At 61.3% G+C, this 41,269-nt stretch carries 42 protein-coding genes and 1 pseudogene (1 of these 43 cut by a window edge); 14 read left to right on the forward strand and 29 right to left on the reverse strand.

The genetic code is table 11. From position 1 onward, the window contains the following. Positions 1–31, forward strand: the end of a protein-coding gene (locus tag JNB85_RS22610; RefSeq protein WP_220336524.1) for a DUF411 domain-containing protein. The gene continues 431 nt to the left of window position 1, outside the view; 31 of the gene's 462 nt are visible here — the last part of the coding sequence; its start codon lies off the left edge, out of view; it ends in the stop codon at positions 29–31. A gap of 33 nt (positions 32–64) precedes the next feature. On the opposite strand, the gene JNB85_RS22615 is transcribed toward JNB85_RS22610, so the two are convergent. The 19 genes from JNB85_RS22615 to JNB85_RS22705 all read right to left on the reverse strand — a co-directional run bounded on the left by JNB85_RS22615 (position 65) and on the right by JNB85_RS22705 (position 15,831). Further along, positions 65–430, reverse strand: coding sequence for a hypothetical protein (locus JNB85_RS22615; RefSeq protein ID WP_220336525.1), 366 nt, complete (start codon positions 428–430; stop codon positions 65–67). A gap of 267 nt (positions 431–697) precedes the next feature. Next, positions 698–2,452: an ABC transporter ATP-binding protein/permease gene (locus JNB85_RS22620; RefSeq protein WP_220336526.1), complete on the reverse strand. Its 1,755-nt coding sequence runs from the start codon at positions 2,450–2,452 to the stop codon at positions 698–700. A gap of 251 nt (positions 2,453–2,703) precedes the next feature. Then, on the reverse strand, positions 2,704–3,135 hold the full coding sequence (locus JNB85_RS22625; protein ID WP_220336527.1) for an EF-hand domain-containing protein: 432 nt from the start codon (positions 3,133–3,135) through the stop codon (positions 2,704–2,706). A gap of 93 nt (positions 3,136–3,228) precedes the next feature. Beyond that, entirely contained in the window at positions 3,229–5,451 is a 2,223-nt protein-coding gene (locus JNB85_RS22630; RefSeq protein WP_220336528.1) for a copper-transporting P-type ATPase, read from the reverse strand. Then, the gene (locus JNB85_RS22635; protein WP_220336529.1) at positions 5,444–6,121 is read right to left on the reverse strand and encodes a methyltransferase family protein; all 678 of its coding nucleotides are present in this window, start codon (positions 6,119–6,121) and stop codon (positions 5,444–5,446) included. Before JNB85_RS22635 ends, JNB85_RS22630 begins: the two co-directional genes overlap by 8 nt. Then, a complete protein-coding gene (locus JNB85_RS22640; RefSeq protein WP_220336530.1) occupies positions 6,114–6,374 on the reverse strand; it encodes a DUF2933 domain-containing protein in 261 nt (86 codons plus the stop codon). Before JNB85_RS22640 ends, JNB85_RS22635 begins: the two co-directional genes overlap by 8 nt. Before the next feature lie 55 nt (positions 6,375–6,429). Next, on the reverse strand, positions 6,430–7,911 hold the full coding sequence (locus tag JNB85_RS22645; protein WP_220336531.1) for a multicopper oxidase family protein: 1,482 nt from the start codon (positions 7,909–7,911) through the stop codon (positions 6,430–6,432). Positions 7,912–8,017: 106 nt separating this feature from the next. Further along, positions 8,018–8,392, reverse strand: a complete 375-nt coding sequence (locus tag JNB85_RS22650; RefSeq protein WP_220336532.1) for a hypothetical protein — start codon at positions 8,390–8,392, stop codon at positions 8,018–8,020. Between the two features lie 22 nt (positions 8,393–8,414). After that, a complete protein-coding gene (locus tag JNB85_RS22655) occupies positions 8,415–8,720 on the reverse strand; it encodes a hypothetical protein (protein ID WP_220336533.1) in 306 nt (101 codons plus the stop codon). A gap of 260 nt (positions 8,721–8,980) precedes the next feature. Next, positions 8,981–9,721, reverse strand: a complete 741-nt coding sequence (locus tag JNB85_RS22660) for a metallophosphoesterase family protein (protein WP_220336534.1) — start codon at positions 9,719–9,721, stop codon at positions 8,981–8,983. A 1-nt stretch (position 9,722) separates the two neighbouring features. Beyond that, a complete protein-coding gene (uraH, locus tag JNB85_RS22665; RefSeq protein WP_220336535.1) occupies positions 9,723–10,079 on the reverse strand; it encodes a hydroxyisourate hydrolase in 357 nt (118 codons plus the stop codon). Continuing rightward, positions 10,076–10,612, reverse strand: coding sequence for an ureidoglycolate lyase (locus tag JNB85_RS22670; protein ID WP_222858750.1), 537 nt, complete (start codon positions 10,610–10,612; stop codon positions 10,076–10,078). The genes uraH and JNB85_RS22670 overlap by 4 nt, the downstream gene beginning before the upstream one ends. Then, positions 10,581–10,907, reverse strand: a complete 327-nt coding sequence (locus JNB85_RS22675) for a HepT-like ribonuclease domain-containing protein (protein ID WP_223216575.1) — start codon at positions 10,905–10,907, stop codon at positions 10,581–10,583. The genes JNB85_RS22670 and JNB85_RS22675 overlap by 32 nt, the downstream gene beginning before the upstream one ends. Positions 10,908–10,939: 32 nt before the next feature. Continuing rightward, complete coding sequence (locus tag JNB85_RS22680; protein WP_220336538.1) at positions 10,940–11,230, reverse strand: nucleotidyltransferase family protein; 291 nt, start codon at positions 11,228–11,230, stop codon at positions 10,940–10,942. 57 nt (positions 11,231–11,287) lie between these two features. Further along, positions 11,288–12,310, reverse strand: coding sequence for an allantoicase (alc, locus tag JNB85_RS22685; protein WP_220336539.1), 1,023 nt, complete (start codon positions 12,308–12,310; stop codon positions 11,288–11,290). After that, positions 12,311–12,808 carry a 2-oxo-4-hydroxy-4-carboxy-5-ureidoimidazoline decarboxylase gene (uraD, locus tag JNB85_RS22690; RefSeq protein ID WP_220336540.1) on the reverse strand — a complete coding sequence of 166 codons (498 nt, stop codon included), beginning with the start codon at positions 12,806–12,808 and terminating at the stop codon, positions 12,311–12,313. After that, complete coding sequence (gene puuE / locus JNB85_RS22695; protein ID WP_220336541.1) at positions 12,808–13,731, reverse strand: allantoinase PuuE; 924 nt, start codon at positions 13,729–13,731, stop codon at positions 12,808–12,810. The genes uraD and puuE overlap by 1 nt, the downstream gene beginning before the upstream one ends. 98 nt (positions 13,732–13,829) lie before the next feature. Next, entirely contained in the window at positions 13,830–14,537 is a 708-nt protein-coding gene (locus JNB85_RS22700; protein ID WP_220336542.1) for a DUF1045 domain-containing protein, read from the reverse strand. A gap of 115 nt (positions 14,538–14,652) precedes the next feature. Next, on the reverse strand, positions 14,653–15,831 hold the full coding sequence (locus JNB85_RS22705) for an NAD(P)/FAD-dependent oxidoreductase (RefSeq protein WP_220336543.1): 1,179 nt from the start codon (positions 15,829–15,831) through the stop codon (positions 14,653–14,655). On the opposite strand from JNB85_RS22705, the gene mnmC2 reads away from it, so the two are divergent. Continuing rightward, positions 15,830–16,552, forward strand: a complete 723-nt coding sequence (gene mnmC2 / locus JNB85_RS22710; protein ID WP_220336544.1) for a tRNA (5-methylaminomethyl-2-thiouridine)(34)-methyltransferase MnmC2 — start codon at positions 15,830–15,832, stop codon at positions 16,550–16,552. The two genes, JNB85_RS22705 and mnmC2, sit on opposite strands and share 2 nt — an antisense overlap. On the opposite strand, the gene JNB85_RS22715 is transcribed toward mnmC2, so the two are convergent. After that, complete coding sequence (locus JNB85_RS22715) at positions 16,546–19,974, reverse strand: response regulator (RefSeq protein ID WP_220336545.1); 3,429 nt, start codon at positions 19,972–19,974, stop codon at positions 16,546–16,548. The two genes, mnmC2 and JNB85_RS22715, sit on opposite strands and share 7 nt — an antisense overlap. A 330-nt stretch (positions 19,975–20,304) precedes the next feature. On the opposite strand from JNB85_RS22715, the gene JNB85_RS22720 reads away from it, so the two are divergent. Beyond that, positions 20,305–20,616 (forward strand): hypothetical protein, encoded by a 312-nt coding sequence (locus tag JNB85_RS22720; protein WP_220336546.1) that lies wholly within the window; start codon positions 20,305–20,307, stop codon positions 20,614–20,616. A gap of 258 nt (positions 20,617–20,874) precedes the next feature. Further along, positions 20,875–21,109, forward strand: a pseudogene (locus tag JNB85_RS22725) (DNA alkylation repair protein); the annotation flags it as partial. Between the two features lie 18 nt (positions 21,110–21,127). Here the strand turns inward: JNB85_RS22725 and JNB85_RS22730 are convergent. Next, positions 21,128–22,048, reverse strand: a complete 921-nt coding sequence (locus JNB85_RS22730) for an alpha/beta fold hydrolase (RefSeq protein ID WP_220336547.1) — start codon at positions 22,046–22,048, stop codon at positions 21,128–21,130. A gap of 128 nt (positions 22,049–22,176) precedes the next feature. Here JNB85_RS22730 and JNB85_RS22735 point away from each other — a divergent pair, with 128 nt between their 5' ends. The 5 genes from JNB85_RS22735 (at position 22,177) to JNB85_RS22755 (ending at position 28,067) form a co-directional block, all read left to right on the forward strand. Then, positions 22,177–22,644 (forward strand): winged helix-turn-helix transcriptional regulator, encoded by a 468-nt coding sequence (locus tag JNB85_RS22735; protein ID WP_220336548.1) that lies wholly within the window; start codon positions 22,177–22,179, stop codon positions 22,642–22,644. Positions 22,645–22,851: 207 nt separating this feature from the next. After that, the gene (locus tag JNB85_RS22740; RefSeq protein ID WP_220336572.1) at positions 22,852–24,582 is read left to right on the forward strand and encodes a DEAD/DEAH box helicase; all 1,731 of its coding nucleotides are present in this window, start codon (positions 22,852–22,854) and stop codon (positions 24,580–24,582) included. 297 nt (positions 24,583–24,879) lie between these two features. Beyond that, positions 24,880–26,289, forward strand: coding sequence for a circularly permuted type 2 ATP-grasp protein (locus tag JNB85_RS22745; protein ID WP_220336549.1), 1,410 nt, complete (start codon positions 24,880–24,882; stop codon positions 26,287–26,289). Continuing rightward, positions 26,289–27,230 (forward strand): alpha-E domain-containing protein, encoded by a 942-nt coding sequence (locus JNB85_RS22750; protein ID WP_220336550.1) that lies wholly within the window; start codon positions 26,289–26,291, stop codon positions 27,228–27,230. The genes JNB85_RS22745 and JNB85_RS22750 overlap by 1 nt, the downstream gene beginning before the upstream one ends. 12 nt (positions 27,231–27,242) lie before the next feature. Continuing rightward, complete coding sequence (locus tag JNB85_RS22755) at positions 27,243–28,067, forward strand: transglutaminase family protein (RefSeq protein ID WP_220336551.1); 825 nt, start codon at positions 27,243–27,245, stop codon at positions 28,065–28,067. A 61-nt stretch (positions 28,068–28,128) separates the two neighbouring features. On the opposite strand, the gene JNB85_RS22760 is transcribed toward JNB85_RS22755, so the two are convergent. Next, positions 28,129–28,368 (reverse strand): hypothetical protein, encoded by a 240-nt coding sequence (locus tag JNB85_RS22760; RefSeq protein WP_220336552.1) that lies wholly within the window; start codon positions 28,366–28,368, stop codon positions 28,129–28,131. 399 nt (positions 28,369–28,767) lie between these two features. On the opposite strand from JNB85_RS22760, the gene JNB85_RS22765 reads away from it, so the two are divergent. Both JNB85_RS22765 and JNB85_RS22770 read left to right on the forward strand, forming a co-directional pair. Further along, complete coding sequence (locus JNB85_RS22765; protein ID WP_220336553.1) at positions 28,768–28,971, forward strand: hypothetical protein; 204 nt, start codon at positions 28,768–28,770, stop codon at positions 28,969–28,971. A 31-nt stretch (positions 28,972–29,002) separates the two neighbouring features. Then, entirely contained in the window at positions 29,003–29,488 is a 486-nt protein-coding gene (locus tag JNB85_RS22770) for an NUDIX hydrolase (protein WP_220336573.1), read from the forward strand. A gap of 147 nt (positions 29,489–29,635) precedes the next feature. Here the strand turns inward: JNB85_RS22770 and araD are convergent, their stop codons facing one another. The 6 genes from araD to chvE all read right to left on the reverse strand — a co-directional run bounded on the left by araD (position 29,636) and on the right by chvE (position 37,956). Beyond that, positions 29,636–31,375, reverse strand: coding sequence for an L-arabinonate dehydratase (araD, locus tag JNB85_RS22775; RefSeq protein WP_183741359.1), 1,740 nt, complete (start codon positions 31,373–31,375; stop codon positions 29,636–29,638). A gap of 62 nt (positions 31,376–31,437) precedes the next feature. After that, on the reverse strand, positions 31,438–32,871 hold the full coding sequence (locus JNB85_RS22780; protein ID WP_220336554.1) for an aldehyde dehydrogenase family protein: 1,434 nt from the start codon (positions 32,869–32,871) through the stop codon (positions 31,438–31,440). A 74-nt stretch (positions 32,872–32,945) separates the two neighbouring features. Continuing rightward, the gene (gene araD1, locus JNB85_RS22785) at positions 32,946–33,941 is read right to left on the reverse strand and encodes an AraD1 family protein (RefSeq protein ID WP_183741862.1); all 996 of its coding nucleotides are present in this window, start codon (positions 33,939–33,941) and stop codon (positions 32,946–32,948) included. A gap of 107 nt (positions 33,942–34,048) precedes the next feature. Then, positions 34,049–35,260: a multiple monosaccharide ABC transporter permease gene (gene mmsB / locus JNB85_RS22790; RefSeq protein WP_220336555.1), complete on the reverse strand. Its 1,212-nt coding sequence runs from the start codon at positions 35,258–35,260 to the stop codon at positions 34,049–34,051. Beyond that, a complete protein-coding gene (gene mmsA / locus JNB85_RS22795) occupies positions 35,257–36,795 on the reverse strand; it encodes a multiple monosaccharide ABC transporter ATP-binding protein (RefSeq protein ID WP_220336556.1) in 1,539 nt (512 codons plus the stop codon). Before mmsA ends, mmsB begins: the two co-directional genes overlap by 4 nt. A gap of 96 nt (positions 36,796–36,891) precedes the next feature. Continuing rightward, positions 36,892–37,956, reverse strand: a complete 1,065-nt coding sequence (chvE, locus tag JNB85_RS22800; protein WP_220336557.1) for a multiple monosaccharide ABC transporter substrate-binding protein — start codon at positions 37,954–37,956, stop codon at positions 36,892–36,894. 271 nt (positions 37,957–38,227) lie between these two features. Here chvE and JNB85_RS22805 point away from each other — a divergent pair, with 271 nt between their 5' ends. Then, on the forward strand, positions 38,228–39,238 hold the full coding sequence (locus tag JNB85_RS22805; protein ID WP_220336558.1) for a LysR family transcriptional regulator: 1,011 nt from the start codon (positions 38,228–38,230) through the stop codon (positions 39,236–39,238). A 69-nt stretch (positions 39,239–39,307) separates the two neighbouring features. Continuing rightward, positions 39,308–39,772: a hypothetical protein gene (locus JNB85_RS22810; RefSeq protein WP_220336559.1), complete on the forward strand. Its 465-nt coding sequence runs from the start codon at positions 39,308–39,310 to the stop codon at positions 39,770–39,772. Here the strand turns inward: JNB85_RS22810 and JNB85_RS22815 are convergent, their stop codons facing one another. Then, a complete protein-coding gene (locus tag JNB85_RS22815) occupies positions 39,773–40,042 on the reverse strand; it encodes a hypothetical protein (protein ID WP_220336560.1) in 270 nt (89 codons plus the stop codon). Positions 40,043–40,196: 154 nt separating this feature from the next. On the opposite strand from JNB85_RS22815, the gene iolG reads away from it, so the two are divergent. Further along, a complete protein-coding gene (gene iolG / locus JNB85_RS22820) occupies positions 40,197–41,189 on the forward strand; it encodes an inositol 2-dehydrogenase (protein WP_220336561.1) in 993 nt (330 codons plus the stop codon). Positions 41,190–41,269 lie beyond the last annotated feature (80 nt).

The raw sequence follows: 41,269 nt of genomic DNA on the forward strand, positions 1-41,269 counted from the left end.
GTTCATGCAGGTCCGCCCTCGGAAGGGCTGACGCCTCGATCGCTCGAACATGTCGTATTGCCATTCAGGAAACCGGAGCGCTGCAGAGCGCCGCCCAGAGATCGTGCTTCCAGTCGGCCCCCGGCCGCTCTGACACGTCGACCGCGTAGTCGGCAGAATTAATCCGCACCATCGCAGGCGAAACGCAGCGCACGCTCGCCTTGTGTCTTCCTCCGTCTTGATAGAACATAATCCCGCCACCGTCGAATTCCGACAACGTGATGACAACGTCGAAGTCGAAGGCGGGATCGCGGGACGCAGTTCCCTCCGCTAGACTGAGACTGACCGACCGGCTGCCGCCGAACGAAGCGGTGTGGAATACGGCAAGCTCCGCCGCCGACATCGATGCGGACTGCGCGCAAAGGATCAAAATCAGAAGGACACGGCGCATTTACCCCTCCCGCGGTGAATGCATTCCGATCCTATCATATCCTCGGAGGCCTTGCGACCATTCACAGAGTCTCCGAGGCCGGATCCGCCGACCCGCGCTAAGGCCGCATGAGCGCCTAAATTTCACCGGCCGTTACCTTTCCATCCTTATTCGCGCCCACGCTGTCGAAAATCCGTTTGTGGATCGCCATCACTCGTCGAAGGAAAGCGCGCCGGCAGCGGCCGCGATGATCGGCGTCTCCTCGGCACATCCGCGAGCGCACCGCGATCACACCGATGCGGGGATCGCTTCAGCACGTCGACGCGCGTTCAGATGAAGGATCCTCGAATAGAATCCGTATTGCGCATCGTTGCTCGATATGCTGAGGACGGAGGTCTTCGACAGTTCGTTGTCGAAGAGAGAGAACAGCATCTTGCGGTCGTCGTCGTTGAGATGACATAGGGCTTCGTCGCTGACGACCCATTGCGGTCTGTGAACCAGGAGCCGGGCGAAGGCCAGATGCAACTGCTCCTCCACCGTCAGGTCCTTGTCCCAGCGGGCGATGCGGTCGAGCGATGGGATCAAATGATCGAGGTTCGTTCGTGCGAGCGCCCGAGCAAACTCCTTCTCCTCGAAGCTCGAAGGCTGGGACGGATAGGCCAGGACCTCGCGCAGGGTGCCGGCCGGCAGGTACGACCGTTGCGGAAGAAAGATGGTCGTCTCCTTCGGCGGCAGGTGCAGTCTGCCGCCTCCCCACGGCCAAAGTCCGGCGAGCGCGCGAAACAGCGTGCTCTTGCCAGCACCCGGCTTGCCGATGACGAGGACATGTTCGCCCGGCCCTATGGTGACATTCGGTTCGTTGATGGAGATATCGCTGTCGGCCATGTCCACGGTCACGTCCTCGAGAACGATCGCCGGCTCGTTATCGAGGACGGCGATTCGGCTTTTCGACGGGGCGGACCGGTCCAGGCCAAGAAGCGCCTGACGCAAGCCCATCACGCGCTGGAGCGTGGCCAGCCAGTCCGCGATGTTGCCGGCATTGTCAACATACCAGCGCAGAGCCTGCTGCACCTGGTTGAAGGCTCCGACGACAACCATCAATTCCCCGAAGCTGAGCCGTCCCCCGAAATACCCCGGAGCGGCGACAGCGATCGGGGCGACGATAGCGAACCATCCATAGCCGGCCGTGACGCCAGTCAGCAGCGTTGTGACATCAGCGATCCGCCGCACAATGCCGACGACGCCGTCGAATTCGCGATCGAGCCGAGCTCGCTCGCCCTGCTCGCCGCCGCTGAGCGCGATCCCGTCGCTCGATTCGTTCGCCTGCATGAGTCCGGACCGGAATTCCGCCTCGCGGGCATAACGTTCCGCGTTAAGCCGGATCAAGGGACGCCCCAGAACCCAGCTCAGCCCGGAACCGGACGCCGCATAGATCAACGCAGCCCACACCATGAAGCCTGGGATCTGAAAGCTGCGTCCACCTATTTCGAATAGGAATCCGCGGGAGAGCAGCCACAACACTCCGACGAAGCTGAACAGAAGCAGCGTCGACTGAAGGACTCCGATCGCAAGGGACACGGTGAGCTCCGTCAGCCGTCGGGCGTCTTCCTGAACGCGTTGATCGGGATTGCTGCCGTCCGGACCGGCAGCGGCGAGAAGAACTGCCCGCCTGGGCACGAACCACTGGACGAGGAGATCGCGGGTGACACAGCCGCGCAGGGCGAGCTTCGTCCGCTGGTCGAGCCAGGTCTGCGCGGTGTTCAGGAAGATGAGGACTCCGCCGATAGCGACGAATACGACGAGCTGCCGTCCGAACGACACCAGATCCCTGTTCCTGATCGCGTCGAAGAACGGTTCGTTCCAGGCGTTAAGACGAAGCTGGCCGATCGTCGTCGCTCCGATGACGACGGCCAGACCGAGGGCGAGCAGAAGAAGCTTGTAGCGGCTCGGGGATCGACCGATGGCGTCGCAGTAGCTGTTGAGTTGCCCGGCGATCCCCGGTGCGCTTCCGGAAGATGGAAGCAAGGACTGGTCTTGAGACATGGCGGCGAGCCCTTACATTCGGAAAATATTGGCATTGGTGCGCGATCGGCCACAAAAAGAGGCATGCCGCTTTCGTAGCTTATTTCGAGGTCGGCTTCTCTTTTCGGAGACTGCTTTGGAGATGCCGGCGCGCCCATAGCAAACGGCGATTGCGGTCATTGCAGGAACAATGCCGCCGATGACCGCAATCGCAGCGGCTCACGGACATCATCGGTTTTCGCAGTCACCATCGCGATCCTGGCGCGCGAGCTCTACTGCCCCCAAAATGCCCGCATTTCTTCCGGCGTGACCTTGCCATCCTTGTTGGCGTCCACACTGCCGAATATCCGTTTGTGGATGGCCGTCACCTCCTCGAAGGACAGCGCGCCATCTTCGTCGGTGTCGGCGATTGCGAACATGATCTTCATCATCTGTCCGCGCATGCCCATCGGCGGCATGCCGCCCATCATGCCAGGCTGCATCATACCGCGCCCGATCATTCCGCCCGGCATCATGCCGGAGCCGGGCATGGCCCCCTGGCCCTGTCCGGTCATGCCCTCAGTTCCCGGCTCCGGCGTCGCCGGCGACGAGTTCGCAGGATGATGGGGATCCTCCCCGCTCGTCTGCGCCAGGGCGAGCCCTGAACTGCCGATGACAATCGCTGCGGCCAGCAGAATCGGGTTCGGAATTCTTATCGTTCTCATGTCGTTTCTCCTTGGTTGGTCTCTCTTCATGTCCTGCTCCCGTAAGCGGAGCCGGCGGTTTGGAAGTCGTGTCCGGCGGTGGCACCGAACAACCTAGTCGATCGCCGCGTGGCGCAGCCTCAGCGAGTTGCCGATGACGCTGACCGAAGACAGCGCCATGGCCGCCGCCGCGATAATCGGCGAAAGCAACAGCCCGAAGGCCGGGTAGAGCAAGCCCGCCGCGATCGGCACGCCCGCGGCGTTGTAGATAAAGGCGAAGAACAGGTTCTGGCGGATGTTGCTCATGGTTGCGTGGCTGAGCTTGCGCGCCCTGGCGATCCCCTGCAGGTCGCCCTTCAAGAGCGTGACCTCCGCGCTCTCGATCGCCACGTCCGTTCCCGTGCCCATGGCGATGCCGACGTCGGCGGCAGCAAGCGCCGGCGCGTCGTTGACCCCGTCTCCCGCCATGGCGACGACGCGACCTTCGCTTCGAAACCGCGCCACCACCTTGCCCTTGTCCTCCGGCAGGATCTCCGCCTCGACCTCGTCTATGCCGAGCTTGCGCGCCACTGCCTGGGCCGTGGTCCTGTTGTCGCCGGTCAGCATGACGACGCGAATCTTCTCCTCCTTCAGCGAACGCAAAGCGGCAGGCGTCGTCTCCTTGATGGGGTCGGCAATGGCGATGAGACCGCCCACTTTGCCGTCGATCGCGACATAGACCACCGTCGCTCCCTCGCCGCGCAGCGTCTCGGCGCCGGCCATGAGAGCCGACAGATCGACGCCCGCCTCAGCCATGATCCGGTGGCTGCCGATCACCAGCCTCCTGCCGTCGACGATGCCGGTGACGCCCTTGCCGACGGGACTGTCGAAATCCCGGACCTCGCCGAGGACGATGCCCTTGCCCTGAGCTGCGGCGACGATGGCGGCGGCAAGCGGATGCTCGCTGGCGCGTTCGAGCGTCGAGGCCATCCGCAGGAGTTCGGCTTCACCCATTCCGGCGACTGTCTTCACTGCGGTAACCTTCGGCCGGCCCTCGGTCAGCGTGCCGGTCTTGTCGACCACCAGCGTGTCGATCTTCTCGAAGCGCTCCAGCGCCTCGGCGTTCTTGATGAGTACGCCCATCCGGGCGCCGCGCCCGACACCCACCATGATCGACATCGGCGTCGCGAGACCGAGGGCGCAGGGACAGGCGATGATCAGCACGGCGACGGCGGCGACGAGACCGTGGGCGAAGCGCGGTTCCGGCCCCCAGATGCCCCAGACGACGAAGGCGGCGATCGCGATGAGGATCACGGCCGGGACGAACCAGCCCGACACCTGATCGGCGAGCCGCTGGATCGGCGCGCGGGAACGTTGCGCGTCGGCGACCATGCGCACGATCTGCGCCAGCATCGTGTCGCGCCCGACCTTGCCTGCCCGCATGACGAAGCCCCCGCTCTGGTTGAGCGTGCCGCCGATCAGCTTGGCACCGATCTCCTTGGTGACCGGCATCGACTCGCCCGTGATCATGGATTCGTCGACGGAACTGCGCCCCTCGACCAGCTCGCCGTCGACCGGCACCTTCTCGCCAGGCCGCACGCGCAGCCGGTCCCCCACCACGACGGCGTCGAGCCCGACGTCCTCGTCCGAGCCGTCTTCCCTGACGCGGCGGGCCGTCTTCGGCGCGAGATCGAGCAGCGCCCGGATGGCGCCGCCGGTCTGCTCTCGCGCCCTGAGTTCAAGGACTTGCCCCAGTAGCACGAGGACGGTGATGACGGACGCCGCCTCGAAGTAGATCGCGACTGAGCCATCGGCGGCCCGGAAGGTGTCCGGAAAGATGCCGGGCGCGGCCGTGGCGACGACGCTGTAGAGCCAGGCGACGCCGGTACCCATCGCGATCAGCGTGAACATGTTGAGGCTGCGGTTGACGAGCGAGGCCCAAGCCCGCTTGAAGAACGGCCATCCCGCCCACAGCACCACCGGCGTCGCCAGCACGAGCTGGCTCCAGTTGGCAAGTTGCGCGCCGAGCAGCATGTGGAGATTGGTGAGATGGCCGCCCATCTCCAGGGCAAGGACGGGCAGCGTCAGCACGAGGCCGATCCAGAACCGCCGTTTCATGTCGACGAGTTCGGGACTCGGCCCCGTTTCGGCAGTCGCCACCTCCGGCTCAAGCGTCATACCGCAGATCGGACATGTGCCGGGGCTGGGCCGCCTGATTTGCGGATGCATCGGGCAGGTGTAGATCACGCCTTCCCGAGGCCCCGGCCTGATACCCGCCTGCATGGCAGGCTTCTTCTCTCCGTGATGATGATCGCCAGCAGAGTGCGCATGGCCCTCGTGCGTGTGTTGATCAGTCATGGACGGCTCCTCCCTGATCGGTGCCGGCTGTATTCGTTCCGCGGCCGAACTTTGGAAAGAACCGGGGAACCGTCCTCGCATAGGCGTCCCACGCGATTCCGAATTCGGCCCGCGAAGCCTCCTCCTCCCTCTTCGCCAGACGCACGTAGATCCAGACGAGAACCGGGAACATGGCGAGCGTCACCAGGGTCGGCCATTGCAGCAGGAACCCGACCATTATTATCACGAAGGCGTCGTATTGCGGATGCCGGACACGGGCGTAGGGCCCCGTGATCGCCAGGCGGTGCTCGCGCTGCGCGGCGTAGAGCACATGCCAGCTCGAGGCGAGCAGCCAGAAACCGGCGATGATCAGCAGGTTGCTCGCCAGATGGAACGGTCCGAAATGCGGGTTGACCCGCCAGCCGAACATCATCTCCAGGAGGTGGCCGGCGTCGTGCGAGAAGAAGTCGATGCCGGGGAACTGCCGCCCGAGCCAGCCGGACAAGAGATAGATGGTCAGCGGAAAGCCGTACATCTCCGTGAAAAGAGCAACGACGAAGGCGGAGAAGGCGCCGAGCGAACGCCAGTCCCGCTTCGTCCTGAGTCTCGTGAAGCTTGCCGCGAAGACGATGAACACCACGGAATTGATGATCACCAGGCTCCAGAGCCCGTAGGCCGGGGTGTCAGACATCGTTGGTCTCCTTGGTCTTCTGCTGGATGGTGCCGGCCGCATGACCGGCATGGTCGTGACCGGAATGGCCGCCGTGACCGTGATGCATGAACAGGTGCATCAGCGGACATGCGAGGATCAGGAGCCAGGGCAGGATGCCGAGGACATGCACGCGATGCTCGTAGGCGATGAGCGCTAGAGCGATCGCGGCCGAGGCGATGAAGACGGTCCGGCTGTAGGTGCTCCAGGCCGACGGAGAATGATTGTCGTTCATGAGGATGCCTCGTTCGGTTGAGTTCGGGAAAGGCTTCGCGGTCACTGAAACCGCGTCAGCCGATGCCGTCATATGTCACGTAGGCCATCATGCCAGACGCCATGTGGTAGAGGTGGTGGCAGTGCAACGGCCAGCGGCCGGGATTGTCGGCGTCGAAGGCCAGGACCACGCTTGCCATCGGCGGCACCAGCACGGTGTCCCGCACAGCGCCCGCGACCGGCGTCCCGTTGATGCCGACCACCTGGAAATGATGCCCGTGCAGGTGCATCGGATGCGCCATCATCGATGCGTTGGTGATGGCCACCTCGATCCGTTCGCCGCGCTTGACGACGAGACCGTCCGCGCCTTCGATGCCCCAGGTGTACGCAGCCATATCGCCCGTCAGCGAAAGCTCGAAGCGGCGGTCTGCCGCACGCGCCGCCGGCGGGTTGACCGGACGCAGCCGCTGTTCGAGATCGAGTCCGAGGACTGGCCCTTTCGCATGGCCCTCGATCGCAACCTTGCGAACGGCTGCGCCCAAAGTCGCAAGGACGATACCGGTCCGCTCCACCGCTCCCTCCCGAAGGGCAAGGATCGGAAACGCACCACCTTCCCTCGGCAGGCTCAGGCGAATGTCGACGCGCTGGCCCATGGAAACCGGGAAGGACGCCCCCGCGACCGGTTGCACGCCCTGCCCGTCGACAGCGACCAGTTCTCCCGAAAGGCTGCCCGTGTCGATCGTGAAGGCAGACGCCGTGGCGCCGTTGATGATCCGCAGGCGGACGCGGCCGCCCTTCTCGACGGTGACGATCTCGGGGTCATCGAGCGTACGGTCGTTGGCGAGATAGGCGTCGTATTCGATGTCGTTGAGGTCCATGGCCGCTATTCCCGGCATCGCCATGCCGGACATGTCACCGCCGGACATCGTATGCTGCATGCCGGCCATGCCCTGCATCGCGCCGTGCCCCATCGGCATGCCGGCGGACGCTGCGCTCCCCTTTAGCTTCGCCAGGAGTTCCCCCGCGGACGAAAATGAGAAGTCGTGCAACAGGACGACGACCTCCTGCTCATCCCGCTCCAGATCCTCCGCAGTCCGCACGATGAGAGGAGCGGCGAGCAGGTTCTGCTCCTGGAGCGTATGGGCGTGCATCCAGTGCGTGCCGCCCGCGCCGGCAGGAAATGTATAGCGCCGGGTCTCCGCCGGCTTCAGAAGAGCGACCGGATTGTCGGGCACGCCGTCGGCCGCCCATGGTGGCGTCAGACCATGCCAGTGGATCAAGGTCGGTTCGTCGATGACGCTCGACAGCGCGACGTTGAATTCGGCTCCGGCGTCCAGCGTCAGCCCCGGCCTTCCGTCGGGCTGGGCGAGGCCGAAGACGCGAGCGGATCTGCCCCTGACCTCGATGCTCCGGTAACCGATGGAGAGGGCGCGAGGCGCGCTCTGCATAGATGAAGATTTGGCGTCTTCAGCAAAGGCGCGGAAGGGACGGATGGTGGCCGATGTGCCCAGCGCTGCTGCGCCGACCATCAGGCCGTTGAGAAAGTCACGGCGGTTCATCGTATTGATCCTTGCTTCAGGGTCGGGTTACCGACCATTGGTCTTGGGGATCCGGAACAGGCCCCGGAAACGACCGGATGCCGCGGCAGGGCGGCCTCCGCAATCATCAGACCGGAAGACGGGGAGGACCCAGCATCGGCGCACGCGCCAGACCGCTGCCGGTCTGATCGGCCCATGCGAAGTGGAGAGAGGAATCCATGACTCCCGGAGCTTCCGCCCGATCTACGCCGAGCAGGACAAGACAGAAGCCGCACGGGACGGCGCAGCAGCTCTTGTGGCCGGGAGTATGAAGGCCGCCCCGCGGAGAGGCGTGGACGTCCTGCTGGATGGAGGGGTGTTCGATACCGGCATGCGCATGAACCGGGCGGTCATGGCACTGCATCGCCTCTACGCCTGCGGCCGGCATGAAGAGAAGCGCAAGCGCGACCAGGACGGTCAGCATTGCGTTCAACCATGCGAACCTGCGGTGGTCGGCGACCATGTGAGCGGCTCCGTTCCCCTGATCAGCCGAAACGTCGGCTGATGACGTTGAAGATAGCTCCGATCGATGCTCCCGCATAGGCACCGAAGACGATGCTTTGGAGAACTCCCAGCGCCAGGCTTCGCAGATCGAAGCCGGTCAGCCCCAGATAGAACTGCAGCCACGGCCGGTGCAGACCCCACTCAGGGGCGATGAAGCCGAGCAGCATGCAAAGCAGGAACGAAATGGTCGCAAAGACGGCGAGCGTCGTGCCAAGCACCGGAACGGAGACATGCGCCGGCGTTGCCGGAGATCCTTCGGAATGGGCATGCAGGGTTACGTTCGCCATTGAACAATCCTCCGCCAGGCTGCATAGGCAGCCACATTGACAGGCAAACATTGAACCTGCCGGTCGTGTTTTTCCTTGATTTAAATCAAGAACGCGAAACATCGCCCGTTACTGCGTGAAGGTCGTCGCCCGGCGCCGTTTGTTGCCGGCCTGGCGTCGGCCGAAATAGCGACAGGCACGGCCCTTCCCATGTCCCTCGGCGGCTGGCCTTAAGGCTTTTCAACCGAGAATGTTAACCGTATCTTTTTTGAGCGCGTTGCTTAGGGCATCCGGCCCGTTGCAAGCGCGGCAGCCCATTCCGGCCGGCCATTCGCTGCTGCGAGCGCGGACATGGCCATGTTGTCGTATCGGACATTGCGGAATTGCGCCGTCCATCCGCCGGCCGATTTTTCCAGCACTGCATAACTCGCCATCGCGTGGCCGGTTTCGACCTTGTGCGGATAGGGCTTGTCGTCGTCATAGGCCGGGGCGCCGACGCTGCCGGGATTGACGATCAGGCGGTCGCCGGAAAGTGCTGCCATGCGCGGAATATGCGTGTGGCCGCAGAGGATCAACGGGCTGTCGACACCTTCCGCCAGCGCTTCGATCTCCGCCTGCGGCCTGAGCACCACGCTGCCATCGGCATCGGCCATATCCAGCCAGTAGAGGTTGTCATCCCCAGGGGTTGCGTGGCAGAGATAGACCTCGTCACGGTAGATCAGGTTGACCGGCAGCGACCGCAACCAGTCGAAATGGGCAGCACCTAGCTGCGCATAGGCGGCGGCGTCCGATATATGCATTTCCTCCGGCGGTCCTTCGATCAGATAGCGGTCGTGATTGCCGCGCACGGTCGGAATGGAGAGCGATAGCAGCCGGTCCGCCACCCTGCCCGCCTCCAGCGGACCGCTGAAACAATCGCCGAGATTGACGATATCGATAATCCCCTGGGCAGCGATATCTGTCAGCACGGCGTCAAGTGCGGGGTAGTTTCCATGGATATCCGCGATGGCGGCAAAGCGCATGTCAGCTGCCGCGATAGGTGGAATAACCGTAGGGCGAGATCAGCAGCGGCACATGATAATGCGCCGACGTATCGGCAATGCCGAAGCGGATCGGCACGAGATCCAGGAAGGCCGGATGCGGCAGCGGCGTGCCGTTTGCCCTCAGGTAGTCGCCGGCGTGAAAAAGCAGTTCATAGGTACCGGCGCGAAAGCTCTCGCCGATCAGGATCGGTCCGCCATCGACGCGGCCGTCGGCATTGGTCTCGACGGTCTTGATATGGTGGCGAAGCTCACCCTCGATATGAAAGAGATCGATCCGCAGCCCCTGTGCCGGCTTGCCGAGAGCAGTATCGAGAACATGCGTGGTCAGTCCGGTCATAGGCCTGGCTCTTTGATGATAAAGGGTTCGTCGAAGAAGAATTCTTCCAGATTGCTGCCTGGCCCGTCACGGTCGACAACCAGAAAATCGCTCGGCGCTCCGAGCGCCATCAGCGGATGGTGCCAGACATTGCGGCGATAGTTCACGCCTTGATCGCCACGGGCGAGGAAGACCTGCGGACGGCCTGGACGTCCGCCTTCATCTTCCGACACGACGACGAGAAAGGGCCGGCCTGATATCGGCGAGAAACTCTGGCTGCCGAAGGGGTGCCGCTCCATCATGCCGAGCTCATAGGGGAAAACGCGCGGCTGGCCGCGAAAGAGATTGACGATAACGCGCGCACCCTCACCCGCAGCTTCGGGCGCGGCGAGCGCATGAAAGCGCTCGGTATTGCCGCCGTTGATATGACGCATGGTTGCGGGATCGGCTTCGATGACCTCACCGAACGGTGCGAAGGCGGATTTGGTAAGCGGGTGGATTTCGAGATATTGGGACACGATGTTACTCGCCCTGAACGCGCCAGTGGCGAACATTTTCAAGTTGGGAAACCAGAGCCGGCAGGTCGGTCCGGACCGTCTGCCAGATGACGGGCAATTCTGCCCGATAGTAATCGTGAACGATTAAATTTCGCATGCCCTTGATCCGGGTCCACGGAATTTCCTGATGATCCTGGATAAAGCCTGGGTCGCCTGCCGAAATTCGGGCTGCCGCTTCGCCGACCAAGACTAGCGACATCGTCACGGCCAACTGAGTGCGGATATCATGGAGAAACTGTTCCTGGCTCATTCCCTCTGTCAGGTCGAAGGCCTGTTGCGCGGCCTCCTGCATGCGATCCACATGCTCAAGAAGACGTTCGCGACTCATATGGCGGAGGCTTCCGACAGAACACGATGTTTGATGCGCTCCGGCAATCCACCCGCAGTAACCAGATCCACCTTAACCCCCAGAATATCCTGCAATTCCTCCAGCAACCCGCCAAGATCGAACAGCGTCGTCCCTGGCAGCGCATCGACAAGAATATCCAGATCGCTATCCGGCCGATCCTCACCGCGCGCAACCGAGCCGAAGACACGCGGGTTCGCCGCGTTAAAGCGTTTGGTGGCTTCGCGGATCGCCTGCCTGTTCTTTTCCAATGCTTCCGACGGCCTCATTGCGACATCACTCCTGATGCCGCAAATATAAGGGACGCGGCTGAAAGAGCAAAGAACTCAAGCCTTCACCCCAAAAAGCCTAAGACGCATCGTGCCGCCGTCCGGATGCATGGCATAGCGCACGTGTGTCACCGGGCCGATATCGGCAATCGTATCGCTGCCGTATTCATGGATGTGGTCCATCTGCAGCTTGCTGCGCTGAAGGATTGGTTTCCAGTTTTCCGACGCAGCGATATCGGCTTCCGAAGGCGTATCGCCGAGATCAGGAAGATAGGCACCCAAGAGTTCGCAAGTGTCAGGGAAATTGCCCTTGTAAAAGGCCGTATCGACGATCACGCGCTTGATCGTGCCGGCATGGCCGAGCCGGATGATCGCCCAGTCGTGACCGGGACCGCGGCGGCGCTTGGTTTCCCAGCCGTCGCCCATGTTGATGCCGCGGCCGGGGCCGAGCATCTTGTCGGGATGGCCGTAATGCGCATCCGACCAGGCGAGCGATTTGGCGCCGTTGAAGATATAGGCAAGATCGACTTCCTCGCCGGCGCCGACCTTCGACCAATCGAAATAGGCCGAACCATAGACGCGCAGACGTGCAACGCCGCCATCCGGATAGATATGCAGGCGCAGATGCGTCCAGATCTTCTGCTTGTCGGCATTCTCGAAGAAGTGGTGGGCGCTAGGGCCGAGCGGCGATTTCGGCAGGATTTCGGTCCACGCGGTCTCGTCAGTCGGATCGCCGCTTTCGACAAAGGCAGCCTCGATCGAGCAATGCGGCGGATAATTGCCGGTGAAATAGCTGGTATCGACGTCGAAGCCGAAGATGCGGCCCGGCATGGCGAGCCTGACGATTGCCCAGTCATGGCCGGGCACACGCTTGCGGCGGCTTTCCCAGCCGTCCATGTACTTGCCGTTATCGTCGTAGAGATCCGGATCGAAGCTTGCCGGCACATCCTGCAGCATGCGCTCCAGCGGCGCGAAGAATTCGTCCGTGGCATAAAGCCCCTTGGCGCCGAGGCGGGCAGAAGCGAGGTTGATTGCGCCATTGGCGAAGGCTGGCAGGCTGGTATCAGGGGTATCGATCATTCAGGTCTCCGGAAGCATGGATGTCAGGCGCAGCAGCGCGATCTTTTCGACCTGCGCTGCCGCGGTCACGAATTCTTCGTCACGGCTGTTGCCGATCCGCTTTTCGAAAGCGGCGAGAATGTCGTTCTTGTTCAGCCCTTTCACCGCGATGATGAAGGGAAAGCCGAATTTCTGCATATAGGCGGAATTGAGCTCGGTGAAGCGCGCATGTTCTTCAGGACTCAACCTGTCGAGCCCGGCGCCCGCCTGTTCCTTTTTGCTGTCTTCGGTCAGCTCGCCCGCAAGAGCCAGCCGCCCGGCAAGATCGGGATGGGCGCGCAAGACGCCAAGACGCTCCTCCTTGCTCGCCGCACGAAAAATGGCGACGAGCTCCGTATGCACGCGATCCACGGTCAGCTTGTCGCCGACGAAACCGTCGTCATAGGCGCGCTCGGCGATAAACGGCGAATGCTCGAACACCCCGCCGAAACGGGATACAAATTCATCACGCGAAATCATCAGACTGTTTCCGGCTTGTGGTTCGCATGCCAGTGCTGCGCAATCTCGATCCGGCGCGGAATCCAGACCTTGTCATGCTTCAGCACATATTCCATGAAGCGCTTGAGCGACGCTGCGCGTCCGGGCCGGCCGACGAGACGGCAATGCAGGCCGACGGACATCATCTTCGGTCTGCCTTCCTTACCTTCTTCGTAGAGCGTATCGAAGGCGTCCTTGAGGTAGGTGAAGAACTGGTCGCCGGAATTGAAGCCCTGCGGCGTGGCGAAACGCATGTCGTTGGTTTCGAGCGTGTAGGGGATGATGAGGAAGGGATTTTCGTCGATGCCCTTCACCCAATAGGGCAGATCGTCGGCATAAGAATCCGACGAATAAAGGAAACCGCCCTCCTCCTGCACCAGCCGCAGCGTATTGTCAGAAGGCTTGCCCTGGTACATGCCATAGGGCCGCTCACCCGTCAGCTCGGTATGCAGGCGCACGGCTTCAAGTATGTGCTTGCGCTCGAGATCTTCAGGGAAATCCTTGTATTCCAGCCAGCGATAGCCGTGACTGGCAATCTCCCAGCCGGCCTCCTTCATGGCGGCGACCGCTTCCGGATTGCGGGCCATGGCAAGCGTCACCCCATAGACGGTCGCCTGAACCTTGAGGTCGGTGAAAAGACGCCAGAGCCGCCAAAAGCCGGCACGGGAGCCGTATTCGTAGATCGACTCCATGTTGAGATTGCGCTGGTTCGGCCAGGGCTGTGCTCCGACGATTTCCGACAGCAGGTTTTCCGAAGCCGGATCGCCATCGAGGATCGAGCTCTCGCCACCCTCCTCGTAATTGATGACGAACTGCACTGCGACGCGCGCCTCGCCCGGCCACTTCGGATCGGGTGTATTGCGCCCGTAGCCGACGAGATTGCGCGGATAGGTCTCGGATACCATCAAATCACCTTTTGAAAAGACAGGTGAAACGGTAGCATCCGTGCGCGGAAAGTCGAGGCGTAAAAGTGCGTATCTGACCTTCGGCCGAGATGCGAGCCTCAGGCGATCTTGCGCGCGCTCACCCTGCCCATCGGATGCAGCGAGTGCACCCGGAACGGGCCGCCGGCACCTTCCTCGATCATTAGCGCGACATTCGAAACCGTCACCGGCTCGACAAGCACCGGATCGAAGATCGATCGCAGCGCCTGTTCGATGCGCGGCATATCGACGGCATTGACCGGCCCGGTGACCGGCATATGGAAGCGGAATTCGTCCATCACATAAGGATTGCCCCAGCGATGCAAATTCGCGAACTGCGCCGCCGAAAGTCCGTCAGGATCGCTGCGCTCGATATCCGCCTCGCTGAGCGGCGCGCGGAAGCGGTCGAACTCCTGGACGATTGCGCAAGAGAGGTGATGAAGCTGATCGCAGGGACGGATCGGCGACAGGCTGTAGAAAGTGCCGAGACGCGCAACTTCGAGACGCGGAATCCGGAATGGCGAAAGCGTCCCGCAGAACCGCATGAGATCGCGCAGGAGTTGCGGTTCGGACACGTTGGGCGAGAGATGGAAAGGGGCCTTCAGCACGCCGTGGAATCCGTAGCGGCGCGGCACTGCCGTATGAAAGGCGATCTCGTGGATGCCGAGACCGCGGATTGCCGGCGGCTCGACCATTTCGCCCGAAAATACGTTGCGGCCAAGCCAATTGGCAGCCACATGCGAGAGCGGATCGCTCGCTGATGGCGTGAAGCAAATGGCATAGCGCATGCAATTTTCCTCATCTGATTGACGTGGGCGCGGATCGCTCCCGCGCCGCCGATGCGCAAGCAGATAGGTGATTTGCATGACAGAATAACGAAGCGGAGCGTCTTCTAATTCACGTTTAACGTGAAGAGACTGCGATGTGGCTTGAAATTGCAAAGCTTTCCGGCAACAAAAATTCTACATTTGCGTCGCTTGCAATGCATATCGCCGCTTCCGCAAGCCGGTGCGCGAGCCCGAAGCTGACCTTGAAACCGCCGGTCAGGGCAATGAGATTGTGATTCTCGGGATGGGCGCCGACCATCGGATCGCGGTCGATCGCCTTGGGGCGCAATCCGGCCCAGCGCTCGATGACAGGCGCGTCGCGCAGCGCGGGAACCATTTCGCGGGCGGCCTCGATCAGCGCGTCGAGCTGCTCATCGGTGGAAAAGGGATCGGCAAAGCTGTTCTCGCTCGTGCTGCCGACAGCCACATGCCCGCCCTCATGCGCCACCACATAGAGGCCATCGCGGAAGATCGTCGGCAGGCCAGGATCGATATCGGCCGCAAGGAGCGCCGCCTGCCCTTTCACGGCTTGCCCGAGGGGTTTCTTCAGCCCCGGCGTCAGCTTCTCCAGAAAGGAAAACGAGTGATATCCCGCGGCAAGGATGCAGCGGCTGAAAGCGATCACCCCGCCCTCGATCGCCGCCGTCCCACGCGCCGGATCGAGTTCCGTTACCTCCGTATTCTCCAGCACCCGGACATGCCGCGCCTTGCGCAGAAAGGCTGCCAGCGCAGCGATAAGCAGACGAGGAGCGACACGGGCGGCAAGCGTGTCATGCACAAAACCGCTTTCGCCGGCTGCCGCATCGATCCAGCCTGCGCCTGGTGGCCGATCCAGCACATGCCAATGAAAACGCCGCTCTCCCGCTCTCCAGTGCAGCTCTGCATCTTCGGAATGGCCCGACGCGATCTTGCGCAGATGCGGCTTCGGCAGCGGAATGAGCCGGCCGGAGCGTCTGTAGCCGGCCGAAAGTCCGGTCGCGTCCTCGATGGCGGCGATCTCCGCTTCCAGAGAAACCAGCGCATCGAACTGGAACTGCTTCTTTTCCGACCAGCGGTCCGGCATGTGGGGCATCAGCGCGCCGAGAAGCCCGCCACTTGCTCCGCTGCCGAGTTGGCCTGCATCGACAAGCAGTGTGTCGAGGCCGCGGCGCTCCGCATGAACGGCTGCCCACAGGCCCATGATGCCGCCGCCGACAATGAGGAGATCGATCGACGATTGACCCGGGGCCGGAGCAGGACTATCGGCTTTTTCCATGACAGACATCAATCCCGATCAGATCGGCGCGGGCAAGCCGCAGCCCCTCGAGTGGCGCGACGGCGATATGCCCTATTCGACCGCCTTTGGCGACCACTTTTATTGCCAGACCGATGGACGGCTGGAATGCGGTCACGTCTTTCTCACCGGAAATGGTCTGCCCGAGCGGTGGAGCGGACGCTCCACCTTTCTCATCGGCGAACTCGGCTTCGGCACCGGGTTGAATTTCTCCGAAACATGGCGGCAGTGGAAGCTCTGCCGCCAGCCGGGACAGCATCTGCATTTCATGTCCTTCGAGCTTTATCCGATGCGCCGGGAGGAAATCGACCGTGCCCTTGCCCATTGGCCGGAAATCGACGCCGAACGCCAGGCACTCGCTTCCCTCTGGCCGGATGCCCCTGAAGGGATCGTCTCCCTCGTCCTCGACGAACAGACGAGGCTCAGCGTCGTCTGCGGCCGCGCGCTCGATGGCGTCACTGCGGCGGCTCCCGGTTTCGATGCCTGGTATCTCGACGGCTTCGCCCCATCGCGCAACAGCGACATGTGGTCGGAAGAACTGATGCGCCTCGTCTGCGGAAAGACCGCTCCCGGCGGAAGCTTCGCGACCTATGCCGCGGCAGGCTTCGTGCGCCGCAACCTCGCTGCTGCCGGCTTCGTTGTCGAGCGGCGCAAGGGGTTTGCGGGCAAGCGGGAAATGCTCTGCGGTGTGAAAAATCAGTAGCCCGAGCGACCCGGCTGCAATTCACTACGGCCAAGCCACTGGCGGATCTTATCCTCCAGAAGTTCAGGGCTGATCGGCTTGGACATATAATCGTCCATCCCGGCATCGAGGCAAAGCTCGCGGTCGCTTTCCAGCGCATGTGCCGTCACACCGATGACAGGCACGCGATGGCCCTGCCCCTGTTCCTTCTCGCGGATCAGTTTGGTCGCCTGATGACCGTTCATGACAGGCATGGAAACGTCCATCATGATCAGCCGCGGCGTATGCCGCTCCCAGGCCTCCACAGCTTCTTGGCCGTTATTGACGACGAGGAAGGAAAGCCCCGTTCCCTGCAGGATCTGCGTGAAGACGATCTGGTTGACCTCATTGTCTTCGGCCACGAGAACGTCGACGAAATCGGCCACACGCTTCTGCGCGACCGGCGCAGGCGCAGGCGGTGCCTCGACCTCCTTTTGCAGCCTTGCAATTTCGGCTTCGGACGCCTGTTTGACACGGCTTGCCCGCACCAGTTCGACGACCGTATTGCGCAGCAGATTGGCGCGCGCCGGTTTCATCAGATGCGCATGGCCGTTCAACGCCGCAAATTCCTTCTCCGTGCCGGAAATATCCATCGAGGTCAGAAAGATGATCGGCAGATCCACGAAGCGGCTGTCGGCGCGCAGACGGCGGGCTACTTCTGCGCCGTTCATGTCAGGCATGTGATAATCGAGCACGACGGCATCGACCTTGATACCGAGATCGGCGGCAGCGTTCAGAATGGCAAAACCGGTTGCCCCACCTTCTGCGGCGACCCCGTCGAAGCCCCAGAGGCTAAGCTGTTCGGTCAGGATACGACGATTGACCTCGTTATCGTCGACAACCAGGATGCGGGCACCCTGCACATTGATCGGCAGCGGTTTCGGTTCGATGCGCGCGGCAGCGACTGCGAAAGGCAGCTTGACCGTAAAGACCGAGCCCCTGCCCCATTCGCTTTCCACATTGACGTAGCCGCCGAAGAGATCGACGAGACCGGCTGTGATCGCAAGGCCGAGGCCGGTACCCTCATGCCGCCGGGTCGATGACGCATCGACCTGCGAGAATTTGTCGAAGACCGTTTCCACCTTCTCGGACGGGATGCCGATGCCGGTATCCTCGACGCGAATGCTGATCATGATCTCGCCGCCGGCGGATTGCTCGGAACCGATATCGACGAAAACATGGCCGCGCTCGGTGAATTTGACGGCATTGCCGACGAGATTGGTGACGATCTGGCGGAAACGCCCGGCATCGCCGATGACGGCGGCGGGCAGATCCGGCGCGGCGCGAACGAGAAGCTCGATGTCTTTTTCTGCCGCCGGCGAAGACAAGAGCGTTGCCACATCTTCGACGGCCTCGATCAGATCGAAGGCGGCCTTGCGCAGCTTCATCTGCCCGGCGTCGATCTTCGAGAAATCGAGGATGTCGTTGATGATCGTCAGGAGCGCATTGCCCGACTTGACGATAATGTCGACGAAGGTCTTCTGGCGGGTGTCGAGATTGGTCTTGGCCAGCAATTCCGCCATGCCGAGCACACCGTTCATCGGCGTGCGGATCTCATGGCTCATATTGGCGAGGAATTCCGACTTGGCGCGATCGGCAGCCTCGGCCCGCGACAGAAGCTGCGTCAGCTCTTCCTCGCGCTGCTTCATCTCGGTGACGTCGGTGAAGAGCGCCACCCAATGCCGCCGTTCGCTGATGGTGGCTTCCATGTTTACCCAGCGCTCACCGCCGACATGGAAGACAGTGGAGATCGGCTGGCGTGCGGCAATATTGGCACGCCACTCCTCCAGAGTTTCGGCCGCCTTGTCGCCGAAATCGCCGCGGTCGGCGCAGAACTGCAAGAGATCGACCCATTCCCTGCCCGTCTCAGTCAGTTCCGCCGGAATGCCCAGCACTTCGGCAAGCCCGTCATTGGAAAGCTTGATCGAACCGTCCTGGACGATTGCGAGCCCTTGCGACATGGCATGCGTCGCATCGCGCATCATCTCGCCGAGGCTTTCCAGAGCAGCACGCGCCTCATGGATTTCCTGCTCGCGCTCGCGCACGGCGGAAATATCGGAATAGGTCAGCAGGATGCGGTTGCTGGAAATACGTCTGGAGTCGAAAATGACGGATTTGCCCGCCGCCCAGTCGAGCTGAATCGGCTCCGGGTCTGCAGCCTCGAAAAGCCCCTTGCGGAAAGTATAGATTTCGTCCGGCGTCTGCGTGTCGCCGTAACGGCCGAGTTCGTAATTTCGCTTGATGACATCGATGAATGGCCGTCCGTCGAAACGGTCGTCGAGCGGCAGGTCCCAAATGCTGTAGAACTCGTCGTTGACATAGAGAATGGTGTGATCGTTATCGAGGATCAGCACGCCGACCGGCAGCGAGCGGAGGATGCTCTCGATTTCCTGATGCAGCGCTTCTTCCTGTTTACGCGCCTCGATCAATTCCTTCTCGCGCGCTTTCAGCGGCGTGATGTCGGAGAAGGAGCCGACCACATACCGCTTGCCGTCGGGTGTGACCACTCGGTTGACGCGGGAAATCACCTGGAAGATTTCGCCGTCAGTATTTGGCAGGGCTCCCTCAACCTCCGTCAGCACGCCGTTTTGCAGCGCCTCCAGGTTTTCCTGATAGATCGCCTCACCGGCCTCCTGCCCGAACATCTCATGCTCGGTCATGCCGAGTGCTTTGGAGCGGGCGTGGCCGGTGAAGGTCTCGTAATACTGGTTGGCATAGACCAGCCGATGATCCTCGTCGCGCACGAAGGCGGCGACCGGAAGATCCTCCATGATGGTGCGCAGCAGGTCGCGCTCGCGCACGCTTTCATGCCAGGCGGTCTCGCTGCCCGGCGCAAACTTGCTGCCATCTGGCGCATAACTGCTGCCATCTGGCGCATAACTGCTGCCATCTGGCGCAAACTTGCTGCCATTGCGGTAGGCGGCGTTGACGACCAGCGGACGGCCGTCCTCGGCGAAGATGCCGATCGGATGGCTAAGGTTTTCGAGCGTCGCGCGGATGCGGCCGAGATCAGCGGCCATCGTATCCGCAACCTCGGGAATGGCCTGGCGCGGCTCGCGTGCTTCGAAAATGCCGAGCACATAGGCGCGGTCCTGCGAGGGCGAAAAGCTCTCGATCAGCACCCGCTCATGGCTGAGACCGGCCGCATCGAAGGAAATGGCGCTCTCTTCCGTGCCGAACACCAGCGCGCGGCGTTCGCGGTCCTCGCGCTCCTCTTCCTCCGGACGGTCGAAGAGTTCGCGGCTTCGCCGACCGATGAAATCGGAAATCTCGCGGCCGAAGAAGCGGGCATAGGCTTCGTTGACGGCGACATAGCGAAGCTCGCTGTTTTTGACATAGGCCGGGGTATCCAGATCAGCGATCCGGCTGCAGGCCAGTTCTAGGAGCTCCCCGGTAGAATTCAAAAAATCCTCACTCCTGCAATGAATGAAATATCTCTGAGAACAACTATAAGACCAAGGCCTTTAACAAGCTGTTAACCATAAAATCCCACAGGCGACGAATCCAGCCAGCTTATTGATGAACAAAGTGACGACAAAGGCTTGCACGAAGCTGAAATGGTCGGAGACTCACGAGGAAAACGCCGCCAGGCAGCTCGGGTAGGCAAGAAGTCAGGTAAGAAAATATGGAGAAAATTTAATCCCGCCGCGGCTTGCGCGACCATTAACGCGCCGCGATCGCAGCGGATTCTGGCAGTGGCTTCAATGACGAGCCTACCACGAAAGGAATTCGACATGTCCGTTCTTCATAAGACAATGGCGGCGGGCCTGATTGCACTGACATTCGCCGGCGCCTCACTGGCAACGGCAGGGACCGCGAACGCCCATTCCGGCAATGCTTTCTGGGGCGGGCTTGCCGGTGGCGTCGTCGGCGGCGTTGTCGGTGGGGCGATCGCCTCGCGTCCCGCTTATCCGGCTTATCCGGCCTACCCTGTTTATCGCCCATACCCCGTCTACCGGACCTATTACCGTCCGTCCTATTGCCATATCGAATGGCGGCACGACGATTGGGGCAACCCCTACCGGGTCAAAGTCTGCCCTGAATAGAAAGCCCGCATCAGGCGCCGCTTGACCTCCCAGCGGCGCCGGGTCATGCATCGCGTCACCCAAGGGAGGACATGCGATGCCGGGGCCGCTCAAGAGCCTTTTGCACCCGGCGCCGATGCGCACGATGGCGAATATCATCGTAGTCAATGCGCCCTCCTTCGACAGCGGCCGATTCACGGCACACGCAGCCGACGGCCTCGCAGCTCGGCGCTGATCCGCGACGCGCTGTTTGCAGGTTCTCTTCGGCAAAGGGCTCTGCAATCTCCGATGATCGACTGCGCCATCCGCCATGTGAAGGCCGGCGGCACGCTCTCCCAAGGTCTTCAAACGGAAAACCATCACGCTCGCCGCCGGTGAAGGCCATGTCGCGCGGCGCCGCCACGCCATGCGGCCAATCACGACGCGGCGCTACTATCCCGGCGAGCACCGCATCATGATCCTGATCAACGGCGCCGAGACGGCAACGGGAAGTTTTATCCTTTCCCTGCCTTGAAGCGCGGACGGCCTGACCTCAGGTCTCGCGAAGAAACTGCGAGATCAGCCTGTTGATTGCCTCGGGACTGTCTTCGAAGCTGTAATGTCCCGCACCCGGCAGGAGATGGATCGGCGCGGCCGGAAAGAGTTCGCTGAAGAGCGGCAGGAAATGTTCGGCGTGGAGGGTGCGGTCGGCATCGCCCCATAGCGCCATGGCTGGCTTGCCGCGTATCGTGCTGACGGCCACAGCATTCGGCGTTTCAAACCTGTGAGCCTGGGTGGCAAATCCCTTCGCCCAGCCGATCGCAGCGAGACAATCGGCAGGCCGCGCGAACGGCGCTGCATAGGCATGGATAAAGCTGTCCGTGATGATCTCGTTGTTCTCGAACCCGTTGAGTTTCAATGTGCTCAGGATGTTGTAGCCTAGCTGACCAAGAACGCTTTCAAGGATGCCCTCGCCCTCGGCCTTCAGGATCCACTGGAACCACGGCGAAACGCTTGCATTTGCGACCAGCCGATCAACGGCATCGGCCTGACCGAAAGATGTAGGACCATTCACGGAGATGATGCGGCGGATGCGATCGGGGTGCCGGGCGGCAAGCCCCATGCCGGTGGGACCGCCGAAATCATGCATGACGAGGGTGATGCCGGTGAGATCGAGCGCGAGTACGAATGCCTCGATATTGTCGATATGGTCCTGGAGCCAATAGCTGCGGTCGGCCGGCGTCTCGCTTTTTCCAAAGCCCATATGGTCTGGGACAACAACGCGATGTGTCGCGCTCAGGGACGTTATGAGATGGCGGAACAGATAGCCCCACGTCGGCTCGCCATGAAGGCAAAGCACGACCTCGCCATCTCTTGGCCCCTCGTCGACATAGTGCATCCGAAAGCCCCGCGCCTCAGTGAAATGCGGTGCGAATGGAAAGGTGCCGGAAAATGTCTCGCCGGACTGGATCATGGAGGTCTCCTGCGTAGTTTTAGTTTGAAACCACACCTCGATAGACCTTGCAGTTTCAACTTGCAACCAATATGTTGACGAGGCGGCACAGATTGCAGTCGCGACGTATGGACAGGGTCAGGATCCCGATGGCAAAAAGAGTAAGTCACAGCACGTCGATATGCGGCGTTGCGCGTCCGCTGGACGCGATCGGCGACTGGTGGTCGCTGCTGATCGTCCGTGATGCCTTCGATGGCTTGCGCCGTTTCGGCGAATTTCAGAAGAGCCTCGGGCTTGCGAAGAACATCCTGTCGGCGCGCCTGCGCAACCTTGTGGTTCATGGCATCCTGGAGACCGTGCCGGCTTCTGACGGCAGCCCCTACCAGGAATATGTGCTGACGGCGAAGGGACGCGGCCTGTTTCCGGTTCTTGTCGCCCTTCGGCAATGGGGCGAGGAATTCTTCTTCGAACCCGGCGAACCGCATGTCCAGCTGGTCGATAAATTGAAAGGCCTGCCTGTCCGCAGATTGGAACTGCGCGCCGGTGACGGGCGGATTGTCGCGCCTGAAGATACCGTCGTGCGCCTTCCGGACGCCGATATCGCCCGATCCCCTTGACTTTCGGCGGGAAATAGACCACATGGCGCTTAGCTTTCACCTTCCGGCCGCCGCGTGAGCTGCCACTGCAACAGATGCTGAAGAAGGATAGAGCGCATTTCGATGATGCCGCACCCCAAGCGCGGCAAGACGCGCTGGAAAGCTTTTTCCAACTTACAAGTTCCCATTTCACGCGGGGTTCTTGACGCCAGATTGACACCGGACCGCATTCGGCGATCCGGCGTTTTCGTTTGGCGCGCCCTAAAAGGTTATGACTTGACCAATTTTGAATCGCTCGGTGTCTCCAAGCCGGTCGTCGCCACTCTGTTCCAGCTCGGCATTGAAACCCCGACGCCAATCCAGGAACAGGCTATCCCCCTTCTCATCCAGGGCCGTGACCTGATCGGCCTTGCCCAGACCGGCACCGGCAAGACGGCTGCCTTCGGCCTGCCGCTCATCGAGCGCCTGCTCAAGGAAGAAAAGCGTCCCGACAATCGCTCCGTCCGTACGCTGATCCTGGCGCCGACCCGCGAACTGGTAAACCAGATCGCCGACAATCTCAGGAAATTCATCCGCAAGTCGCCGCTGCGCATCAACGTCGTCGTCGGCGGCGTCTCCATCAACAAGCAGCAGCTGCAGCTTGAAAAAGGCACCGACATCCTCGTCGCCACGCCCGGCCGCCTGCTCGATCTCTGCAACCGCAACGCCATCACGCTGACGGCCGTGCGCTACCTCGTGCTCGACGAAGCCGACCAGATGCTGGACCTCGGCTTCGTGCATGACCTGCGCAAGATCGCCAAGATGGTGCCGAAGCGCCGCCAGACCATGCTCTTCTCGGCCACCATGCCGAAGGCGATTGCCGATCTCGCCGGCGATTACCTGACCGATCCGGTCAAGGTCGAAGTGACGCCTCCGGGCAAGGCTGCCGACAAGGTCGAGCAGTATGTGCATTTCGTCCCCGGCAAGAACGACAAGACAGTTCTGCTCAAGAAGTCGCTGACCGAAAATCCCGATGGCCGCGCGATCGTCTTCCTGCGCACCAAGCATGGCGCCGAAAAGCTCGCCAAGCATCTGGAGCAGGTCGGCTATTCCGTCGCCTCCATTCATGGAAATAAGAGCCAGGGCCAGCGTGAACGTGCGCTGAAAGGCTTCCGCGACGGCGCCATCAAGACGCTGATCGCCACCGACGTCGCCGCCCGCGGCATCGATATCCCGGCCGTCAGCCACGTCTTCAACTACGACCTGCCGGAAGTACCTGACGCCTATGTCCACCGCATCGGCCGGACGGCCCGCGCCGGCCGCGACGGTATCGCCATTGCCTTCTGCGCCCCGGACGAAGCCCGTCTGCTGCGCGATATCGAAAAGCTGATGGGCATCAGCATCGCGGTGGCGAGCGGCGAACCGCCGGTTGACCTGCGCGCCTCTGCACCCCGCAGCAACAATCGCGGCCGCGGCCAGAACCAGCAGCGCGGCCAAGGTGGCCGTGGTGAAGGTGGCGAGCGTCGCGAAGGAGGCCACCGAGGCGGAGAACGTCGTGACGGCGGACGCAGCGAAACCCGCAATGGCGGCCGTCCCGCCGGCCATGGCGACCGCCGTCCGCGTCACGATGGCGACGTCACTGAAGTGCGCGCCGGTGAAGAGCGCCGCGCCCGTTCTCAGCACAACAATCGCAATCAGGATTTCCGTGGCCAGCGCCGCAATGAGCAGGCGCCGGATCACGGTCCGGACAATGATCTGGTTTCGACCTCGGATTTCCGCCCTGCCCGCAATCAGCAGCAGCGCCCGGCTCAGCCGGGTGAGGCGACCGGCCATCATCGCGGCAGCAAGCAGCACGTCCATGGCCGCCCGCCGCGCAATCACGGCGACCAGCAGCCGCAGGGCGAACAGCGCCGCGAGGGCAGTGGCGGTCTGCGCCGCAAGGGCCGCAATGGCGGCGGCCCGCGTCGCGAACGCGCTTAAGCTAACGATATTAATGGGGGCCGGAGCGATCCGGCCTTTTCTTTTAGCCGTCCTTCGATCGACGGCGCGGACAGAGTTTGGTCCGTTGCCCGGGCAGGGAATAATCACCTGCTCATCTTTTGTGCGCCGACAGCGAATTGACGCAAAGCGGCCTCCCTCCACATTCCGATAAATGCCCAGTTTTTGACCGGTTTTTTGCATGCAGAAGATTTTATGAATCTTCCATGCGAACTGTGCATGGTTCTTGCATTGCCTTTTGCGTTGTATTCAAATGAACAAAAAAGGGGAGCCACACCTTTGGCATTTGATGAAATGATCACCGGGGACGAAAGTCCCCGAGCGCCATATGAAAAATACTTTGAGTGGTACAATAGCCAGGACCGGGCGCATCTGATTTCAAAGTCCCGCGACGCTGAAAACATCTTCCGGAAAACCGGCATCACCTTCGCGGTTTACGGCCACGCCGACAGTTCCGAAAAACTCATCCCCTTCGACATCATCCCGCGCATCATCTCCGCCCGCGAGTGGCGCAAGCTCGCCCAAGGCATCGAACAGCGGGTGATCGCTCTCAACGCTTTCCTCGACGACATCTACCACAAGCAGGAAATCATCCGCGCCGGCCGCATCCCGCGCGAGCTGATCGAAAAGAACGTTGCCTTCCTGCCGGAGATGATCGGCTTCCGGCCGCCGGGCGGTGTCTACACTCATATCGTCGGCACCGATATCGTCCGAACAGGCGAAGACCAGTTCTATGTGCTGGAGGACAATGCCCGCACACCCTCCGGCGTCAGCTATATGCTGGAAAACCGGGAAACCATGATGCAGATGTTCCCGGAGCTCTTCCATGAGAACAAGGTGCAGCGCGTCGAGGATTATCCCTATCTGCTGCGCCAGAGCCTTGCCTCGCTCGCCCCTCCCGGCTGCAAGGGCAAGCCGCGTGTCGCCGTACTCACCCCTGGCATTTACAATTCCGCTTATTACGAACACTCGTTCCTCGCCGACATGATGGGTGTCGAACTCGTCGAAGGTTCGGATCTGCGCGTCATCGACGGCAAGGTGAAGATGCGCACGACACGCGGCTATGAGGCGATTGACGTGCTCTACCGCCGCGTCGACGACGACTTCCTCGATCCCCTCACCTTCCGCCCGGAGTCGGCTCTCGGCATTCCCGGCATCATGGATGTCTACCGCTCCGGCAACATCACCATCGCCAATGCGCCCGGCACCGGTATTTCCGACGACAAGGCGATCTATTCCTATATGCCCGAGATCGTCGAGTTCTATACGGGCCGCAAGCCGATCCTCGAGAATGTGCCGACCTGGCGCTGCTCGGAAGCATCAAGCCTGAACTATGTGCTTGAGCACCTGGAAGAGCTGGTCGTCAAGGAGGTGCATGGCTCCGGCGGCTACGGCATGCTCGTCGGCCCGACCGCCTCCAAGAAGGAACGCGCCGATTTCGCCGACAAGCTGAAAGCCAAGCCCAGCAACTACATTGCCCAGCCGACGCTGTCGCTCTCCACCGTTCCGATCCTCGTCAACAAGGGCATCGCCCCCCGCCATGTCGACCTGCGCCCTTACGTGCTGGTCTCCGACAAGGTGCAGATCATTCCGGGCGGGCTCACCCGCGTGGCGCTGAAGCAGGGCTCGCTCGTCGTCAATTCCAGCCAGGGCGGCGGCACCAAAGACACCTGGGTATTGGAGGACTGATGCTCGGAAGAACTGCAAACGGGCTCTACTGGATGTTCCGGTACATCGAGCGCGCCGAAAATATCGCACGCCTGGTCGATGCCGGCCTGCGCATGTCACTGACGCGCAGCGACGCCGGTGATGACAATTGGGACGGCGTCCTGCAAAGCGCCGGGGTGCGCGAACTCTATGACGAGAGCCATTCGAAGCTGACCGGCCCTGATGTGATCGACTACATGCTGCGAGACCGCCAGAACGCGTCGAGCGTCATGTCTTGCATCGATTTCGGCCGCAACAACGCCCGCATGGTGCGCACCGCGCTGACGCGCGAGACCTGGGAAGCGACCAACGAATGCTGGATCGATCTCAAGGAGCTGCTGTCGAAAAAGCTGAAGGCGGCGGAGCTGCCCGAGGTCATCGATGTCATCAAGCATCGGGCGGGCCTGATCCGCGGCGCATTCCATGGCTCGATGCTGCGCAACGAGCTCTATAATTTCGCCCGCATCGGCACCTTCATCGAGCGCGCGGACAATACGAGCCGCATCCTCGACGTGAAATATTACGTGCTGCTGCCCTCGATCTCGCAGGTCGGCTCGTCGGTCGACAACGTTCAGTGGGAATCGATCCTGCGTTCGGTCTCCGCCCACCGCTCCTATAGCTGGGCCTATGACGGCGAATACCGTGCCATGAACATTGCCGACTTCCTGATCCTGAACGGGCAGATGCCGCGCTCGCTTGCCTATTCCTACGAGAAGATCGTCAGCAATCTCGGCTATATCGCCAAGGACTATGGCGAGCGGCTGCCGGCGCACGATACGGCGGATGCCATCCGCACCACACTGCAGACCCTGAAGATCAAGGATGTCATGGATCAAGGCCTGCATGAGTTCCTCGAAGATTTCGTCTCGCGCAACAACAAGCTCGGCAACGAAATCTCCGATGGCTACCGGTTCTATGCTTAAGCGGGTCAGATCATGAGACTGAAGATCAGCCACCTCACCGAATACCGCTACGACGAACCGGCGCAGTTTTCCCTGCAGCGGTTGCGCCTGACGCCACCGACCGCCGTCGGCCAGACCGTGATCAGCTGGTCACTGCACGTCGAAGGCGCCAAGCCCGAAGTCGAATATGACGACCAATTCGGCAATCACGTGAACCTCGTCTCGCTGGAAGGCGAGCAGCAGGTGACCCGCATCGTCGCCGAAGGCGAAGTCGAAACGGAAGACCGCAACGGCGTGACCGGTCCCCATACCGGGTTCTGCCCGCTCTGGCTCTTCCTGCGCGAGACGCCGCTGACCAAGAGCGGCAAGCTGATCAAGGAGCTGATCAAGGGCGTGACCGGCGAGAACGAACTCGCCCGCATGCATGCTCTGATGGCGGCAATCCACGAGGCGGTGGAATATAGGCCCGGCACCAGCAGCACCGAGACATCGGCCGAACAGGCGCTGGAGAAGAAGACAGGCGTCTGCCAGGACCATGCCCATATTTTCGTTGCCGCCGCCCGTGCCCTGGATGTTCCGGCGCGCTATGTCTCCGGCTACCTGATGATGGAAGAAAAGGTCGAGCAGGCTGCCACACATGCCTGGGCCGAGGCGCATATTCCAAGCCTCGGCTGGGTCGGCTTCGATCCCGCCAACAAGATCTGCCCCGATGACCGCTATGTCCGAACGGCCTCCGGCCTCTGCTACCGTGACGCTGCGCCCGTCTCAGGCATGCGCATCGGTACGCCCGGCGAGAAGCTCTCGGTCACCGTCAAGGTTGAAAACGGCGGCCAGATGCAGAGCCAAAGTCAGAGCTGAAGCTGACGGATCGCCGGTCGATGAGGAGCACGGGCTCGCAGCTCCTAAGCACGGCGTCCCTTTACCGCGACAAGGTGTATCTCGGCTTTTCGAAGGCGAACTCGGATGACGTGGCTGTGTCATGCGCCGAAGGGAGAACATCCGAGACGCCGTAGGCTGACGGTACGTAGACGCGGTTTCCACGTGGCTTGGGCAATAGCGCCTGGGAAGCGACCAGATACAGGATGATTGCGAGCATGGTAGTGCCGATCGCAAAGAGCGGGAAAATCGGCATCTCGGATACTTCGGACTTCGTCCTCATCGAACTCTCCATTGGTTGTCCGACGAGAGATTAGCTGCGGTGAGGTCGCGCCGAGAATCATACGCAAGGGTGGAGCCGCCTATACTCTGGGATATAGATTGCCGCTTCGGCGAAGGCACGACTGGTGAACCTCGCAAGGTGTTGCGCCTCCCGAGGCTAGCGGAAATCATCTATCGCTGACGCCTCTTCACGCATTGCGGGGCCGGGTCAGCAAAGTCGCTTGGTAGCACCCTTGGTCCTTCCAGACGACATTCGCCGTGGCGTGTCGCCAGACCATTCCCATTCGAACCATCCGGACATAGAATAAAGGTTTATTCCGTTCGCCTCGGCTACTTTCAGACAGGTTCGCCAACGTCCATTTTAGTGCGAAAATGATACGCTTATTCAAAGGGGGTCGCGATGCGCCTGGAAAATACGAACGTTGCACGCACGACGGCTGGAACGATCACGGTGGAATTCCGTGGCGAAGGAAACGACCTGATCACTGTCCGAATGTCGGCGGAGCCCGGCAGCGCAGACGAAGCGGCCATCATCAGGGCTAAGGAAATGATGGCAGAACTTGTGGCGGCACCTTCCGACCGCATTTCGCCCTCAGCCGTTTAGAGCCTTTCCTGGTCAAAGTCAGGAATTCACGATGGCTGTTCGAAGCGCAGGGCTCCTTATTTACCGTTTTGTCGATGTTGCGGTGGAAGTTCTGCTCGTCCATCCCGGCGGACCGTTCTGGAAGGGAAAGGACGAGGCCGCATGGTCGATACCAAAGGGTCTTGTCGAAGAGGGTGAGGATGAACTTGCCACTGCCCGCCGGGAGACGTTCGAGGAGCTTGGAGTCAATGTCTCCGGCCCGTTTGAGCGGCTTGGCGAATACAAGCAGCCTGGGGGAAAACTTGTCATCGTCTGGCTGACGGAAGCCGAGAGAGGCTTCGAGCCCAGAGCCGGGCTCAGTTCAACCTTTGAAATGGAATGGCCGCCCCACTCGGGAAAGACGGAGTTTTTTCCCGAGGTCGACCGTGCAGCTTGGTTTTGCGCCGAGGAGGCGGAGTTCAAAATGCACAAGGGGCAAAGACCGATCCTGCAGGATTTTTTGAAGAAAAAGGGAAAGAGAAACGCGCAGACGTCATAAGCCTCTTGCCGCCGGCCGTTCTCCACGAGGCTGATCGATACGGCCGCTTTCGCGACAAATACTGACAGCATGATATCGGCCATATCATTGAAGAAGGCGGAGCTTTCGCCCCGCCTCCTCATCGATTCCAATAGCGGATAACCCCGTTTAGTGGCTGTCCTTGCCGACGGCACTGCCGCGGCATCCCTTGAGGAAGTCAAGGTCGGCGCCGGTATCGGCACCTTCGACATGCTGCTGATGCAGGAAAGCATAGCCCGAGGTCGGCAGGTCGTGGTTCGGCTGCCATTCGGCCAGACGCTTCGCCAGTTCCTCTTCGGAAATGTCGAGATGCAGGCGGCGGTTCGGCACGTCGAGTTCGATCATGTCGCCGTTCCTGACGACGGCGAGCGGACCGCCGACAGCGGCTTCCGGCGAGGTGTGCAGCACGACCGTGCCGTAGGCGGTGCCGGACATGCGGGCGTCGGAAATGCGCACCATGTCGGTAATGCCCTTCTTGAGCACCTTGGGCGGCAGACCCATGTTGCCGACCTCGGCCATGCCCGGATAGCCCTTCGGACCACAGTTCTTCATGACCATGACGCAGTTTTCGTCGATGTCGAGGCTGTCGTCGTTGATCTTCGCCTTGTAGTCGTCGATATCCTCGAACACGACCGCCCTGCCCCGGTGCACCATCAGGTGCGGCGAAGCGGCAGACGGCTTCAAGACCGCGCCCTTAGGGGCGAGGTTGCCGCGCACGACAACGATGCCGCCCGATTGCGTCAGCGCCTTTTCGGCCGGCAGGATGACGTCCTCGTTCCAGTTGACGACATCCTTGACTTCGTCCCAGACGGTTTCGCCCGACACCGTCAGTGCATCCTTGTGCAAGAGGCCGGCTTCGCCGAGGCGCTTCAGCACGACCGGCAGGCCGCCGGCATAGAAGAACTCTTCCATCAGGTACTTGCCCGACGGCATCAGGTTGACGATCGTCGGAACGTCACGGCCGCAACGGTCCCAGTCGTCCAGCGTCAGATCGATGCCGACGCGGCCGGCAATCGCCAGCAGGTGGATGACGGCATTGGTCGAGCCGCCGATCGCCGCATTGGTGCGGATCGCATTTTCGAAAGCCTGCTTCGTCAGGATGTCGGAGGGCTTCAGGTCGTCCTTGACCATCTGCACGATGCGGCGGCCGGTGAGCTGCGCCATCACCTTGCGGCGGGAATCGACGCCCGGGATCGCGGCGTTGCCTGACAGCGCCATGCCGAGCGCTTCAGCCATGGACGCCATGGTCGAGGCCGTACCCATCGTGTTGCAGGTGCCCGACGAACGGCTCATCGAGGCTTCGGCCTCGAGGAACTCGGCCTGCGTCATCTCGCCGGCCTTCACCATTTCGGAGAATTTCCACAGATGCGTGCCGGAGCCGACGCGCTCGCCGCGGAAATAGCCGTTCAACATCGGGCCGCCGGTGACGACGATCGACGGCAGGTCGGTGGAGGCAGCGCCCATCAGGAGCGACGGCGTGGTCTTGTCGCAGCCGACGAGGAGCACACAGCCATCCATCGGCTGGCCACGGATCGCTTCTTCGACCGCGAGAGCGGCAAGGTTGCGATACATCATCGCGGTCGGGCGGAAGGTGTTCTCGGATGCCGAGAAAACAGGCACTTCCAGCGGGAAGCCGCCGGCCTCCCAGACACCGGCCTTCACCTTCTCGGCGAGCTCGCGCAGGTGACCGTTGCACGGCGTCATGTCCGACCAGGTGTTGAGGATGCCGATAACCGGGCGGCCGTCGAACAGGTCGTGCGGATATCCCTGGTTCTTGAGCCAGCCGCGGTGGTAGATCACGTCGCGGCTCGTGCCGCCGTACCATTCCTGAGACCTCAGCTTACGCGGCCATTCTGCTTTCTTCTTCATAATCTCTGTCCTTCAGGATATCCCCTGATCGCCTCGTACGATCAGGGCTATCGCGCTTCGTCTCAGGCCAGCGTGTAGGCCGTCTTGACGGTTGTGTAGAATTCGGCGGCGTACTTGCCCTGCTCGCGCGGGCCGTAGGACGAGCCCTTGCGGCCGCCGAAGGGAACATGGAAATCGACGCCGGCGGTCGGCAGGTTGACCATCACCATGCCGGCCTCGGAGTTGCGCTTGAAATGCGTCGCGTGTTTCAGGCTGGTCGTGGCAATCCCCGAGGACAGGCCGAACGGCGTGTCGTTGGCCGTTGCCAGTGCCTCGTCGTAATCCTTGACCCGGATGACGGAAACGACAGGCCCGAAGATCTCTTCGCGCGAGATGCGCATCTGATTGGTCGCCTCGGTAAACAGTGTCGGCTGCAGATAGAAGCCGGGCGTGTCACGCGAGATCACCTCACCGCCGAAGGCAAGCTTGGCGCCTTCCGTTTTACCGATCTCGATATAGTCGATGTCGGTCTTCAGCTGCCGCTCGTCGACGACTGGGCCGATATGGGTGCCTGCCTTCAGAGCGTTGTCGACGACGAGCGTCTTCAGCTTTTCGGTGAGCGCCGCGACGAACTTGTCATGGATGCCCTCGGTGACGATCAGCCGCGACGACGCGGTGCAGCGCTGGCCGGTGGAGAAGAAACCGGAATTGGCGGCCGCCTCGACGGCGACGGTGAGATCGGCGTCGTCAAGCACGACCATCGGGTTCTTGCCGCCCATTTCGAGCTGGAACTTGCGGTTATGCTCGACGGAGGCGGCAGCGACGCGTTTTCCGGTACCGGTGGAGCCGGTAAAGGTGATGCCGGCAACATCCGGGCTGTCGAGTATCGTCTGGCCGACGACCGAGCCCTTGCCCATGACGAGGTTCAGCACGCCCTTCGGCAGGCCGGCGCGATGCAGGATGTCGACGATGGCCCAGGAACAGGCGGGCACCAGCTCGGCCGGCTTGAAGACGACCGTGTTGCCGTAGCAGAGCGCCGGCGCGATCTTCCAGGCGGGAATGGCGATCGGGAAATTCCATGGCGTGATGATGCCGATGACGCCAAGGCCCTCTCGGGTGATCTCGACGCCGATGTTCGGGCGCACGGACGGAACGACTTCGCCCGCCAGGCGCAGCGCCTCGCCGGCGAAGAATTCGAAGATCTGCGAAGCGCGGATCGTCTCGCCGATCGCCTCAGGCAGCGTCTTGCCTTCTTCGCGCGCAAGCAGGGCGCCGAGCTCGTCCTTGCGCGCCATGATCTCGTCGCCGGCCTTCTTCAGGATGACGTGACGTTCCCAGATGCCGGAACGCGACCAGGCCGGAAAGGCAGCCTTGGCGGCAGCGATCGCCGCCTTGGTATCGTCGACGCTCGCCTGAGCGTAGAGGCCGACGACCTCGTTCGTATCGGACGGGTTGATGTTCTCGACGCCATTTGCGCCGGTCCATTCGCCGGCGATGAGATTCTGATGGACGGTCATGGCCTTGGAGCCTCCTCTATGACAAATGACCGGCGGCTATCCTGGCGGCCGGCCCCTTGAGATCACAGTTGAAATCAGAGCTGCTTGACGGCGATCTCTTCTTCGGCAGCAACCTTCAGCGGGTTGCGCAGCGCCAGGCCGAAATCGGCGACCTCGATTTCAAAGACATCGCCCTCTTCCGCCTTGATGCCATCGGCAAAGGAAAGCGTCGCCGTACCGAACATGTGGACGTGAACGTCGCCGGGCACGCGGAACAGGCCATACTTGAAATGGTGATATTCGAGATTGGCGAAAGTGTGGGACATGTTCGCCTCCCCGGACAGGAACGGCTTCTCGAAGATCACCTTGTCGCCGCGCTTGATGCGCGACGTGCCGCGGATATCCTCCGGCGCTGCGCCGATGCGGATTTCCGGGCCGAAGCTTGCCGGGCGCAGCTTGGAATGGGCGAGGAAGAGATAGTTGATCCGCTCGGTGACGTGGTCGGAAAACTCGTTCGACAGGGCAAAGCCGATGCGGAACGGCGTGCCGTCCTTGGCGATGACGTAGATGCCGGCCATTTCCGGCTCTTCGCCGCCGTCGAGCGCGAAGGACGGGGAGACGAGCGGCGCGCCCGGAGCAGCAGCACCATAGCCGTTGCCCTTGTAGAACCATTCGGGCTGCACGCCCTTCTGGCCGGCAGCCGGCTTGCCGCCTTCGAGGCCCATTTTGAACATCTTCATGGAGTCGGTCAGCGTTTCCTCTGCCGCTTCTGATGTCTTCTTGTGCATGGAATCTCGCGTCGCAGCCGAACCCAGATGCGTCAGGCCGGTGCCGGTCAGATGCAGGTGTGCGGCATCCGGATGCGTGATCGGCGGCAGGAAGCGGCCGTCCGCATACGCCTTTTCCAGATCGACGGTTTCGCCGTATCCATGAGCCTCGATAACGGAGACGAGGGACTTGCCGCCATTTGCGGCTTCCATCGCCAGAGCATAGACGCTTTCGGCGCCTTTGACTGCCTTGGCGGCAGCACCCGGTTCGCGCACGGCGACGATGATCTCTCCGCTTGCGCCCTTGATCTGCGAGATAAGCACGGTCTTCATCCTTTCGTTTGGCGATGGCAAAAGCTTCGCCGCTCCGGCTCCATCCGGAGCCGGAATTCAATTTTCATGTGACTGCGATACTGGGGTCGAGCCTGAACTCAGCCCTTGTTCTTGTTGTAGACGTCGAAGAACACGGCAGCGAGCAGCACCGCACCCTTGACCATCTGCTGGGAGTCGGTGCCAAGGCCGTGGATCGACATGCCGTTGTTCATGATACCCATGATCAGAGCGCCAATGACAGCGCCGGTCACTTTGCCGACACCGCCCTGCGCGGACGCGCCGCCGATGAAGCAGGCTGCGATCACGTCAAGCTCAAGGCCGAAGCCGCCCTTGGCCGTTGCCGAGTTGAGACGCAGCGCGACGATCAGACCGGCCAGACCGGCAAGCAGACCCATATTTGCGAAGGTCAGGAACGTCAGTCTTTCGGTGTTGATACCGGAAAGCTTCGTCGCCTTCTCATTGCCGCCCATGGCATAGATGCGGCGGCCGATCGTCGTGCGGCGCGTAATGAACGCATAGGCGGCGACCAGGAACAGCATCACGACGAGGACGTTCGGGAAGCCGCGATAGATCGACAGCTGATAGCCGAGCGCCAGGATGGCGATGGTGACGATGGCGTTCTGGGCGAGGAAGAAGCCGAGCGGCTCGACATCGTTGCCATGTTTCTCATTGGACAGGCGCTTGCGCCATGCCAGGTAGAAGAGGGCTACGGCGCCGACGACGGTCAGGATGATCGAGGTCGAATTGATGCCGCCCATATCGAAAAGGTTCGGCAGGAAACCGATGCTGATCAGCTGGAAAGCCGGCGGGAAAGGACCGATGCTCGTGCCGGTTCCCGATGCCGTCATCACGAACAGCGTCAGGCCGCGGAAGACCAGCATGCCGGCGAGCGTAACGATGAAGGACGGGATCTTGTGATAGGCGACGAAATAGCCCTGGATGCCGCCGACAAGCGCGCCCATAGCGAGGCAGACGATACCCGCCAGGACATAATTGGTGTGCCATTGCACCGTCATGACGCCGGCGATGGCGCCGATGAAGCCGACGACGGATCCGACCGAAAGATCGATATGGCCGGCGACGATGACCAGCAGCATACCGAGCGCCATGATGACGATGAACGAGTTCTGCAGAATGATGTTCGTCAGGTTGAGCGGTTTGAAGAGAACGCCACCGGTCGAGAACTGAAAGAACACCATGATCGCGATGAGCGCGATGAACATGCCATATTCGCGGATATTGCCGCGAATGTAGTCTCCGATGGAGACGACACGCCCTTGCTCGGCGATGGGTTGATTGATCGGCGTCATTGTTTCTTCTCCCCTGAGCGCATGATAGCGCGCATGATGGTTTCCTGGCTTGCTTCTCCCTTCGGCAGTTCAGCGACGAGGCGTCCTTCGTTCATCACGTAGATGCGGTCACAAGTGCCAAGCAGTTCGGGCATTTCCGATGAGATCATCAGAACGCCCTTTCCATCGGCGGCAAGCTGGTTGATGATAGTATAGATTTCGTATTTTGCGCCAACGTCGATGCCGCGCGTCGGCTCGTCCAGGATCAGAACATCAGGATCGGAAAACAGCCATTTCGACAGAACCACCTTCTGCTGGTTGCCGCCGGAAAGATTGACCGCTTCCTGAAAGATGCTGGAGGAACGGATGCGCAGCTTCGAGCGATAGTCGGTCGCGACCCGTGATTCCTTGACGCTGTCGATGACGGAAGCATTCGACACCGCCTGCAGATTGGCGAGCGTCGTGTTGTGAACGATTGTCTCGCCCAGCACGAGGCCGAGATGTTTGCGGTCTTCCGTCACATAGGCGAGACCAGCGTCGATCGCCTTGCGCACGGTCGATGTATCGACCTTCTTGCCGCCGACGAAGACGTCGCCGCTGATCTTGTGACCGTAGGTCTTGCCGAAGACGCTCATGGCGAACTCGGTGCGGCCGGCGCCCATCAGCCCGGCGATGCCGACAACCTCGCCCCTGCGGACATTCAGGTTGATGTCGTGCAGGACCTGGCGGTCGCGGTGCTGCTGGTGGAAGGCATTCCAGTTCTTGACTTCGAAGATCGTCTCGCCGATCGGCACCGAACGCGGCGGATAGCGGTCTTCGAGATCGCGGCCCACCATGTTCTTGATGATGATGTCTTCGCTGATCTCGTCCTTGTGACAGTCGAGCGTCTTGACGGTCATGCCGTCGCGCAGGACCGTGATCTGGTCGGCGACCTTGCGGATCTCGTTCAGCTTGTGGGAAATGATGATCGAGGTGATGCCCTGCTTGCGGAACTCCATCAAGAGGGTCAGCAGAGCGTCGGAATCTTTTTCGTTGAGCGAGGCGGTCGGCTCGTCGAGGATGAGCAGCTTGACGCTCTTCGACAGCGCCTTGGCGATCTCGACGAGCTGCTGCTTGCCGACGCCGATGTCGGTGACGAGCGTATTCGGAGATTCCTGCAGGCCCACCTTCTTGAGCAGCTGCTTCGTGCGGTTGAACGTTTCGTCCCAGCTGATGACGCCGTTCTTGGCGTTTTCGTTGCCGAGGAAGATGTTTTCCCCGATCGACAGCAGAGGCACGAGCGCAAGCTCCTGGTGGATGATGACGATACCGATTTCTTCGGAATCCTTCAGAACCTTGAAGTGGCGCGTCTCGCCTTCATAGACGATATCGCCTTCGTAGCTCCCGGTCGGGTAGACGCCTGATAGCACTTTCATCAGGGTCGATTTTCCGGCCCCGTTTTCGCCTACCAACGCGTGAATCTCACCCTTACGAACCTTGAGGTTCACGTTCTCCAGAGCCTTGACGCCCGGGAACGTCTTGGTGATGCTCCGCATTTCGAGGATGGTGTTGTCCATAGTCAAATTTCCAGCGCCTGCAGCCATGAAACGGCCGGGCGATCATAAAATTGAAGGCCGGAACCCGCAAGCGCGGGCTCCGGCCTCCTGTTCAACTTACTTCAGCTTGTCTTCGGTGTAGTAACCGCTGTCGACGAGGATCTGCTTGTAGTTGGTCTTGTCGACGGCAACCGGCTTCAGCAGATAGGACGGAACGACCTTGACGCCGTTGTCGTAGGTCTTCGTGTCGTTGACTTCGGGTTCCTTGCCGGACATGACGGCATCGACCATGGCAACGGTGACCTTGGCGAGTTCGCGGGTGTCCTTGAAGATCGTCGAGTGCTGTTCGCCAGCGATGATCGACTTGACCGACGGGATTTCAGCGTCCTGGCCGGTGACGATCGGGAGCGGCTGGGCCGCCGTGCCGTAACCGACGCCCTTCAGCGACGAGATGATGCCGATCGACAGACCGTCATAGGGAGACAGGACGGCATCGACCTTGGCGTCGGTGTAGTTGGCCGAGAGCAGGTTATCCATGCGGGCCTGGGCCGTTGCCGGATCCCAGCGCAGCGTGCCGACCTTGTCCATGCCGGTCTGGCCGGACTTCACGACGAGCTTGCCGCTATCGATGTAGGGCTGCAGGACGGACATTGCGCCATCATAGAAGAAGAAGGCGTTGTTGTCGTCAGGCGAACCGCCGAAGAGTTCGATGTTGAACGGACCCTTGCCATCCTTGAGGCCGAGGCCGTCGACGATGGAATTTGCCTGCAGAACGCCGACCTGGAAGTTGTCGAAGGTGGCGTAGTAGTCGACATTGGCAGAGTCGCGGATCAGGCGGTCATAAGCGATGACCTTGATGCCGGCGTCGTGAGCCTTCTGGAGGACGTCCGAAAGGGTCGTGCCGTCGATCGAAGCAATGACGAGAACCTTGGCGCCCTTCGTGACCATGTTTTCGATCTGCGAAAGCTGGTTCGGAATGTCGTCGTCTGCATACTGCAGGTCGGTCTGGTAACCGGCGGCCTGAAGCTGCTTGACGATGTTGTTGCCGTCGTCGATCCAGCGGGCCGAAGCCTTCGTCGGCATTGCGATACCGACAGTGCCCTTGTCCTGCGCCATAGCCGGCACAACGAACGAAGCGACGCCGAAGGCAGCCGCTGCCATCAATGAGATAATGGATTTCATTTCTCTCTCCCTTGTTAATAAAGCAGCGGACGAAAAATCGCCCGCCCCGAAACTGTGGCAGGTTCCGTATTGGATAGTTACTTCAGATGGTGAGAAACGAAGTAGGTCTCCTCCACGATCTCACACGTGTTGAGTGCCAACCAGCACACGGCGGCAAACTGGTATGGATTCCTATAACTGTCAAATAGAATAACTGGTAATGTGCATAACAATTTTGGTATATCGTTAAAAAGTATTACTTTTGATGGAGCGCAGTGGGGAGGCTGCAACCATGACGATCATCCCGGAGCCCTTTTCATTGGAACATGTCGACATCAACAGCGACAATTTTGGCGATGACGGCCTGTTGCGGGCAGGACTTAAGCTGAATCACCTGCGGATGATCGTCGCAATCGAAGATAGCGGGCAAATTTCGGCGGCCGCCGAAGTGCTGAACATATCCCAGCCCGCAGCGTCGCGAATGCTGTCGGATATGGAATCGATCATGAAGACGCCGCTCTACGAGCGGGTGGCCCGCGGCGTGGTGCTCACCACCTTCGGCGAGGCGCTCGCCAGGCGTGCGCGCAAGATCCTTCTGGAGCTCAGAGAGGCGAGCCGGGAGATCGGCGAATTGAAGAGCGGCAAGGGCGGCTCGGTCTTCATCGGCGCGGTCACCGCACCCGCCATGAGCCTCGTCGTTCCCGCCATCAACACGGTGCGCAAGACCTTTCCCGGCATCGAGGTCAACATCCAGGTCGAGACCAGCAACGTGCTGGCGCGCGAACTTCTCGCTGCCCGCCACGACTTCATCATCAGCCGCATCCCTGACGACCTCAATCCGCGTCCTTTCCAGGTGCGGGAGATCGGGGTCGAGAAAGCCTGCCTGATCGTGCGCAGCCGTCACCCCCTGTTGAAGAAGAGGAGCCCGAGCAGCCTGTCGGAGATCAAGGACTATGACTGGGTGTTCCAGCCTCCAGGCACGCTGCTGCGCCGCACGATCGAGGACATCTTCCTGTCGCGCGCCGTTCCGCTTCCGGAAAACGTCGTCAACACCTCCTCGCTGCTGCTCACCTGCGCGATCATCTGCGAGACGGATGCGATCGCCCCCGTCGCAGTCGATGTCGCCCAGTTTCTCGCCTCGCAGAGTTCGAAGGCATCGGAAGTGCGCATCCTGCCGATCGATTTCGAGATCAACGTCAAGCCCTACAGCCTGATCACCGTCCGCGAACGTGCTCTGCCGCCGAGCGCGCGGCTGCTCTACGACCTCATCCTGGCGGAGAGCGTCCGACAGGCCGCGGTCTAAATCTGATATCGAAATCCAGCCCTGCGCCAACTTGGCGCCGTCTAATGCGCCGCTCGCAAAGGAAGGCGCATGCTGTTCGCACAATCGATATTCCAATCCGTTCTGGAACGGCTGAAGGCGGAAGACGAAGCCGCAGGCGAAGCGGAAGAACCGGCCGCCCATCGCGTTCACGGCTTCTCGACCGGCCTCGCCTTCGATGTGATGGAAGGTGTGTCGGCCGCCTCGCAGCGGGTCGGGCAAGCCTATTTTGACAATCTCGGCCCTGAGCCTGGTATCGAAGAACCTCCGCGGACGGTGGCCGAACCCGAACCGGTCATGCCCGGTCATCTGGCTCGCACATCGCCCGAAGAGATCGCCGCCGAACTCGCCATCTCTATTGCCGATACGCTGCAGACATTGAATGAGAAGCGGCGCACTTTCGCCAAGGCCAATCATCCCGACAGCGTCGCACAGCCTTTCCGGGATAATGCCAACAGACGCATGATGATCGCCAACCTGTTGATCGATGAAGCGCTGCGGCGCCTGCCACGGTAATTAATCTGCCTTCTTCTCTTCTGTCGCCGGCTTTTCCTCGTCCTCTTCGTCGTCGTCGACGACGGCGGGAGCCGCCGCTTCCGGCGGCTTCGGATCGAAAGTCCAGATCAGCATATAGAATGAGTAAGCGCCGGCAGCCAGCGCCAGAACGCCCCAGAAAGGATCGCCGGCGATGAATTCGAAGATGCCCCATCCAACGCAGACCGCGACAATGGCAACGCGAACCCAAAGGTGTCGATAGGTTGGATGGTTGGGATCGATAAGCTGCATCTGTCTTCCACTGTCTTGATGTCGGCCCTTGTCTTTAGGATGGATTTCGCAAATGTGAAAGGCCCGCGGGCTTGACGCCGCGGCTGGAAAATGGAATGAAAATTCTAAACTTATATCAATTCGGTTTATTTGTTCCGAATATAGGGAGGCAGTTATGACAGTGAGATTTGGTCTTCTCGGCGCAGGCCGCATCGGCAAGGTGCATGCGAAGGCCGTCAGCGGCGATGCCAATGCAAAGCTCGTGGCCGTCGCCGACGCCTTCCCGCAGGCGGCCGAAGCGATCGCGTCGGCCTATGGCTGCGACGTGCGCAGCATCGAAGCCATTGAGGCCGCCAAGGATATCGACGCCGTCGTCATCTGCACGCCGACCGATACGCATGCAGACCTGATCGAGCGCTTCGCCCGCGCCGGCAAGGCTATCTTCTGCGAAAAGCCGATCGACCTGGATGTTGCGCGTGTCAAAGCCTGCATAAAGGTCGTGGAAGAAACCGGCGCCAAACTGATGGTCGGCTTCAACCGCCGCTTCGACCCGCATTTCATGGCGGTCCGCAAGGTCATCGACGACGGCAAGATCGGCGATGTCGAGATGGTGACGATCACCTCGCGCGATCCGGGCGCCCCGCCGGTCGATTACATCAAGCGTTCGGGCGGCATCTTCCGCGACATGACGATCCACGATTTCGACATGGCCCGCTTCCTGCTCGGCGAAGAGCCGGTCTCGGTCGTCGCAACCGCCGCCGTCCTCGTCGACAAGGCGATCGGCGAAGCCGGCGATTACGACAGCGTTTCGGTGATCCTGCAGACCGCGTCGGGCAAGCAGGCCATCATCTCCAACTCGCGCCGCGCCACCTATGGCTACGACCAGCGCATCGAAGCGCATGGTTCCAAGGGCGTCGTCTCGGCCGAAAACCAGCGCCCGGTCTCGATCGAAGTCGCCAATGCCGAAGGCTATACCCGCCCGCCGCTGCACGATTTCTTCATGACCCGCTACACCGAAGCCTATGCCAACGAGATCGCAAGCTTCATCTCGGCGATCGAGAAAGGCTCGAAGATTTCGCCCTCCGGCGCTGACGGCCTGGCTGCTCTCGTGCTCGCGGATGCCGCCGTCCAGTCGGTCAAGGAAGGCAAGCTCATCCGGATCGGCTGACCGCCCTCTCCCGACGGTCGCCATCATGAGAAATGGCCGGGTGAAAGCCCGGCCATTTCTCGTTTTGTAAGATGCGTGGG

It is taken from the genome of Rhizobium mesosinicum (assembly GCF_019511345.1).
In the GTDB taxonomy this organism is placed as follows: Bacteria; Pseudomonadota; Alphaproteobacteria; order Rhizobiales; family Rhizobiaceae; genus Rhizobium; species Rhizobium mesosinicum.

Coding starts and splice junctions, on each gene's coding strand:
- JNB85_RS22815 (WP_220336560.1), bottom strand. CDS start 40,042: ATGCAGCTTATCGATCCCAACCATCCAACCTATCGACACCTTTGGGTT.
- JNB85_RS22645 (WP_220336531.1), bottom strand. CDS start 7,911: ATGAACCGCCGTGACTTTCTCAACGGCCTGATGGTCGGCGCAGCAGCG.
- JNB85_RS22735 (WP_220336548.1), top strand. CDS start 22,177: ATGGCAAAAAGAGTAAGTCACAGCACGTCGATATGCGGCGTTGCGCGT.
- mmsB (WP_220336555.1), bottom strand. CDS start 35,260: ATGACGCCGATCAATCAACCCATCGCCGAGCAAGGGCGTGTCGTCTCC.
- mmsA (WP_220336556.1), bottom strand. CDS start 36,795: ATGGACAACACCATCCTCGAAATGCGGAGCATCACCAAGACGTTCCCG.
- uraH (WP_220336535.1), bottom strand. CDS start 10,079: ATGACCGGACTGACCACGCATGTTCTCGATACTGCTCTCGGCAAGCCG.
- mnmC2 (WP_220336544.1), top strand. CDS start 15,830: ATGACAGACATCAATCCCGATCAGATCGGCGCGGGCAAGCCGCAGCCC.
- araD (WP_183741359.1), bottom strand. CDS start 31,375: ATGAAGAAGAAAGCAGAATGGCCGCGTAAGCTGAGGTCTCAGGAATGG.
- JNB85_RS22620 (WP_220336526.1), bottom strand. CDS start 2,452: ATGTCTCAAGACCAGTCCTTGCTTCCATCTTCCGGAAGCGCACCGGGG.
- JNB85_RS22630 (WP_220336528.1), bottom strand. CDS start 5,451: ATGACTGATCAACACACGCACGAGGGCCATGCGCACTCTGCTGGCGAT.
- iolG (WP_220336561.1), top strand. CDS start 40,197: ATGACAGTGAGATTTGGTCTTCTCGGCGCAGGCCGCATCGGCAAGGTG.
- JNB85_RS22770 (WP_220336573.1), top strand. CDS start 29,003: ATGGCTGTTCGAAGCGCAGGGCTCCTTATTTACCGTTTTGTCGATGTT.
- chvE (WP_220336557.1), bottom strand. CDS start 37,956: ATGAAATCCATTATCTCATTGATGGCAGCGGCTGCCTTCGGCGTCGCT.
- puuE (WP_220336541.1), bottom strand. CDS start 13,731: ATGGTATCCGAGACCTATCCGCGCAATCTCGTCGGCTACGGGCGCAAT.
- JNB85_RS22720 (WP_220336546.1), top strand. CDS start 20,305: ATGTCCGTTCTTCATAAGACAATGGCGGCGGGCCTGATTGCACTGACA.
- JNB85_RS22615 (WP_220336525.1), bottom strand. CDS start 430: ATGCGCCGTGTCCTTCTGATTTTGATCCTTTGCGCGCAGTCCGCATCG.
- JNB85_RS22680 (WP_220336538.1), bottom strand. CDS start 11,230: ATGAGGCCGTCGGAAGCATTGGAAAAGAACAGGCAGGCGATCCGCGAA.
- uraD (WP_220336540.1), bottom strand. CDS start 12,808: ATGATTTCGCGTGATGAATTTGTATCCCGTTTCGGCGGGGTGTTCGAG.
- JNB85_RS22675 (WP_223216575.1), bottom strand. CDS start 10,907: ATGCAGGAGGCCGCGCAACAGGCCTTCGACCTGACAGAGGGAATGAGC.
- JNB85_RS22640 (WP_220336530.1), bottom strand. CDS start 6,374: ATGAACGACAATCATTCTCCGTCGGCCTGGAGCACCTACAGCCGGACC.
- JNB85_RS22805 (WP_220336558.1), top strand. CDS start 38,228: ATGACGATCATCCCGGAGCCCTTTTCATTGGAACATGTCGACATCAAC.
- JNB85_RS22660 (WP_220336534.1), bottom strand. CDS start 9,721: ATGCGCTTTGCCGCCATCGCGGATATCCATGGAAACTACCCCGCACTT.
- JNB85_RS22755 (WP_220336551.1), top strand. CDS start 27,243: ATGAGACTGAAGATCAGCCACCTCACCGAATACCGCTACGACGAACCG.
- JNB85_RS22750 (WP_220336550.1), top strand. CDS start 26,289: ATGCTCGGAAGAACTGCAAACGGGCTCTACTGGATGTTCCGGTACATC.
- JNB85_RS22650 (WP_220336532.1), bottom strand. CDS start 8,392: ATGGTCGCCGACCACCGCAGGTTCGCATGGTTGAACGCAATGCTGACC.
- JNB85_RS22700 (WP_220336542.1), bottom strand. CDS start 14,537: ATGCGCTATGCCATTTGCTTCACGCCATCAGCGAGCGATCCGCTCTCG.
- alc (WP_220336539.1), bottom strand. CDS start 12,310: ATGATCGATACCCCTGATACCAGCCTGCCAGCCTTCGCCAATGGCGCA.
- JNB85_RS22780 (WP_220336554.1), bottom strand. CDS start 32,871: ATGACCGTCCATCAGAATCTCATCGCCGGCGAATGGACCGGCGCAAAT.
- JNB85_RS22670 (WP_222858750.1), bottom strand. CDS start 10,612: ATGTTCGCCACTGGCGCGTTCAGGGCGAGTAACATCGTGTCCCAATAT.
- JNB85_RS22810 (WP_220336559.1), top strand. CDS start 39,308: ATGCTGTTCGCACAATCGATATTCCAATCCGTTCTGGAACGGCTGAAG.
- JNB85_RS22635 (WP_220336529.1), bottom strand. CDS start 6,121: ATGTCTGACACCCCGGCCTACGGGCTCTGGAGCCTGGTGATCATCAAT.
- JNB85_RS22655 (WP_220336533.1), bottom strand. CDS start 8,720: ATGGCGAACGTAACCCTGCATGCCCATTCCGAAGGATCTCCGGCAACG.
- JNB85_RS22625 (WP_220336527.1), bottom strand. CDS start 3,135: ATGAGAACGATAAGAATTCCGAACCCGATTCTGCTGGCCGCAGCGATT.
- JNB85_RS22760 (WP_220336552.1), bottom strand. CDS start 28,368: ATGAGGACGAAGTCCGAAGTATCCGAGATGCCGATTTTCCCGCTCTTT.
- JNB85_RS22705 (WP_220336543.1), bottom strand. CDS start 15,831: ATGGAAAAAGCCGATAGTCCTGCTCCGGCCCCGGGTCAATCGTCGATC.
- JNB85_RS22730 (WP_220336547.1), bottom strand. CDS start 22,048: ATGATCCAGTCCGGCGAGACATTTTCCGGCACCTTTCCATTCGCACCG.
- JNB85_RS22765 (WP_220336553.1), top strand. CDS start 28,768: ATGCGCCTGGAAAATACGAACGTTGCACGCACGACGGCTGGAACGATC.